Genomic DNA, 57,046 nt, shown 5'->3' with positions numbered 1-57,046 from the left:
TCTTGTCGATAATACCGGCCATCACATTGCGCATGCCATTCATGAGGCCCTCTACGGCGGCGATACCAAGCTGAGAAGCCAAGAGGCGGTCGGCGGCGGTCGGCGAACCGCCACGCTGAATGTGCCCCACGATGGTGACGCGGGTATCGAGCTGCGGAATGGCTGTCTTCACCCGGTCGGCGACCTGGGTCGCGTTGCCGGGCTCGTCGCCCTCGGCCACAATGACGATGAACGAAGTTTTGGAACGCTGCCAGCCCGATTGCAGCGTGTCAATCACCACATCGGTGCTCATTTGGGTTTCCGGAATCATCACGATTTCGGCTCCGCCCCCAATGGCGCACGGAATGGCGATGTAGCCCGAGTCGCGGCCCATCACTTCCACAAAAAAGCAGCGGTCGTGCGAGTCGGCCGTGTCCCGTATTTTGTCGATACACTCCAGGGCCGTATTCACAGCCGTGTCGTAGCCAATGGTATAATCGGTGCCGTAGAGGTCGTTGTCAATCGTGCCCGGTGCGCCCACGGTTGGAATACCAAACTCTTCCTCAAAAATCATGGCTCCGGTGAAGGTACCGTTGCCGCCAATGGCTACCAGCCCCTCAATGCCGTTGTTAACCAGCTGGTCAAATGCCTGTTGGCGACCTTCCTTGGTCATGAACTTCATGCTGCGGGCCGATTTGAGGATGGTACCACCCTTCTGCACTGTGTTCGACACCGAAGCCGAATCCAGACGCACAAACTCGCCCTTAATCATGCCGCTATAGCCGCGCATAATGCCATAAACCTCAATGCCATGGTAGGTAGCGGTCCGCACCACCGCCCGAATGGCGGCATTCATGCCCGGCGCGTCGCCCCCACTGGTAAAAACTGCTATTCTCTTCATCTGGACTTTCGTAAAGCAAGTGAGCACGCAAATGGCGCTCAAACCCCACAAAGTTGGTGAAATGAATGCAAACGCACTGCAACCTTAGCCAAATGCCGGGCCACCGGCAATTATCTTTTTTTTATGTTTTACGTAGTTAGAGCGTGGTAATTGGGAAGTTTCTCCTGTATATTACCTCAAGAATCGCCGTTGGAGGCCCAAAATCATTCCTCACTTCCTAATTCCCACGTTTTATGTTCGGTTTCTTCGAAAATGAGCAGGCTAAAAAAATTAAGAGCCACTTGCTGAATCTTGCAGCCTTGGCCAAAGCCGACGGCCACATCGACGCCCGAGAGATGAGCTTCATCACGGCCGTGGGTAAAAAAAACGGCATCAGCGCATCCGAGGTGCAGGCATTGGTTTCGGGGTCCAAGGGGGCCAGTAATGACCTTCCAACCACCGATTCTGAGCGTTTTGACCAGATTTTCGACCTTGTCGACATGATGCTGGCCGACGGCATTGTTGATGAAACCGAGATGGATTTCTGTATTATTATGGCCGAGAAGCTGGGCTTCCGAAAGGCCATTGTGGGCGTGCTGGTTCGCAAAATCTCACAAGGCGTAAAAGATGGCCTTTCCAAGGACAGAATCAAGGAAGAAAGTAATTCTTTTTTGAACTATAACGAGTTACCTCGACCAAATGTGCCGGCATAGCTGCTGGCTAACTAGTGAGATAGTGCACTGGTGGGTTTGATGTTCTGCTTGCGCAAGCTGCGCCGCCTAAACATCAAACCCACCTTTTTACTGTTTCACCATTTCGTCAATAGCACGCAGCAGCGCGGCACAAGCTTCGTCAATCTCAGCCTCACTAATGGTGAGCGGTGGGGCCAGCCGGAGGGAGTTGTCGCAGAAAAGAAACCAATCGGTCAGGATGCCTTCGTGCTCTAAGGCGTGGTCGATGATGGGCTTCAGGACGGCAAAAGAGTCGAATTCGACTGCCATCAGCAGGCCGCAGCCACGTACGGCTCGAATGGCTGGGTGCCGCAGCTGCGCCCGGAACCTTGCGGCTTTGGCCGGCACGCCAGCCGGCAGCTGTTCGTCCTGCATTACTTGCAACGTGGCCAGGGCCGCCGCGCAACTCACCGGATGGCCGCCAAAGGTGGTGCAATGCCCCAAAATTGGGTTGGTTTTGAAGCCGGACATGATTTCGGTGCTGGAAATGAAGGCCCCAATGGGCATTCCGCCCCCCATCCCCTTAGCACACACCAGAATATCAGGCTCAATGCCAAACTGCTCGAATGCCCACATGCTGCCGGTGCGCCCGTAGCCGCATTGAATCTCGTCGAGGATGAGCAAGGCACCTACTTCGGTGCAGCGCGCGCGCAGGGCAGGCAAATAGCCGGGGCTGGGCACGCGTACGCCAGCTTCGCCCTGCACCGTTTCGATGATGACGGCCGCGGTGTGCTCGTTGATGTGCGCGAGGTCGGCCAACTCGTTGTGACGGATGTGGCGCACGTCCGGCAGCAGGGGCCGGAAGCTGTTTTTGAAGCTCTCGGAACCAGTGATGGACAATGCCCCGTGCGTGGAGCCGTGGTACGCATTGATGCACGAAATAAGCCCGGTGCGGCCGGTGTGGCGCTTGGCTAGCTTCAGCGCGCCCTCAATGGCCTCGGCACCAGAGTTGGTAAAAAACACCGAATCGAGCTGCACGGGCAGGGTTTTGTGGATGGCCTCGGCCAGTTGAGCGGGCACGGCCTGCACCAACTCACCGTATACCATCAGGTGCAGGTACTTATCGAGCTGGGCCTGGATGCTGGCCAGCACACGCGGGTGGCGGTGGCCCACGTTGCTCACACCGATGCCCGAAATCAGGTCGAGGTAGCGGCGGCCGTCGGGGCCGTACATATACACGCCCTCGGCCCGCTCAATTTCCAGCAGCAGCGGGAAATCGGAGGTTTGGGCTTGGTGGCGCAGGAACAATTGGCGGGAGGTAAGGACCACAGAGTTATTGGATTAGTCGAATTTTTAGAAACGATTCGTTGGCACAGCTTCGCTGGTCATGTTGAGCAAGGCGAAACCGCTTTATTACCGCTGCGTGATACGCCAAAACGCCGACGGATTCTTACCAACAGGCGAAGCTTTCCTTCGATTATTTCACAAAAATAAAGAGGCCGCTGCGGGGCAGCGGCCTCTCGGCATAACTCAGGAAAAACGAACTCAGTCGGTACCAATGGCAGGCTGAGTGACCGCGCCGGCCACGCGCTGGATGACTTCCTTGGTAAAATCACGCTCGGCCTGAAACAGCTGGGCCACCTGACGCAGGGAAATAACTTTCTGGAATTTATCGAAATACTCCTTTTCCAGATTCAGCTCCTGCTGGCGCATGGCGAAGGCCTGCGTGAAATTGTCGCGGATTTGCTGGTCAGTCATGCCTTCGGTTACGTCGCGGCGCAGCAGACGGCCACTGCGGTTGAACTCGCGGCGGCGAGTTGAGAATTCGTTGTAGAGCGGCCAGAATTTCTGGGCCTGGTCCTGAGTTAGAGAAACCCGGTTGGTGATGAAGGCAATTTTGGCGTTTTCGAGCTGGCCGAGGCGTTGCCCTTTGCGGCCTTTGCCCGGCCCGGCCTGGGCATGCGCGGCGGGCGCCAGCATTAGCAGCAACGCAGCTAAACTCAGCAAACGAAACACGGATGAAAAAACGAACATGATAGTGGAACGGAGATTATAAATAGGTGGCATCATCGGAAGGCTGCGCGTCGAGGGCTTCATTCAGTTCGTCTTCTGACACCTGCAAAAAGCCTTTGGCAATACCAGGATGACCGGCCGTAAGAATGGCCAAATCGCTGCTTTCGACCTGGGCACCACTCGTGAGCAGGTAGCCCACCAACTCGGTACGCGGCACCGCGTCGAGGGCGGCAGTGGGCGCAGTGGCAGGCACCAGCGGCGCCGAGCCACTCATATAAAAAGAGGCCGCAAAACCGCCCAGCACTGCGACCGAGGCCAGACTGGTACGCAAGGCCGGCGACAGAAAGCGGAGCCAGTTCCAGCCTGTAGCTTGTTGGGTTTCAGCCTGGGGCAGCCGGGCCATTATTTGGGTGGGCAATTTATCAAAATAGCCAGCGGGCGGCTCGCTCAGCAGCGGACGGGGCCGCCGGGGATGCGCATCTAGCTTGAAAGCAGTTTTCATGACGGTAGGATGAAATAGCAGGGACGGCGTTTAATTACGCCGGTAAAAAATTGTGCGGAGCGGAGTTATTCGTCGGTATTGCGGGTCACGTATTCTTCCACTTTTTTCACGGCGTGGTGGTAGCTGGCCTTCAACGCGCCCACGCTGGTGCCCGTTACTTCGGCCATTTGCTCGTAAGGCATTTCGTCGTAGTAGCGCAGGTTGAAGACGAGGCGCTGCTTATCAGGCAGGCGCAGGATGGCTTTTTGAAGCTTTAGCTCAATCTCGTCGCCGGCAATGGCGGGGTCGGCTTCGATTTTGGCGGCCAGTTCGGCGCCTACGTCTGTGAGAGGCAGCAGAAACTTGCGGCGCTTACTGCTCAGGAAATTCAGGCACTCGTTGGTGGCAATGCGGTAAATCCAGGTGAAAAGCTGGGCATCCTGGCGGAAGTTTTCGAGATGCTTCCACACCTTCACAAACACGTCCTGGGTAAGGTCGTCGGCATCGTCGTGGTCCACCACCATCTTGCGCACGTGCCAGTACACCTTGCTCTGGTACTTGCGCACGAGCTGGTTGAACGCCAGGTTACGACTGGCGGGGTCCTGGAACTTGGTGAGGATTTCGTGGTCTTCCAAACGCGAAGGGAATCTTGCCTGGGCGGCGAAGGCGGGTGTTTGACGCCCAGGCAAAGGTTGCGTTTAATGCCGGTGGCGAAAAATATTGGGGCTGTAGCACCATGCGCACAGGCGTCGGGCGGCATTTGCCACCACAGCCATTGATTACCAGCATCAAATTACGCCTCTGCTTCTAGTATATTATTGTTTATATATTGTAAGCAAGAATCCATCATCCTATCTAGCCTTCAACTACCTATCGCATGCAACCAACCTTCTGCCCAGGAAATCTCAACTCGCCACTACTACCCTGAAAACAGACAGAGCCATGAGAAAACTTTTTGTAATCCAGTTGCTTGCCGGCATCCTGGGACTAACGCTGCACACAGCCGCCCAACAGCTCAACCAATCCAAAGAAGACGCCGCGCTTCGATTGGTGGTGGCAAATTATGAAAACGCCTGGAACCGTCACGATGCAAAAGCCCTGGCCGAACAATACCACACCGATGCCACTTGGGTCAATTGGTTTGGCGCTTACTCGAAAGGACGGCAAGAAATTCAGGAACACTACCAAACCGTACACAGCACGTACTTCAAAGCCTCGCACTATTATACCCGTTCCATTGAGGATGTGGCTTTTGTGAAACCGGACGTGGCCATTATGCACGTGCGCACCGGGCTCACCGGCGACGAACGTTACCCCGGCCAAACCTTCGAGTTTCGCAGAACCATTGTGCTTACCAAACGCGACGGCGCCTGGCGTATTCTGGCTGGGCAGAACGCAAAGCTGAACGAGGGAATCAAATAAAGCGCTACTCAATCGCCGCTTCGCTTACCGGCCAGCCATCCCGTGTTGCAAGCCTTTTCTTCTTACTTCAGCAAGGCCTTGCTAGTAGCTGGGATGCGCCACGAGCCAGCGGCTAATGACTACCTACCCGCCCTACTCCGGACAGCCTGAGATTATAACCGGCCCATTGGAGCAAGCAGTCTTACTTGGGTGGAATAACGCACTATTCATGGTTGGTCATATTGCTGCCACAGACACAAGCTGCACGTTGCGACAACTCAACTGTTGTGCGTCATCCACAAAAGAGCGGTTACCTCAAACTTGAACATTCTTAATAGCAGAAGCCATGTCAACCCATAAATTAACCCTCTGTCTTTTCTTAGTCTTTGTCAGCTTCTCTTCGTTTGCTCAAGGTGGCTCGCAAGCAATTGAGCGCGATAAAACAGCCATTGATAGTCAGGTGAACCGCATGGTTTCTGATTGGAACACCCACGAGTTTAAAAACATGGATGCATATGTCACAGAAGATGTTGACTGGGTCAACATTGTGGGGATGTGGTGGAAAGGAAAAGCGGAAGTAAAAAGCTCCCACCAAACCGGGTTTGATTATTTTTTTAAAGGAGTTCCTTTCACACGGAAGAGTTTAGACATCCGGTTTCTGACAAGTGATGTGGCCATTGCGCATCTGGTTTGTCATGTGGGTTCGCTTTTCCCACCCGATGGCATCGACCGGGTTACGAACAGGACGCCCGAAACCGATAATCTCCTGACGTTGGTTTACGTGAAAAAGAACGGCACTTGGCTCCTTTCCTCCGGACAGAACACCCTCATTGACCCGAGAGCCACTAAACTACCAACAACTCATTAGCGGTTGAATACTAGTACCTTTTTGTTGATTTTTTAGCATCAAAAAGCCCCCACAGCTTCAGTAGCTGCGGGGGCTTTTTGATTAACCGACGGACATTATTTTTTGCGCTTCATCACCGCCTCCACGGCCTCCACAATGGCGGCTTCGTTGAGGTGGTACTTTTCCATCAACTGGTCGGGGGTGCCGCTTTCGCCGAAGCTGTCGTGCACGGCCACCATTTCCAGGGGCAGGGGCTCTTCGCGGGCCAGCAGTTGAGCGATGCTGTCGCCGAGGCCACCGTTCATCTGGTGCTCTTCAGCCGTTACCACGCAACGGGTTTTGCGCACCGAGGCCAGGATGGCCTCGTCGTCGAGCGGCTTGATGGTGTGGATGTTGATAATTTCGGCGTTAATACCTTTCTCAGCCAGGAGCTTACCGGCGAGCACAGCTTTCCACACCAGGTGGCCGGTGGCGAAGATGCTCACGTCAGTGCCTTCGTTCAGGGTCCAGGCTTTGCCGATTTCAAACTTCTGGTCGGCGGGCGTGAAGTTGGGCACCACAGGGCGACCGAAGCGCAGGTACACCGGGCCTTCGTAGTCGGCGATGGCGATGGTGGCGGCTTTGGTCTGGTTGTAGTCGCAGGGATTGATGACGGTCATGCCGGGCAGCATTTTCATCATGCCCAGGTCTTCCAGAATCTGGTGGGTGGCGCCGTCTTCGCCCAGCGTGAGGCCAGCGTGCGAGGCGCAGATTTTCACGTTCTTGCCCGAGTAGGCAATGCTCTGGCGAATCTGGTCGTAGACGCGGCCGGTGCTGAAGTTAGCAAAGGTGCCCGTGAAGGGAATTTTACCGCCAATGGTCATGCCCGCGGCCACGCCCATCATGTTGGCCTCGGCAATGCCTACCTGGAAAAACCGGTCGGGGTTTTCCTTCTTGAAGGCGTCCATTTTGAGCGAGCCGGTGAGGTCGGCGCAGAGGGCGACTACGTTGGGGTTGGTTTTGCCCAGCTCGGCCAGGCCAGCGCCGAAGCCGCTGCGGGTGTCTTTGGATTCGGTGTAGGGGAAGTCTTTCATTGGGATGTTTGGGTTGAGGGCCGCGAGCGGCTTTGGCATTGAAATGAGTTTAACGCTGAATGCGTTTTTGATTTACATGACTCCGCACAGCTTCTGCGGCGGCTCGGTCATGCGGATGTTGAATCTGGTAAACCATCAACGTTACTAATTTGGGGTCGTCGCGATGTAACTGGCGCATTAGGGTTTCAGACGACACGCATAGCATTGAGCTACCAAGTATAGCGAGCGTAAACGCACGCATATTCATCCGCTGGCTAAAAGCCATTACTACCACGATGATGAGCAACCAGCCGGTGCCGGCTAACAACATTGTGGAATATCCAGTCCAAAACATTAGTTTGCAAAGTGTTCCGAATAACACAACTGCACCAGCTATACCAATAATTTTGGGGGAAAGAATATTCAGAAAAAAGGAAGACTCTTTCTCCCGCTCTTCTTGCATGGTGATAGGTTCAAAATACGGCTCATACCTATCAATTGAATTATAAGGGGAGAAAGCACTTAGGAAACTGACTACTGCGAGATTGTAAAAAGCTACAATCAACAAAGTAGCCCACCCTGCCAACTGATACCAACTGGCTACAAAACCCCAGAAAGTAACGAACCACAGTAGCCATTCCATTTTAGGAAGGAGTACATCATACAGAAAGCTTTTAATAGGCTCTTGCGCTTCCATTACTACTTCCCAAAAATGGCTACTGAAGTCGTCTGCCCGCTACGAATGCTGAAGTTGCGCACATCGGTGTACTTGCTACCATTGCTGGTGGCAGTGCGGAATACCAAGCGGTAAGCACCGGGCTGCATGGGCAGGTTGATTTTGCTGCTGCTGCCTTCGGGTAGGCTATAAATCCAGGTCTGGGATTCGTCGTCGTTGAGCTGGTAGATGCTGCCGAAGCCTTTCAGGTCGGAGGTGACGTTGAGGGTGCCGGGCGAGTCGTAGGTGAAGGTGTATTCCTGGCCTTGCTTGATAGTGATGCGGCGCACCGTGCGAGGCAAAGTCAGGGCTTCTACTTCGTAGTTGCCAGCCAGCAGCTTCTGGCGAGTGCCGAAGACGCCGGCTGTGACCGTGGCCCCGGCTTGGCTACGTACCACTGCCCGAATGGTGCCATATGGGTTGGGGGTGAGCGGCGGGTTTTGCAGCCAAAGCGTGCCCTGCGGTGTTTTGTAGGTGAGCACGTTGGCCTTGCCCGGGGTGATGGGGATGTTAGCCTGGCGCACGGGCGGCACCGTGTTTATCACGAGGTCGTAACTCTGGAGGGCGTCGATATCGAGCACGTCGGCTTTGCCCTGGGCATCGCGGTAGTGCACGTAGTTATACTCCGGCTGCTCGGTCACGTTGTTCACGAAAGTCATGTTGACGTTGCTTTCCACGGGCTTGCCGTTGGCATCGGTAAGGTTCACCGATACAGTGGTTTTGCTCAGGGTCTTGGCGATGACATCGTTCATTACCGTGCGGAAGGTGGCTACTTCGGCAGCATTGTAGTACTGGCCGAGGCATTCCAACTGCTTGCCAAAATCCCGCTCGGCCCCGATGCCAATGACGAAGGGCTTGAGGAAAACGTGCTTGCGCTGCAAGGCGATGGAAGCCGCGCAGGGGTCGCGGTTGCACGATTCGAGACCGTCGGTTATTAGCAGCAGCACGTTGCGCGACGACTTATCCGTTGGAAAGTCGTTGGCCGATTGCAGCAGCGAATACGTGATGGGCGTGTTGCCCTGGGCCTTCAGCTCGGTCAGCTTTTTCTTGATGGCCGCCGCGTTGCGCGGAGCAAACGGCACTTCGAGCCGCGAGTCCTCGCAGTTTTTTTCCGAGTTGGGGTATTGGTGGCCGTACACGCGCAGGGCTACCTCCAGGTTGGGGTAGGTATTGAGCGAGTCGACCATTTTGCTGAGCATGCGCTTGGCCACGTTCCAGCGGGGCTGGCCTTCCCAAGGCGCCATCATCGAACCCGACGCATCAAGCAGAAACAGGATGCGGGTGACTTTGGACTTTTCGACGGGTGCATTTTGGGCGCGGGCGCTTTGCGAACCGAACAACAGTCCCAACAGTAGCACCGCCCAGACGGCAAACCTCCCCCCCGGCCCCTCTCCAAGAGAGAGGGGAGCCTGACGATTACCGTTGAGGCATTTCCGGTGCCCCCTCTTTTTGGGAGAGGGGGTCAGGGGGTGAGGTTGACGTGAGCACATCATGCTAGTAGTCGCCTTCGGTTCCTACTTTCAGCTCATCGAGAGCGGTGGCCAGCTGGGCATCGTTCGGCGCGACGCCGTGCCACTTGTGGCCATCCATCATGAAATCAACGCCGAAGCCCATTTTCGTGTCCATGATGAACATGACGGGTTTGGCTTTGCCGGCGGCGGCCACACAGTTTTCGAGGGTTGGGATGAGGGAATCGAAGTGGTTGCCGTCGCCTTCGATGACGTGCCAGCCGAAGGCTTTGAACTTGGCAGCTACATCGCCGAGGCCACCGATTTCGTCGGTCGAGCCGTCAATCTGCTGGCCGTTGCGGTCCACGATGGCAATCAGGTTGTCGATTTTGTGGTGGCTGGCGTAGAGGGCCGCCTCCCAGTTCTGGCCTTCTTCCAGCTCGCCGTCGCCCATGAGCACGAAGACGCGCTGCTTGTCGCCGTTCATTTTTTTGGCCTGGGCAGCGCCGCAGGCCACGCTCAGGCCCTGGCCCAGCGAGCCCGAGGCCACGCGCACGCCGGGCAAGCCCTCGTGCGTAGTGGGGTGGCCCTGGAGGCGCGAATTCAGCTTGCGGAAAGTGCTCAGCTCGCTGATGGGGAAGTAGCCCGACCGCGCTAAACACGAGTACATGGTAGCCGACGTGTGGCCGTTGGACAGGAAAAACAGGTCCTGGTCCTTGCCGTTCATATCGAAGGGCTCGGGGTGATGCTTCATCACCTTGAAGTAGAGAGCAACCAGCAAATCGGTGATGCCGAGCGAACCGCCGGGGTGGCCCGAGTTCACGGCATGCACCATGCGCACGATGTCGCGGCGCACCTGGGTGGCTATTTCCTTGAGCTCCTCGTTGGATTTCTCAGGTTGTTCAACGGTTTTGGCGGTGGTGGTATCGGCCATAAGGGTTCGGGTGAATGGGTTCAGTGGGTAAAGGTAACGAACGGCGGGATGCACGAACAGGCGTTTTTTAGGGCCAGCCTATTGCAATCGGTTGCGATAGAGCCGGCTGGAATAGGTGCTGGCAGTACGCAAATGCAAGGCATTTTGCCAAATGAAAACGGTGTTGGTACGCACGTATCGCAGGCCTCGCCGCGCGGAAATGCCCCTGGTACGTGCGTACGGTGGCCGTCGCCTTTCGGCATAGCGGCTAAAGCAGTTGGGCGGCGTGCTCCTTGGTATCTACTTTCTTGATAATCTTCTCAACCAAGCCGCTTTCGTCAATCAAAAACGTGGTGCGAACGGTGCCCATGTAAGTTTTGCCGTAATTTTTCTTCTCCTGCCACACGCCGTAGGCCTGCACAATGCTTTTGTCGGTATCGACGAGCAGCGGGAAGGGCAGGTCGTATTTGAGGGCGAATTTCTTGTGCGCCGCCTCGCCATCGATGCTCACACCGATGACCTGAATGTTCTTTGCTTTCAGCTCCTCCTGGTGGTCGCGCAGGTTGCAGGCCTGGGCAGTACAGCCCGGCGTGTCGTCCTTCGGATAGAAATACAGAGCCACTTTCTGGCCACGGAAATCTCTCAGGGAAACGGTATTGCCATCCTGGTCGATGGCGGTAAAGTCGGGGGCGGGTTGGCCGGGTTCGAGGGTCATGAGTTTTAAGGTATAAGGAGGCGAAGGCAGAGTCTGAGAGTATAGAGATGCGAGCGCAAGAGTTAACGGAACGAAAAGCACGCGGAACGTTCTAAATGCCGTCCTGCTCATGTGGCGTCCGCGCCGCCGAAGCATCTCGCTTGGGGTAGTAATTCAATCGCGAGAAAAAAGTTAGTGGTGGCATGCGAGATGCTTCGGCGGCGCGGACGCCACATGAGCAGGACGTTCTATTCGCTTTCGCCTCCTACCCAGCTTACAAGCTCAGCGGAATCACCCGCTCGTTGCCGGCCTGGTCCGTCAGGCGCAGTTCGGCGGGGCCGCGCAGGCGGGCGCCCACAGTGTCGGTGGCGATGGTGAACAGAGTCGAGTTCTTGTGCTCGAAGCGCAGCAGGCGGAATTTACCGCCAATGAGCAGGCGGAAGGTAGCCAGCCCCGAGAGGTCGTCGCCGACGCGGAAGAGCAGCTGCCCGCCGGGCCGGCCGATTAGGCTGGCTTTGGGGGCCACGGTATCCGTAAGGATGCGGTAGGAGGCAAACTGGCGGATGTTGGCCGTGATGTTGCCTTGCTCGTCCCACTTGCCGCCCAGATAGGCCCGGCCCCCTTTCGGCGTAGCCGCGTAGATGGCCGTGCGCTGCGGGTCGGCAGGCGGGGTGGTTTTGAGGGTGAGCACTGCCGTGTGGTAAAGCGGCAGCAGCGGCGAACCCACCGTCCAGAAGCCGTGGCCCGGCGGCTCGGGCTTGTAGGCGGTGCTCAGGTACAGGTTGCCGAACAGCGTTTCGGGGCCGAATACCAGGTTGAGGTGCGCTGTGGCGTAGCTAAATTCCTTGCCGGCCGGAATCATCACCTGCCGGTCAAACTTCTTGGTAATGCTGCCGAAGCGGATGGAATCGGGCAGGCCGGCGCGCAGGTCGTAGAGGTATACATTTTCGCTGTTCTGCGTGTAGCTGGGCCGGATTTCGAGGCGCCGGTTGCTACGCAACAGCGTTAGGTTGGCTGCTACCGAATCGGCACTGGGGTCGGCTACCACGGCTTTGAGCAGGTTGCGCGTTATCTCGAAGCGCAGGGCCGGCTTTTTCACGGCGGCCGAGCGGGTTTTGAAGTACTCCGGCTGCTCGCCGCGCAGCACCAAGTGCAGGAGCGTCTGGTTGTTGTAGGAATCGGCCAGGGTGATGTCGACGGCGTAGGTTTTGCCGGCTTCCACGGTCAGGCGGCCTTTGGTGGCACCGGTGGCGTACATGGCCAAGTCGTTGCCTTCGTCCACCCACAGCTTTTGCAGGGTGCGGCCCTGGGTGTTCTGGTACAGGAAATCAACGAAGTTGCCCACCTGCCGCGTGCCCGTCGGAAACGGTACCGCATCGATGGTGTGCTGGTAAAACGGCTGCCCGTTCACTGTCATGGTCACGCGCTGGATGCCGTTGCGGTTCCAGGCATTGTCAAACCTGTCGAAGCCCTGCACCAGCAGTCCCACCGTCCCGAAGGCGCTGATGGTATCGGTCCAGGTGGTGGCTACGCCCGGCCCCGGCTGCACCTTGGGCACAAACAGCGCCTTGGTAAACACCTTCTTCACCCGCGCCTCAATGCCCAGCGGCTCCACCGCAAAGGCCTGCAATGTAGGCGCCACATGGTCCTGAATCTCGGCAAAGCCGCCCCATTGCAGCGGGTTGTACTGCCGGTCCTGGGCATCGCGCACTTCCCAGTGCAGGTGCGGGCCAGCCGAGCCGCCGGTGTTGCCGCTCAGCGCCACCAGCTCCCCGCGCTGCACCGGAAACTGGTCCTTGGGCAGAAACATTTCCACCTCGTAGCTCTGCTTCTCGTACTGGCGGCGCAGCAGCTCGGCCGCCACGGGGCCCCGGAAGTCGTTGAGGTGGCCGTACACGGTGGTGAGCCCATTGGGGTGCGTGATGTAGAGCACGTTGCCATACCCAAACGACGACTGCTTGAGGCGCGAGATGTAGCCATCGGCGGCGGCGTACACGGGTTGGTTCACCCCACCACCGGTCTTGATGTCGAGCCCGCCGTGGAAGTGGTTGGGCCGCAATTCGCCCATGCTGCCGGCCAGGAAATTGGGCTTGCCCGGCGCAATGGGAAACATAAAGTAGCCGGGCGCCACTACCGGCCGGCCGCCGTTCAGCATCTCGCTCAGTCTGTGCTCGTGGTCGGAGGAGTCGGCCTCCTGGCTGCCAGCGTGGCGTGGCCACGAAGCTGTACAGGCCAGAAATAGGCCAAAAATCAGTGTTGCTTTATTCTTCAACTTGATATTCTAATGTCGGGGTGGAGCTTGCCCCCGCCCGGTGTTGAACGTTGGTTATTGCGCAAATAGCCGTTCAACCATGTCCGTTCAACGCCGGGCGGGCACAAGCACTGCCCCCACGCTTAACGTACGTTCAATTCCAACAGCTTCTCCCCTTCCAAATATCCGGTCAGCTGGTCGCCGATTTTTACCGGGCCTACGCCAGCGGGCGTACCGGTGAAAATCAGGTCGCCCATTTTCAGCGAAACGTATTTTGATACGAAGCTGATGATTTTGGCAAATGGGTGCAGCATGAGGCTGGAGTTGCCGGTCTGGCGGGTTTCGCCGTTCACTTCAAGGTGGAAGTTGATGTTGGCCAGGTCCGTAAACTCGGCCACATGCTTGAAGGTGGGCGAAATCGGAGCCGAGCCGTCGAAGGCTTTGGCCAGTTCCCAGGGCAGGCCTTTCTTCTTCAGCTCGCTTTGCAAGTCGCGGGCAGTGAAGTCGATGCCCAGGCCGATGGCATCAAAATACGTGTGAGCGAAGGACTCTTCAATGTGGCGGCCGTTCTTGCTCACGCGCAGTACCAATTCCAGCTCGTGGTGGATGTCCTGCGAGAATTCGGGAATGAAGAACGGCTGGCCGCGTTGGAGCAGTGCCGTTTCGGGCTTCATAAAAATGACGGGCGCCGACGGCACTTCGTTCTGTAGCTCGGCAATGTGGTCGGCATAGTTGCGACCGATGCAAATGATTTTCATGGGGGAGAAAGGCTGGCGGGAGGGAAGTCAAAACTACGCCCTGGCGGCCGCTTGCGGCAACCAAAAGCTGGTTTTTCGCCTGTCCTACTGCCGCTGCAAAACATTTTGCCGGCCTGTCGCCGTATAGGCGCCAACTGGCAGCCGACGCCGGGCTGCGTGCAGTCGGCGGTTGCTTCCACCTTTTTCTTTTCTTGCCCCATGCTCAAACACCTCACCCTCGCCGCCGGGCTGGCCTTTGTGTCGGCCTGCTCCACGGTGCCCATCACGGGCCGCAGTCAGCTCAGCCTCGTCAGCGACAGCGAAGTCAACTCCCTGGCCACAACGCAGTACCGCGAAGTCATCGCCAAAGGCCCGCTCTCCACCAACTCCGAGCAAGTAGCCCAGACGCGCCGCGTGGGCCAGCGCATTCAGCAGGCCGTTGAAACCTATTTCCGCCAGCAAAACGCCTCTGACCAGCTGGCTGGCTACCAGTGGGAGTTCAACGTCATCAACGATAAGCAGGAAAACGCCTGGTGCATGCCCGGCGGCAAAGTAGCCGTGTACACCGGCATCCTGCCCATCACGCAGGACGATACCGGCCTGGCCGTGGTGCTGGGCCACGAAATTGCCCACGCCGTGGCCAAGCACGGCAACGAGCGCATGAGCCAGGGCCTGTTGCAGCAGTATGGCGGCCAGGCGCTATCGGTAGCGCTGGCCAACAACAGCGCGGGCACGCAGCAGCTGGCGCTCCAGGCCTTCGGGGTCGGCTCGCAGGTGGGCCTGCTGAAATACGGCCGCAACCAGGAATCGGAAGCCGACCACCTGGGTCTGATTTTTATGGCCATGGCCGGGTACAATCCCGACGGCGCCGTAGCGTTCTGGCAGCGCATGGATGCCCGCTCCGGTGCCGCCGCGCCACCCGAGTTCCTCTCTACTCACCCTTCCAACGGCACCCGCATCGCCGACATTCAGCGCGAGCTACCCGAAGCGCGCAAGTACTACCGACCCAAATAATAGTGATTAAGGGTTAGTGATTAGTGGTTGATGGACATTGGCCAGCCGCTCCCACCAAATGCTTCTCTTTCACTAGCCGCTGATTATTAATCACTACTCATTAACCATTAAACATGAATTTTCTTCCTCGTCTGCTTGGTTTGGGCTTATTGAGCTTACTGGTCATGCTGCTCGTGATGTCGTGCGAAAGCACGAAGCCGGGCGGTGGTGAGTTTGGCAGCCCCAACCGCATCAAAGGCGAAGTAATTGCCAAGCCCGAAAGCCGGCAAATCGTGCATTTCACCGACAGCAGCACCGAATATATTACTCCGCGCAACGAGCTGGCGCAGGCCTTTATCCGGCAGTTTAACGATGGCACGGTCATCGACAAAGTGCTGGTGCGCAAAGCTCCGGCTGGCCCGAATGACCCCATCAGCTACTACATCATCGGTATGGGCCTGCGCTACGGCCGGTTTCGGGCCATGGCCTTGCCCCTCACCGCTGGCGGCGACAACACGTTTTACCTGCGCCCCAATGCCGAGTGCTACACCCTGACCGGCATTGGTTGTCCCACGTGTTTCTTTAACTTTGAGAACGGCCGCATTGTGGGCACCAGCTGCGACGAAAATTCCGGCGGCAACACCTGCGACCTCAAGGTTACCAACAGCGTCTCCCTTTTCGCCGCCAAATGACCACACGCAATAAATGGCTGCTCCGGGCGGCCCTCACCGCCCTGGCCCTGCTCATCACCACCGACCGCAAGCAGGCATCCGCACCGCCAGCATCAAAAAAGCCCGCTGAATAGCGGGCTTTTTTGATGGACTCTTTGTCAGGAATGAGCGACTGCGAAACGCTGAACCCGGTTCGCTAAGTCGCTGATATCGACTCGTTCGATTGGGTGTGGGGTATTGGGCAGCACCGCATAGTGGCCGTGTGGCAGTTGCGCAGCCAGGGTTCTGCTGGCGTCTCCCCGCTCGGGGGTTAGGTCGCCATCGCCCATCAGCACTTGCACGGGCACGGATAATGCGGCGAAGTCGGTGGCCGTTAGCGGCGGGTTAGCCCCGGCAGCTGCCATCAGGCTGGCTACGCCCCGCACTACGGCGGCCCAGTCGGCCGGAGCATGGCGCTGGCGCAGTACTTCAACAAAAGCCGGTACTTTCGCCAGCATCTTATCCGGGTCGAGCAAGCGCGCTTCGGCTGCCGCCGACTCGGGCGACCAATCCAGTTTGGTCCCTAGCGTGGTGATGGATGCAAAGCGCTTCGGTTCTTGGCTGGCGGCCAGCAAGGCAGCGTAGCCGCCCATACTGTAGCCAAAAACGTGTACAGGCGCCGTTTCCTGCTCGACTAAAAAAGCCAACACTTCTGCCGCGAAGTGCGGCAGGTTAAAGGTTTCCGTGTCAACCTCGCGTCCGCCGTGGCCGGCAAAGGCAAATGATTTGACCGTAAAATCCCCGGCCAGCCGCTTGGCCAGCGGTTGCAGGGTTTCGGGGCTACCCAAGGCCCCGTGCAGCAGCAGCAGCGTTGGCTTTTCCATTAACCGGTGATTTCAGTGGCCAGTGCAGCCAGGTCTAGGCCATCAAACGTACCCGAGGACATGAGCAACAGGTTGGCATTGGCCCAGTTCTGGCTGCGTAAAAATGCCGCCAGCTCGGCGCTATCGGTAATCACTTTGATATCGGGGCGCTGAAAGGCTTCGGCCACGGTAGCAGCGGCCAGCGGCGGCAGGCGCTTGTGTTCCAGCACGTGCGGGTTGAAGTATACCACCGCTACGTCGGGCGCATCGAAGCAGTGCGCGTACTGCGGCAGAAAGGCCGGATTGAGGCTACTGAAGGTGTGCAGCTCCAGGCAGGCCACGAGGCGCCGCTGCGGAAACTGCTTTTTCAAAGCCGTGGCCGTGGCTTTAAGCTTGCTGGGCGCGTGGGCAAAATCCTTATATACCACCGACGTAGCTCCCTGCCGCACCAGCTCCAACCGCCGTGCTGCACCAGGGAACGTAGCCACAGCCCGGAAGAAATCTTTGCCTTTGATGCCCAACTGCTTGCACACCTCCTTGGCGGCCGAAATGTTGCGCAGGTTGTGCTCGCCAAATACCTGTACTGGCACCTCCTCGTCCTTCTTATTCAGCAAAAACGTGCGCCCGTCGCGGATGACGTGCTCGTGCGGACCGTAGCCGATGTAGGTCACGTCGGGATTGGTGGGCACGGCAATGAGTTGGGTTTGCTCGTCGTCGCGGTCGTAGATGAGCACGCCGGCTTTGGGCGTCATATCGGCGAAAATGCGGAATTGCTCGCGGTAGATTTCCTCGGTCGGAAACACGTTGATGTGGTCCCAGCTGATGCCTGAAATCACCCCAATGTGGTGCTGGTAGAGGTGAAACTTCGGCCGCCGGTCTACCGGCGATGACAAATACTCATCGCCCTCGATGATGATAATGGGCGCATCCTCCGTCAGCTGCACCATTAAATCGAAGCCCGCCAGCTGCGCCCCCACGGCATAGTCGAACTTGCGCCCGTGAAACCGCAGCACGTGCAGAATGCAGGCTGTAATGCTGGTCTTGCCGTGCGAGCCGCCGATGACGATGCGCTGCTTATCGCGGCTGGCTTCGTAGATATATTCGGGAAAAGAGTAGATTTTCAGGCCTAGCTCCTGCGCACGGAGCAGTTCGGGGTTGTCGGGGCGGGCATGCATACCCACAATGACAGCCGACAAATCGGGCGTGATGCGGCTGGCATCCCAGCCCTCCTGGGCCGGCAGCAAGCCGGCAGCAGCCAGACGGCCCTTAGCGGGCTCAAAAATTTCGTCGTCGGAGCCCGTGACGTGGGCACCCCGGCGGTGCAGGGCCAGCGCCAGGTTGTGCATGATGCTGCCTCCCACCGCAATCAGGTGGATGGCTTGGCTTGTGCCAACGTGTTGTGCGGGCTGGGTGGGACTAAGGGCGGATTCCAAATCAGGTAGTGAATTAGTTATTCGTTGTCAGTTGCTGGTTGTCAGTTATCAGGAATGAGATACCCAGAAATTAGTTGTAAGCACTTCATTCCTGATAACTGACAACCAGCAACTGACAACTGGAAAGCAAGGGCGCGAAAGTACAAACGCCCGGCCGCCGCAGCCATTGCCTAGCCAAAAGAATCGGGTTTGTCGCCACTCTTTTCCGCATCGCCGGGGTTAACTTTGTAAGTACTGCATGCCGTACTTACCCCTCTTGAACTGCCTGCACCGGTCTTAGGCTTTGCTTAGCAGCATTGCCTATTTCTTCTGTTACAATACCTTCCTGTCACCTTCCGCCCTTCCCATGCCCGACCAAATGGACGACCGCCTGAAACAATCCGCAGCCCGAGCCAAAGCGGCCTGGAGCAACCGGGGCGGTGTGGTTGTTCCCGCCAATGCCAGCGCGGCCGGCAAGTTGCCGCCCCAAGCTCCTGAGCTCGAAATGGCCGTGCTCGGCGCCCTGATGCTGGAAAAAGATGCCCTTACCTCGGTGATTGACCTGCTCAAGCCCGAGAGCTTTTACAAGGATGCGCACCAGCGCATTTACCGCGCCGTCATCCGGCTGTTTGACAAATCTGAGCCCATCGACCAACTTACGGTGGTGCACGAGCTACGCGAGATGGGCGAGCTCGAAGCCTGCGGCGGCCCCTTCTACGTAGCCAACCTGACGCTGAAAGTAAACTCGGCGGCCAACGTGGAATACCACGCTCGTATCATCACCGAAACGGCTATCAAGCGCGAGCTGATTCGCATTTCCAGCGAAATCCAGCGCGATGCCTTCGAGGATACCACCGACGTATTCAAGCTGCTTGACGACACCGAATCGGCCTTGTTTGAGGTTTCGGAATCCAACATTCGGAAGAACTTTGATGACATGCGGAGCTTGATGGGCAAAGCAATCAAAGAACTGGAAGAAAAGAAAAACCAGTCGGATGGCCTGACCGGCGTGCCCACAGGCTTCACCGCCCTGGACCGCGTCACCAGTGGCTGGCAACCCTCTGACCTCGTGATTATTGCTGCCCGGCCAGGGATGGGCAAAACCGCCTTCGTGGTTTCGGCCATGCGCAACGCGGCAGTCGATTTTAAGAAGGCAGTGGCCATTTTCTCGCTGGAAATGTCTTCGCTGCAGTTGGTTAACCGTCTAATTTCAGCAGAAGCGGAGCTGGATTCGGAGAAAATCAAGAAGGGCAGCCTAGCCGACCACGAGTGGCAGCAGCTCAACCACAAAATCACGGCCCTCTCGGCGGCCCCCATTTACATCGACGACACGCCGGGCCTGAGCATCCGGGAGCTGCGCACCAAGTGCCGCCGGCTGCGCTCGCAGAAGGATGTGCAGATGATTATTGTCGACTACCTGCAGCTGATGAGCGGCAATACCGACGGCCGCGGCGGCAACCGTGAACAGGAAATTGCCAGTATCTCGCGGGCCCTCAAGGGCATTGCCAAGGAGCTAAACGTGCCCGTGCTGGCGCTGTCGCAGCTTTCGCGCTCGGTGGAAACGCGTGGTGGCGACAAGAAACCGCAGCTGAGCGACCTTCGCGAATCGGGCTCCATCGAGCAGGATGCCGACATGGTAATCTTCCTCTATCGCCCCGAATACTACGGCCTTGACCAGGATGCCGAAGGCAATTCGACCCAAGGTGTGGGCGAAGTCATCATTGCTAAGCACCGGAACGGCTCACTCGAAACGGTGCAGCTTAAGTTCATCGGCAAGTTCACCAAGTTTGCCGACCTCGATGGCATGGGCGGCGGTTTCGATAGCAGCGGCTACCAGCCCATGGGCCTACCGGCCAGCAATTTCGACAGCGAACCCAGCCCGTTTGCACCGAATACCATCAGATTGGGCTCGAAGATTAACGAGTCTCCGCAGGCCTTCCCGAAAGGCAACTTCAACACGCACGAAGAGCCACCTTTTTAAACTGTGCAGCCCGAGCCTTTATCTCTTAAGCCGCCGCTCTATTCAGCGCGGGCCATCCGCGGGTTTTGCATCCTGTTCAGCGCCATTGCGGGAGGGGCAATGATGTCGCAAAATCTGCGCGATGTGGGCCAGCCCGAAGCAGCCCGCAAAGCCCTGTGGGGCAGTATTGCTTACACGGTAGTCCTGTTGTGGCTGACTTCCTACTTACCAGATAAGTTGAGTGGGAGTTGGTTGCCGCTGGTGGTAGGCTACGCAGGGGCCGTAGGTCTGGAAAGCTATTTCAAAAAATACGTGGAAAATCCGGCCGAATTTCCGGCTAAAAGCATCCGCAAGCCCTTGCTCATTTGCCTGGCAATCACGTTGCCACTTGTTGCCCTGATGGTTTACCTACTGACCATTGCGGGGACGGCCGACAATAGCCCTTTTCCTTATTAATGAAGCTGCTGACAACAATATCGAGACGCGAAGGGACGCGTCTCGATATTGTTGTCAGCAGTTGCTTGTTGAGCAGTTTTACTGGCTTAAGCAGGCAGTAAAAACACCTACCAGGAGTTACTCCAGCGCGGACGTGAGGCTGCAGGTGCTTTCGAAGCGTAGCAGCTCCGGGCTCATTTTGAAGCCCCGGCCCCCGAAGCTTTTGCTGTAAAGCTCGATGTCAGCGGCCGGACGCTGCCAGCCGCTGTGACTGCTTTCGGGACTGGACGAATCACTGGCTTCGAGCACGGCCCCGCGCCGAACGTGTAAGGCGGCACACATTTTATCAGCGGTTTTTCCGGCATCTACCAGGGCCAGTACGTCGGCTTCGCGGCGCAGGCTGTCGGCGCGGCTGTGGCCGTAGCTCAGGTCCTTGATGCGGCTGATGCGGGTGGCCAGCAACTCTTCGAGGTAGGGCGACAGCCGACGCAGGTCGTTGATGCGGACCGTGACCGACTGCGAAGAGTTGAATCCCGTGAAGACTTCTTTGCCCTTCACATACCCAAACTCCTTATTGGAGGAAGTGCTGCTCACGCGCACGTCATTCGTGCCCGGCGCGTAACGCTTGGAGAGCACCAGCACCTGGTCGACCACCGCCTGAACCTCGGTTACGGCGTCCTTAAGCCGGGGGCGGGTGAAGTCGGCATCCACCGTCAGCTCGGCGTAGTCGGGGTAGACGGTGACGCTGCCGTAGCCGACGCTCCGCACTTGGCGGGGTGGGTTGGCGCTAGGGTTGGTCTGACAGGCACTCAGCGCGAGCAAGGCGAGAAAGGCACTGGAATTCTGGATTGTCATCATAGCAGTTGTTTTGATTGCAACGCGGCACATACTTCAATATTGCTCAGTCAACCGGGTGTCGGGAGGGTACCCGTTACCTTCGCAGTATGACTGTTGTGCTGCTGTTACTCTGTTTTTTCGCCTTTTTGGCTGGGCTTATTGACGGTATGGTGGGAGGCGGCGGCCTTATTCAGCTGCCGGCGCTGCTGTTGTTGCTGCCCGATGTACCGGTACCCACAGTGCTGGGCACCGGCAAAGTGGCCAGCCTGGCGGGCACGTCGGCGTCGGCGTTTCGGTATTTGCGCGGACTGACGGGCGTGCCCATTCGCTGGCGCACGGTGGCGGTGGCAGCGGTGGTAGCCGGCTGCTTCGCGCTGCTGGGCGCCCGGGCCGTGAGCGGCCTCAACAAGGAGTTGGTGAAACCGCTAGTGCTGGCGCTGCTGGTGCTCATGGCTGCCTATACCTTCTGGCGTAAGGATTTTGGCAGCTTGCACGCACCGCGCCTGCAGGGCAGCCGCGAGTTGTGGACAGGCATCGCGTTGGGGGCCAGCATTGGGTTTTACGACGGTTTTTTTGGGCCAGGCACGGGCAGTTTGTTGTTGTTTGCCTTCGTCGGCTTGTTCGGCTACGATTTTCTGGCCGCATCGGCCTCGGCTAAGGTAGTGAACGTGGCCACCAATATTGCGGGGCTGGCTTATTTCATCTCAACCGGGCAAGTGCTCTACCGGGTGGCGCTGCCGATGGCCGTGTGCAACGTACTCGGCTCGTTGGTGGGGGCGCGGCTGGCCTTGCGGCAGGGCACAGGCTTTGTGCGGGTGCTGTTTTTGGTGGTAGTCAGCGCGTTTATTATCAAGCTGGGCTGGGAGACCTTTGCGTGAAAAGCAAGTACCCCGACTTTCCACTTCGGCTTGCGTCCGGATTACTTGCGCAATGCGAGCCGAAGTGGAAAGTCGGGGTACTGGTTCTTGATGCTTCCCGATTACACAGCTTGTAGCTGGGGCTGCTTTTTGCGCTGCTTGCGCGTCCGGTTCCACCACATGATGGTGCCCGTGATGGGGAAGGTAGCGCCCAGCAGGCCAATTATGAAGGCCAGAATCTTGGTGGGCAGGCCCCAGATGGCACCAGTGTGCACTGGCTTGAACAGCCCACGAATGCGCTGGCCAGCCGGCCGCTGCGCATAGGTCTGGGTGCTGATGACTTTGCCTGAGTATTGGTCGAGGTACACGTCATCGGTCGCGTTTTCGGTCACGGCACCGGGGCGCAACACGCCCACCCGAATGCTGCCCGTCGGCTCCTTTGGCATTTGCAGGATGTACGACTCCGCATCGGGGGCTTGCTGGCGGGCCAGGGCCAGCACAGCATCGGCGGCAAAGGGTGCGGCGCCGGGCACGGCAGGCGCGGCCGATACGGGCGGCTCGGGGCGTTTCATGGGTGAATGGGTGAGCTTGTTGATGCCCGCGCCTACCCAATCGAACGACATGCCCACGCCCGTCAGGGCCATGATAAACAGGAACACGGACGCATAGAAACCAAGCGAGATGTGGAAGTCGTGGTTGAGGCGCTTCCAGCTACTACCCCACTTCACCGTCAGGCGCGGCTTGAGGGCTTTGCGCGCGGTAGGCCACCACAGCACCAGGCCAGTGGCCAGAATAAAGAGGAACATCGACGCGCTGATGCCCATCACGAGCTTGCCCACTTTGCCCGCTACTAAGCCGCGATGCAGTTTCTCCACGGTTTTGAAGAAGTTGTCACGTGGGTCCAATTCGCCCGTTACAGCCGCTGTGTAGGGATTCACGAAGATGCGTGGGCCGCCACCCTCGCCTTTGCCGCCCTTGCCGCCTTTGCCGGGGCCTTCACCGGGCTGGCCAGCTCCGGCCATACGCCCACCACGCCCTTCTGAAGCGTTGCTTTGGCTGCCTTCGCTATCCCGTTGGTGCCCTTCTCCCCGGCCAGCCCCGCCACGCTCGCCGCCTTTGCCACCAGGACCGCCGGCGAGGCTCACTTCCACGGTGCGAGCAGGGTCGGCGTAGAGCTTGAAGCCGCTGATTTGGGCTTTGGGCTTGTAGGCTTTCACGGCTTCGGCCAGCTGAGCCAGCGATAGGCGCGGCGTAGTAGCAGGCGTCACGAAGTACCGCTTCGAATGCCAGGACTGCTCAATTTCCTTCTCAAAAGCCAGGATACTGCCGGTCAGGCACACAAAAACGATAATCAGCCCTGAAGCCAGACCTAACCAGAGGTGAACGGTGCGGAAAGCAGATTTAACCGGAGTCATGAGATTGTGTAGGTGATTCGTTTTTAAAGCAGTTTATTCAGCAACTGCCACTTGCGCAAATACACGGCTGGATTCACAGCTGCGTATTTGCGCAAGTGGCAGTTGCTGAATAAAGCGCGGACTAGAGCTTGTAGGTAACCGTAGCCGAGAAGTTACGCGGTGCGATGGGATTGATGCTGTTGTCGTCGTGCACATTGTAGCTCAGCTCGTTGAGCAGATTAGCCAGCTTGACGCGCACCGAAACCCGCTCGTATGAATAGCCGAGTGAGGCGTCGAAGAGGAAGTAGTTGGGCAAGGCAATCAGTTTGAAAGCGTCGTTAATCGGATTGTTGTTGGTATCTACCCAAGGCTTGCCAGTGGCGGGGTTCAGGGTGCGGTTGTTGCGGCCGGCGAGGCGGTCGCCTACGTAGTAGGCCGTAACGCCGGCATTCAGGCCGCGCAGCACGCCATTGGCGAACACATTGCCGAAGCTATAGTACAAGCTGGCGTTGGCGGTATGGGCAGGGTTGTAGCGCAGGCGGCTGCCATCTTCATAGATGTTGCTCTTCTCATAAGCCGTGAAGTTGTAGCTGTAGCCTGCGATGAGCGAGATGCCGTTGACAGGACGGCTCTGCACGTCCACTTCTACCCCTTTGCTAATAACCTGACCGGCCAGTTCCATGGGGCTGGTAGTGAAGTTGGTGGTGTAGCGCGGGTCGGTGGGCAGTACGCTCTGGGACTGGTTGCTGTTCACGATGCGGTAAGCTGTTACGTTAGCTGAGAGAGCACCTTTGAATAGCTCGTTTTTGATGCCCACTTCATACTGGTCGATGAGCGACGGGGCCAGCGAATTGCCCTGCAGGTCAAGCCCGGTATTGGGGGCAAAGGAATTGGCGTAGGAAGCAAACAGCGAGGTCGTCTTAATAGGCTGGTACACCAAACCCAGACGTGGCGAAAAAGCGTTGTCGTACCGACGGTTCTCCACGTAGGTATTGGCTGTTTTAGCCGCCACACTGGCAATCGTATTGTAGGTATACACGTCGCTGGGCGTTTCCTGGTAGCTCCAGCGCAGGCCGGCTAGCACCTTCACTTTATCCGACAGGCTGAGCAAATCCTGGGCGTAGAAGCCGGCACGGCGGGTGTTGCCCTTGGTCAGCGAGTTGCGCACCAAGCTATTGAAATCGGTGAGACGCTCGGCGGGCTGGGCAATCACCTTATCGGGGTCCAGGATGTTGATAACATCGTAGGTCGAAACGGCGGTAGTGGGCTTCGACGGCGAGGCCGGGTTGGTGTAGGCCAGCGTGTTGGTGTCGTACTGGTCGGCATCAGCCCCTACCAGCAGGGTGTGGCCTACGAAGCCGGTACGGAAATTTCCGGTCAGGTCCAACTGGGCCAGGAAGTAGTTTTCGGCGGTTTCGGTGCGCTGCAGGCTGCGCGTCCAGTTGCCGTAGGTAGCACCGGGCGTGGCCACAATGCTGGTGGGACGGGCGGCGCTTTTCAGAGCGTTGTCGTAGCGTTGGAATGAGCCTACAGCCCGCACCTGCCAAGCCTCGTTGAGGTGCGAGGTAAGCGTAGCGGTAGCGCTGGTCTGGTTGGTAGCGTTGTTGGCGCCGGCTACGTTCAGGAAGCGGCTGCGCGAATCCTGAATCTGGTAATCAATGGCCCCGATGCCATAGTCTGGCGTGCGGTTATCGCGCAGATAGTCGCCCTCAATAATCAATTCGGTTTTGGGCGTGAGGCGGAAAAGCAGCGAGGGGTTCACATACACACGGTCGCTGCTCACGCCGTCGCGGTAGCTGTCGCCGCGCTCGTAGGTGCCGTTTAGGCGGAAGGCGACCTTGTTGCTCTGGCCCACAGCACCGTACACATCAAACTGGGGCTTCACAAAGCCGAAGCTGCCCACACGCAGCCCCACCGAGCCACCGCGCTGAAACTGTGGTTTCTTGGTCACGAGGTTCAACACACCGCCGGCCGATACGTTGCCGTAGAGGATGGCCGCGCTGCCCTTCAGCACTTCCATGCGCTCCAGCGAGCTTACTTCGGGCATGATGCCGTTGTTGAAGCGCACTCCATTTTTGAAGGTATTGGAGCTGCTGTAGGCAAAGCCGCGGCTGGCAATCTCCTCCTGCGTGCCGCCGGTAGAGCCCATCACGTACACGCCGGCTACGTTGGCCAGCACATCGCTCAGGCGCAGGGCCTGCTGCTGCTCCAGCACCGGTCGCTCGATGGTGAGCGTGGCCTGGGGATTGTCGAGCGGTGCAATGGGCATCTTGCCCACGCTGGGGGTGCGCTCGTTCAGCCCCTTGTTGCCGGTCACGGTCACTTCGGTTAGCTGCTGCTCGCCAGCGGCCAGGCGCACGGCGGCCGCTTCTACGCGCTGGCCGGCTTTCACTTCCACGGTCACTTCCTGCGGCGTGCAGCCCAGGCAGCTGACCGTGAGCACCTGCCAGCCCGCCGGAATATTGAGCTCGAAGCTGCCATCGGCGGCGGTAGTGGTACCAAGTTGGGTACCCTTCACCCGCACCGAAACCTGCTCGGCTGCTTTGCCGTCGGCCTGCACCACGCGGCCCGTTACAATACCCGTCTGGTCATGATGCTTCGAATGCTGATGCGCCGGGCGCTGGGCTAAAACAGTAACCGGAACCGACGAGGCAAGCAGAAAAGCGAAAAGGTGACGCATGGTATTATTTAGAAACATTCAAAATATGGTGCAAAGGTGCAGCCTATTTAGAATCGTTACAAATAGTACACGGATAAAAAATCAGAATCCCGCCAGAAACTTATGCATTACACGCATCAAACAACTGATTATCAGCAACAAAATCCTGGCAGCAGCCAGGCTTTTGTTTGCCGCCTTTCTCGGAGGCATTAACCCTTTCTCGTTCACACAAGAGCTTAGGCAAAAGCCGCCGCCTCTCCCACCGGCGCAGCTTTCAGCTCGAAAGCCTCGGCTAGCAGCTCGTAGGAACGCAGGCGGTCCTGGAAATCGGCGGTGATGGTAACGGCGGTTATTTCGTCGACTTCGTACTCGGCGGCTAGCTTGGTGTACTGGGCGTGCACCTGCTCGGGCGTGCCGCTCACCACGCGGTTGCGGTTGTGGGCAAGGTGGGCCTGGTCCTCGGCCGTGAACTGGTAGCTGCGCACTTCCTCAGTGGAGGGAAACGTGCGAAATTCGCCTCGATTAAAGCGAATCAGTTGCATGTCCATGGCTTTACGCAGCTCATTCGCCTTTTCTTCGGTATCAGCACAAAGCGTGAATACCGCCACGTTGACCAGGGGCGCGGCCATTTCCAGCGAGGGCCGGAACCGCTCGCGGTACTGGCGCACGGCCGCTGGCCCGCCGTTGCCATTGATGAACTGCGCAAACGAAAAGGCCATGCCCAAGTGCGCCGCAAACAAGCCGCTCTGGCCGCTGGAGCTGAGTATCCAGAGTTCCGGGGCTTCGGGCGACTGCGGAATGGCCATCACGCGCTCGTGAATGGTGTCGGGCACTTTCTCGTCGCGCAGGTAGGCTTGCAGGTCCATGAGCTGCTCCACAAAATCCTTCTCATTGAACTGGTTGCTGGGATTCAGCGCGTAGGCCGTGAGGCGGTCGGCACCGGGGGCACGGCCCATGCCCAGGTCGATGCGGCCGGGAAACAGGCTTTCGAGCATGCGGAAGTTCTCGGCAACTTTCAGGGCGGAGTAGTGCGGCAGCATAATACCGCCAGAGCCCAGGCGGATGTGCCGGGTATGGTTGCCGAGGTGGGCAATGAGCACCTCCGGTGTGGAGCCGGCCAGGGTGCTGGTGTTGTGGTGCTCGCTCACCCAAAAGCGGGTGTAGCCCAGGCGGTCGGCCAGTTGGGCCAGTTCAACGGTTTCGAGCAGGGCCTGACGGGGCGTACTACCGGGTCGGATGGGCGACTGGTCGAGTACGTTAAGACGGATTTTGGAAGCAGACATAACAGGGAGGGATTACAGAGGGAAAGAATATTGCCTTACAGAACCACTGGCAATACCATCCGGTTTACGGATGCAAGGGGGCACGCAGCCAAAGAAGCACCGCCCGCTGAACAAATGCTGCTTCGGCTGTTAAGCACCCGGACTTTCGATTCAACAACTTTCATGAGCGACCAAAATTTCGTCACCCTCTCCGTAGCCGATGGCACCGAGATGCGCGCCTACACCGCCTTTCCCGCCGCTACCGGCCCGGTGCCTGGCATCATTCTCCTACAGGAAGCCTTCGGTGTAAACCACCACATCCGTAGCGTGGCCGACCGGCTGGCGGCGGCCGGCTACGCCGTTATTGCCCCCGAACTGTTCCACCGCACGGCCGCGCCGGGCCTGGAAATTGCGTATTCGGACTTCGGCACCGTGGCCGCGCCGCACTACAGCGCCATCAACAACGAGGACCTGACCTCCGACCTGCAGGCATCCTATGACTGGCTGAAATCACAGGCTTTGGTGAAAGCTGATAAAATCGGCAGCATCGGCTTCTGCCTGGGTGGGCGCGTATCGTTTTTGGCCAATGCCGTGCTGCCGTTGGCGGCGGGCGTCTCCTACTATGGCGGCGGCACCCACACCATTAAGGACCGCGCGCGTGACCTGCACGCTACGCACCTTTTCTTCTGGGGCGGGCTCGATGCCCACATCAGCAAAGCGCACATTGCCGAAGTAACCGAGGCCTTAGACGCTGCCAGCAAGCCCTATATCAACACCGTCATTTCCTACGCCGACCACGGCTTCAACTGCGACGAGCGGCCCAGCTATCACCCCGAAGCCGCCGCCGAAGCCTGGGGCCTGACACTGGCGTTCTTTAAGGAGAAGCTGGGGGCGTAATTTTTTAGTATTCGATGTATTTTACAGAAGGTCATGCTTCGCTACGCGCTGCATGACCTTCTTTTTTTATTAAGAAGTTGCTCAGGCAGCAACAGAAACTTCGGCCGCCGTTTGCCGACCAAGATACTGCGCCATACTGCTGGCCAGGATGATTTGCAGGGCGTGATAGAGCATAAGCGGCAGCAGAATAAGCCCAGTAGCGGCGCTGGCGGGAAAGAGCAGGCTGGCCATCACGCTACCGTGCACCAGCGACTTTTTCGAGCCGCAAAACACGGCCACAATCTGGTCGGCGCGGGGGAAGCCCAGACGGCGCGTGAGGCCCCAGATGGCCCCGAATACCACCAGGTACAGGGCCACCATGCCCGCGCCGAGCTTCGCGATGTCGGCTGGTTGGTAGCGGGTGAAGATGCCTTCGGCAAAGGACTCGCAGAAAGCAGTGAAGACGATGAGCAGGATGGTAATCTGGTCGAAGATGCGCAGGCCGGCCTTGTGATGGTCGACCAAAGCGCTGAAGCGGGAGTTGAGCAGGATGCCCGCCCCTACCGGCAGCACCACCTGCCACAGCAGCTGCACCGCGAGGCCCCACAGCTGGCTGCCGCCTGTGCCGGTGTGCAGCACCAGGCTGGTGAGCAGCGGCGTAAGCACGATGCCAATGAGGCTCGAAACGCTGGCATTGAAAATGGCCGCTGGCAGGTTGCCGCCCGCAATGCTCACCATCACCACCGAGGTAGAAACCGTGCTGGGCAGCGCACACAGAAAGAAAATGCTCTGCCACAGCAATTCACCACCCTCACTGCCGAAAAACGGTCGCACGGCCAACGCCAGCAGCGGAAACAGCCCAAACGTGGCAACCTGCACCACTGTGTGCAGCCGCCAGTTGCGCATGCCTTCCCGCAGCTTGGCAAAGCTCAGCTTTAGGCCATAAAAGAAGAAAACCAGCGCCACGCCCACCGTCGTGATGCCGTGCCAAGGCACAGGACTGGCCTTGCTGCCCAGGCCAGGCTGGAAGTAAGCCAGCACCACCACGCCAAGCAGTGCCAGCAAAAACCAGTCGAGGCCGGCGCGGGACAGGAGGGCGATGAAGCGGTTGGGAGCGGGGGGCGTAGCAGCTGGTATCATGGCATGGAATACGGGCTGCCGTGCCTTTTGTGCACACTGGCCCTCTCCCACCCAGCTAACATTGCGCAACTCAAGCCGCTTGCGTTGCGCCTAGCACTGCTTTATCAGCCGGCGGGCAGCAGGCTCGGGCGGCGGCCGTGTACTCAGCTAGCCGGTGCAGGTACGCATCGAAAGCGGCGGCTTGCTCAAAATAGGACAAGGCCTCAGCATAACGACCTTGGGCGTGGGCGTGCAGGCCGAGATTGCAGAAGACGAAAGGCTCCTGTGGGTTTAGCTCCAGCGCACGGCCTAGGTCAGCTAACCCAGACGCATCCCCCTGCTCCAAACGGAGGCGGCCTAGCTGGGCATAGGTGTACGCATTGTCCGGCTCTTGCTCAAGCACGGCATTGAAATCACGGAGGGCGGCTTCGTAATTGCCTTCCAGCAGGTAGCTGTAGCCTCGATTATTATGCAACATGGTGCGGGTTTCAACAGGCGCTTCAGCGAGTAACTGCGTGTACAGGTCCTTCGCTTCAGCTAGGCGCTCGACACGACACAGCAGGTAGGCGCGGGTGGGACCGTGGCTATCAAATGAAGTCGCAAATTCTGGATACTTTTCTTCCAGTTCCAGGGCTTCGGCAAACCGCCGGGTGTTGTAGTAGGCGCTGAAGGCGAGCTGGTAGAGGTGTTGGTTGGGAAGCCGGTCGAGCAGGTCGTGCAGCAGTGGCAAACTGGCTTCGTAATTGCCCGCATTATATAATTCAATGGCCTTATCCATCACTACTTCATCCGGCGACTTGATATTGAACCACGCTCTGGAAAGTAGCAAGTACAAACGGTAGCCATCGGAATAGACCACTCCACCCGGTGACTGCTTTGCGCTACGTATAGATGGCATCAGGTTCCCCATCAAATCCAGCAGGGCGATAACGGTGAACGCTACCAAGATAAACTTCAGCGCCCCATGAATATTGTAATGGAATGCGGGCCACATCAGCGACCATGCCACAATTGACGACGAAACCGGTCCTGCTACTAATATAGCTACCCAGCGGGCCGTGCCCACAGAGAAGCCTTCGGGCCATTTGGCTAAGCAAAGGCCGCCTTGCACAGGCCAAATACGCCACTTAAACCATAGTGTGATGCGGCCGGGCAACAGGACGCGCCAAGCATCGTCCTGCTCTCCATAGGACCCCACATACATGTCGACTGAACTCGCGCCGACTGCACGAGACATTAGGCTATGGCCCAACTCGTGCAGAAATACCACTACTGGCCTGCTCACCACATGCAGGACAAAGAGCACCCCTAAAAAGAGAGGCACGACGAGGTCTGAAGGAACTTGCACGTCGCTAAAGTAGGGGTGCGCTATTATTCGCCGTTGCCTCCCCCACCGCTGCCCAAGCCGGGCGCGGCATTGCCTTGCACGCCCTGCACGTTGGGCACGCCCATTTTCTCTTCGCGCTTGCGCTGGTATTTGGCAAACTGAGCAGGATTGAGCACGTCTTTCAGGGCTTCGAGGCGCGAGCGGCCGGCGCTCTCGATGATGCCAGCCAGCTTGCGCGGGTCGGACTTGTAGCGCAGGCGGCCATTTTCAACCTGTTCGACGCCGCGGCGGTTGATGACGCGCACTTTTTCCGTTTGCTGCGGGGTGAGGCCTAGGTTCTGCTGCATGTTGGTGGTGAGGGCATTGGCCTTGGCATCAACGGCGGCAGCAGGAGCAAATTCCGTTTGGGGAGCTTCTTCCGGTGCTGGGGTGGCTTTGGCGGTCGGGCCTTTCGTTTTGACGCTGGACTGGCCGGGAGTTTTCGTCTTGGTTTTGACAGTGGCCGGGGCTTGGGCCGAAGCCAATGGGGCCAAGGCCGCTACCAATAACGTCGCAAGCAAAACAGATTTCAGGGGGCGGAGATGGGATAACACAATCATCACAGAAAAAAACGGGGGCAAGGGAGGAGTAAATATCGGCTGAAATCCCCGCTCCTTGCCGCCCCAACGCGCCGTCAGCTACCTTTCGTGCCACAAAATCCTCAAAAAAAGAGTGGTAGCCCCATGGTGTGCAACCTTTCGGCGCCATTTGGCATACAGCTACTCATGAAAAACGCCAAACGCTCTAAAACCAACTGGCTGCTGGCCGCCGGCCTCGGTACCGTAGCCCTGGCCGCCACTCTCTGGGGCAACCGCCGCGGCTCCTACAACCTGAATGGCCGTGTGGTACTCATCACCGGCGGCTCGCGTGGACTGGGCCTCGTGCTGGCCCGGCAAGCCGTGGCCGAAGGCGCCCGGGTAGCCATTTGCGCCCGCGACGAGGCCGAACTCGCCCGCGCCCGCCAGGACCTGTTGATGGCTGGTGCGGCCGAAGCCGACGTGCTCACCCTCTCCCGCGACATCACCAACGAAACGGAAGTGCGCACGATGGTGGCCGAAGTCGAAAGCCGCTTCGGAGTTGTCGACGTGCTCATCAACAATGCCGGTATTATCGTCGGCGGCCCGCTCGATAACATGGATTCGCGGGACTACGAGGATGCCATGGCCATTCACTTCTGGGCACCGCTGCACGCCATGCAGGCCGTGCTGCCCAGCATGCGCCGCCGGGGCGCCGGCCGCATCGTCAACATTTCATCATTGGGCGGCAAAGTTGCCCTGCCCCATATGGCGCCCTACAGCGCCAGCAAGTTTGCCCTGGTGGGCCTCTCCGAAGGGTTTCGGGCCGAATTAGCCCAATACGGCATCAGCGTAACTACGGTGTGTCCGGGCCTAATGCGCACTGGCAGCCCCGACCATGCCCTAGTAAAAGGTCAGCACAAAAAGGAATTTGCCTGGTTCAGCATCGCCGATTCGCTGCCCGGCCTCACCATGAATGCTGAGCAGGCCGGCCGCCAAATCTGGAACGCCTGCCGCCGCGGCGACGGCGAGGTAATCCTCTCGTTGCCCGCCAAATTTCTGGCGGCCTTCCACGGCCTGCTGCCCGGCACCACCACCGACATTCTGAGTTGGATGAACCGTGCCCTGCCCGCCACCGGCGAAAGCGCCGCTGCCAACGCCCGCCGCACCGGGTTTGAGAGCGAATCGGAAATCACCCGTTCCCCCCTTACTACGCTAACCCGCAAGGCTGCAGCAAAGAATAACGAGTAATAGAACTTGTACCCCTAATTTCCAATTCGGCCCGTGTGAGCGACTAGTGTTCTGACGGGCTCAATTGGAAATTCGGGGCGCAAGTTTTTATATCACCGCGTTGGCGAAGGCGTGGCAGCCACGGGTTTTCAGCGCATCAAGCGACTTACTGAGGCAGCCACCCAGCGCACTGCCGCTCTTCTTCTGGCAGAAGGGGCAGGCGTGCAGGTCGCCGTCGGTGTCGACGTACAAGAACCGGTCGGCGGCACCGGTGCAGCCCATGCGGCGCTGATGGTAGCCGTAGTAATGCACCAAGGGCCAGTCGAGGTAATCGGGGCCGAAATTGAGCCTTAGGTAAAACGCTTCCAGCAACTCCAGTTGGGCAGGGTTGAGGTCGACAGCGCGGCCGGCGTAGTGCCCCACGGCGCGTGGCTCCAGAATTTGGATGAACGTGACGCCGAGCTGTCGGGCCAGACGGGCGTAGGCCATCAGGTTGGCTTCAGTGGTGAATTCCTGCGTGACGCAAAGCGACAGGTTTACTACCAGGCCGGCCGCGTGGGCGTGGGCCGCGGCTTGCACGGCATTCTGGTAGGCCTGCGGCGAGCCGCGAAAGGCATTGTGCCGGTCCGGCTCGTGGTGGTCGAGGCTGATGGTGACGCCGGTGAAACCCGCCCGCTTGAGCCGGCCAGCGTTTTCGCGAGTGAAGTTGAAGCCGGAGGTTATCACCCAGAAATCGGTGCCGGGCCGGGCGGCAGACACCACGGATATCAGGTCGTTCACGCGCAACATGGGCTCGCCCCCACTGAAGAAAATCTGGCTGACATGCCGGGCCTGGAAGGCAGCAACTAGCTCGCGGATATTATCCCGCGTCAGGGTTTCGCGCTGGTTCAGGGCATCCCACTCGAAACAGTGCTCGCAGGCCAGCGGGCACTTTTTAGTAATGGCCAGAAACACCAGGTTCAGGGTTTCGGTATCGCCTCGAAATGGCACCAGCCGGTTGATAGTGGTGGCAATGTAGTTGTCGTAAGCCACGCTGGGCCATCCGGGCGTGTAATATTCGCGGTAGTAGCGGCCGGCCACATGGGCGATTTTGCGGATTTTCAGGTCGCCGTAATATTTCCTTTTCAGGTCATCGACGCGCTTGATGGCCCGCCCCACGCGGGCCGGCGTGCGCAGAAAGCGCCAGAGCAAACGCGCTTCGGCCAGCTTAAAAACGCCCGCAACAAGCCTACGCTTCAGGGCAGAGGCAAGCACCACGGGCGGCAGGCTGGGCGTGGCAACCGGCGCGGCTGCCGCCTCCACATAAGTAATATCGGTGATGAGCGTGGCTTCCATATGGCTTAGCGTTGGGCGAGTACGGGGGTGAGCTGTTGGGTGGTGGCGCGGTATTTCTCCTTCGAGAATTCGATGAAGCGGCCGGGCTTTTTGAAGGCATATAATTCCGGCAGGTTGGGCATGCCCTTGAAGTCACGGATGTGCTCGTAGTAGCCTTTGGTGCGCAAAAAAGCGGTGCGGCGGGTGCCGGCGTCCGGCTTGGGCAGGTGGCTTTCGTAGCAAAGGCTCACCACCGAGCCGGGCCGGGGCTGGCTCAGATACTGGGCGTCATCGGCGGCCAACTGGGCGCGGACGTCGGCGCCGCGCTCGGTGCGGGCACTGGTGAGACGGCAGTTGTCGAGCTGTACGGAAGCGTTGGGGCTGCAGTCGAGCGCAGCATAATCTACTTCCCAGAACATGAAGCCGCATTCCAGCTTCACCCGCACCTGAGTAGTGGCATTGACGGCAAAATCGAGCGGCACCACCAAATCGCGCGAGGCCAGTGGGCCGATGGTCGGGATGGTTTCGGCCAGCTGCCAGCCGTGGCCGGCCTCCACGTACACCTTCAGCGGAATGCTCTGGTCGAGACTCCACTGGCGGTTTATTGCGGCGGGCTGGGTCTTTTGCTGGGCAGCCCAGCCGTTGTAGGCGGTACCGAATTTTTCAATAAACGCGCCGTAGAGGTAGTCGAGCCACAGCGAGTTCTGGGCGTGCAGCACCAGCTTGCCGTGCTGCGCGGCGGCGGGCTTGGGAAAGGTCAGGGTCAATTCATTAGGAGTGCTGCCGGGCTGGTCTTCGTTGAAGAGAAAGGCACTGTGGTCGGTGGCTTGCAGCTGGGCGGTGCAGTCGTGGCCGGCCTGCGAGCGGGCCTGCATGGGCGGCAGCGGCCGGGCCAGCGTCTGGACGTGGCCGCGCTGGTCGAGCAGCACCTGTGTGCCGGCGGGGTGCTGCACCAGCCACAGCTCGGCCAAGTTGGTGTATTGGCGCTCCTTGAGCTCGTTGCTGATTTTGAGGCGGTACTCGCCATTTTCGGGCTCAATGGCGGGAAGCGGCAGGTAGTCGTTGCGCTCGGCCGGGGCGAAAATGGCCCCGCCGTAGGCCTCCCCCACGAAGCGGTAGTCGTGCCCATCGTAGGCGTACACAAACGGGCAGGAGCTTTTGGTAAGGATGGCGATAACCCCAATGACCACGAAGGCGCCAATGGCAATACCCAGCCCACCAAATACGTAGCTGGCTGTGGTTTTACGGGTATTTTTCTCCACCAAATCAATCTGCTTGATGGCTGCAAAGGGAATGCTCACCCGGTCTTCGGCACCGCTCTGCACGTTGCTCACGTAGAGGTGCACGATGTTCAGCACGACGGCTTTATCCTTCAGCTTGTACCGAGGCGAGAACCCATCGTCGGGCAACGTGCCATGCGGTTTCACTACTTCACTCAATGGGTGTTGGGTACCTTCCAGCACCTCGCCGTTGAGACGCGGCTGGTGCAGTTCCCACACCGCCGCGCCCTGGTGCACCACAAAAAGCTTCGAGTCGGCGAGCATGTTCACGTTCTCTCGGCTCACCTCTTTTTCGCGGCCCCGGTAGTAATTACACCCCGTGACGAGTGGCGTAAAAGTGGCCAGTGTGCCCCAGGCCACTGCGGTAGCCACCACCCGCCGGCGAAACAGCCCCAGCAACCCAGGGACCGTGTATAAGGAAGCGAAAAGCTGCTGCATAATGAGCGGATTAGATGGGTGTAAAACCATGAGCCCAAGGTAGTCGGCTGGGTATTTCTGTCAAGGGCAATAATTAGTAAGAGCAGACCTGCAATAAGGATGAATATTTATTTTAAAACGTTGCCTAACATTGTATTATATCACCAATAAAAGACATTACAAATACTACCCAACACGGGTAATTACGGCGCAACTCATATAGCTCATCAGGGAGCTTCTGTGCCTTTCCTACTGGGTGAGCAGCGTGCTGGGGCCACAGCTTTGGATTTTGCCTTTGCTACTGGCTGTTCTGCCGGGCCGAATTGAAAATTCGGGGTACTCGTTTTTACGGCGCATCTTGCGCTATGCATTTCCCCGTCGAGTTATCCCTTGGTCCGGCCCGTCTGCCTGTGCATCTGGTGTGCGAGGTACTGGCCTACAGCCTCGGTTTCCGCCTGTATACCCACCTGCGCGCTGGCCACGCCGACCGCATCAGCAGCGAGCATCGGCAATGGATTTTTGTGGGGGCCGCCGCTGGGGCACTGCTGGGTTCGCGCCTGCTGGGCCTGCTGGAACACCCCGAGCTATTGGTGCACCCACCCGGCGGCTGGCTCTATTATTTCACCAACAAAACCATTGTGGGCGGCTTCCTGGGCGGCCTCATTGGCGTGGAAGTCACCAAGGAATACCTGGGCGTGAAAGCCAGCAGCGGCGATTTGATGGTATTACCCATCCTGCTGGGCCTGAGCATCGGGCGTCTCGGCTGCTTTTTCAGTGGCCTGGAAGACGGCACCTACGGCACCGCCACCACCCTGCCCTGGGGCATCAACTTCGGCGACGGCATCGCCCGCCACCCCACCAACCTCTACGAAATTCTATTTCTGGCGGTGCTGGGGCTACTGCTCTGGCTGCTGGAACGGCGCAGCCCCTTGGCCGATGGTCGGCGGTTTCAGCTGTTTCTGAGTGGCTACCTGCTGTTCCGGCTGCTGGTGGAGTTTATCAAGCCCACAACGGCGCTGCCGGGGCTGGGGCTTACGGCAATACAGTGGGCGTGCGCAGCAGGGCTGGGGTATTATGGGTGGCTCTGGGTCAAGGAGTTTATGAGCAGGAATCAAGGCTCAACTATTGCCAAGGCATAATTCGGGGCATTAGCTGATTAAACTGAATGGCTATTTCGCTATCCATTCAGCAAAAAATCTCCTGCCAAATGTTCCGACTCTATACCCTCCTGCTGCTGGTGCTGCTATGTGCCCCGGCCCACGCCCAATACGCCGACCCCAACTATCCCAAGCCTATCTCCGGCTACGGTTCCGATGGCCCGCATCCGGTGGCCACGGTCTCATTTCCCAACCTCAACTTCCTGGGGCGCAACATTGAGGTGTACTACCCCGCCGATGCCACTGGGCGCGTGCCTACTATTTTCTACAGCCACGCATTTGGCGGGAACGTGTCGTCCAACATCAGCGGGGTGCTGGAGTTTGCGGCCCGCAAAGGCTACGCCATCGTGTTCGTGCCCTACCAAACCACGGGCGTGACGGTGGCCGACCGCTACACCAACCTGCTGCAGGGCTTCCGGCGGGCCGCCCGCCGCTATCCCACCATCATCGATACCACGCGGGTGGGCTTTCTGGGCCATTCTTTCGGAGGTGGGGCGTCGTTTGGCAACGGCCTGCGTTGCTTCTTGGATAATGGCTGGGGCCAGAACGGCCGCTTCATCTACTCGCTGGCGCCGTGGTATGTGTACAACCTCACGCCCACCGAGTTGGCCAGCTTCCCAGGCAACACGCGCCTGCTGGTCGAAATCTTCAACGACGATGATACCAACGACCACCGCATGGCCATCGACGCCTTCCGAAATGTCAACATTCCGGCCGCTGAGAAGGACTTCCTAATGCTGCGCTCCGATACGCTGGCCAACCACACCTACCTCGCCGACCACGTGGTGCCCAATACCGCAGCCGCCTTCGATGCACTGGACTACTACGCCTACTACCGCCTGCTCGATGCTCTTTGTGATTACACATTCAACGGCAGCCTCGCCGGTAAAAACGTAGCCCTCGGGCACGGCAGCACCGCCCAGGTTACCATGCCCGCTGGCCTCAAGCCCTTGATATCAAGCTCTAATCCGCTGGTGCGCTGGTCCCAAAGCAAGTACCTGTTTCCCTGCAACGATGCCCAGAACCCGCGCATTCAGTTCTGTTCCAGCATCGTTTCGGCCACGCTGCCGGGGCATGGCGCACCGGCCCTAGAAATCTATCCCAACCCGGCGGCTACGGCCCTCACCATTAGCGGGGCCCCGGCCAACCAGCCGGTACGCGTGTTCAACGTGTTGGGCAGCCTCGTGCTCACCGCCCCTGATGCCCGCCGCCAGCTGGCCGTGGCGGCCCTGCCAGCTGGCCTCTACTACCTAGAGGTAGGCAGCCAGCGCATGCCGTTTCAGCGAGAGTAGCAATAACAGCGCGGCAAATCCCGATTTTCTTTTCACCTTGCTACCCCGACAGCCAAATAGCCGCTGAAGCTACCTGCAGCGGCTATTTGGCTGTCGGGCCGTTGCACAGCACAGTTAAAAGCCGACCCATGAAATGGTTACTTCCCCTGCTCTGCCTGTTGCCCTGCCGGCTGCCCGCACAACAGCTGGACAGTTGTGGGCTCAACAACAGTCCAACGTTGAACACGCAGGAGGCAGCCTATTTTAACAGCCGGTTTCAGGAAGTCCGGGGTGAATTCAACTTCCTGAACAAGCGCTTGATTTTTATAACGGGAGAATCGGGGAGCGTGCTTGGGAGCAAACGTAACTACTTCGATTATGTGAAGAAGTGGCAGGCGGAGCATGGTCGTAGTTACATTGGTGGCTCAAACCTCATACCCTTCACCGAAGTCCAGCGCTTGCAATCAAATGGGCACGACGCAATTGTTACTTACTGGAGTAAGCTTCTTCCTTCGCCCAACCGGGTAATCAGACGCGTCAATCGGAAAGTGAGCAAGCAGAAATATCCGTCGCCTTTCTGATTACCATCTCACCCCATGCCACACTGTACTGCAATGAAGCTACTTAGCTCATGGTGAAACTACCAAAGCAACTCCCCATTGTGTTGCTTTTCATTCTATTCTACCTACCGGCCCGAAGCCAGAACTTCAGCTACGAGGGCGGCGAATACATGGATACCACCACGACCCACAACCCGGCGTGTGCGAAGTCGCCTTTCGTGCCCTATTTCAGTGTAGGCGGCAAATACCCGCGCAGCTCCGAAACCCTGGCGGCCGAAGCAACGGCCTTCCTGCAGCGCAGAAACCAGCGCTACTCGGGCAGCGGCTACGTCACGTTCCGGTTTGTAGTGGACTGCGCGGGCTACCGACTGCCCAAGACGCAGGTGCTCCAGACCAACGCTAATTACCAGGCCACCCATTTCCGCAAAGAGCTGGTGAATGAGCTGTATGCCTATTTGCAAACGCTGAAAGACTGGCGAACCGTGACTACGTCGAACGGCATGCTCGCCAATTACTTCACGTATTTAACTTTCAAAATCAGCAATGGGAAAGTCGTGGCCGTTATTCCTTAGCCTGCTGGCCTTGGCGCGACTGGGGCACTGCCAGCAGCCTACCCAAGCAGCACCCGGCGACTGCAGCAGCAAAGCGTATCAGGACACGCTCGTGGCCCGCTACCTCGACCGGGGTGCGCACCGCATCAGCTACCTGAGCCCGCGCTGGGGCCTGTACTGCGACAGCCTCATTGCCGCCTGCCCCAACATTGCCTATGCCTACCAGCAGAAGGCCATGCCGCTCATCAAATGCGGCGACTATGCCAAAGCCTTTCCGCTGATAGATAAAGCCGTGGCTCTGGATGCCAACAAGTGGCTGGCCTACCGGGGTTTTCTCAAGTGCATTTTCACGAAGGATTACGCCGGGGCCCTTGCCGATTTCCGGCGCGTGGCAAAGCTCAAGCCCAATGGCCGGGAAATGGACCACACCTATGCATTCTTTGCGGGGCTGTGCAACCTGGAAACGGGCAACTACAAGCAGGCCGAAGCCGATTTCAGCGAGGACATGCGGTTGCAAAGTGGAACCAGTGGCCAAGGAGAAATTCACTTCAACACGCTATTCTATGCGGGGCGGCTGGCATTGCAGCGGCAGCAGTATCCGCAGGCCCAGGCCTACCTGGAGCGCTGCCTGAAAGCCTACGCGCAGCACCCGGAAGGCAATTATTACCTCGCGCTGGCCTACCGGGCACAGGGCCAGGAGGAACCCGCCCGGCAACATCTGGACGCCGCCCAGCGGGCCCTGATTAGCGGCTATCGGCTGAACGAAGACAACATTTTCTACGCAAATTATCCGGGTCAGATTACGGAGTTTGAAGTGACGCAGGCACTGCGCAAGATGGGGAAGTGAAAGCGTCATCTGCCATCCTGGGCACCGCGCAGAACCTTCTCCCGCCTGGGCAATTAGTCGGTTCATTTATGGCCAACCGAGCTTCGGTGAGAAGGTTCTGCGCGGTGCCCGGGATGACAGATGTTACCAATTTCTTATTTCCCATCAAGCCGCAGCGATAAGAGGTTCTTCGCTGCGCTCAGGATGAATGGCGGAATTCCGGTTTTGCCTCTATCTTCCGCCACCTATTCCCCGTCCCTTCTTTCCAAACGCCATCATGCCCGAACGGCCCTACACCTATTACGACTTCACCCTCAGCCTGTGCCCGGAGTGCCTGCGCCGAATCGAAGCCAAAATCGTCTTCGAGGACGGGAACGTGTTTATGCTCAAGCGCTGCCCCGAGCACGGGCGGCAAAAGGTGCGCATTGCCACCGACATTGAGTATTACAAGAGCATCCGCAACTATGTGAAGCCCAGCGAAACCCCGCGCCGCTTCAACATGGCCACGCACTTTGGCTGCCCGTATGATTGCGGCCTCTGCACCGACCACGAGCAGCACAGCTGCCTCACCGTCATTGAGATAACCGACCGCTGCAACCTCACCTGCCCCACCTGCTACGCCGAAAGCAGCCCCACTCACGGCCGACACCGCACACTGGAAGAAGTGGAGGCCATGGTGGACCTGGTGGTGGCCAATGAAGGTGAGCCCGATGTGGTGCAGATATCCGGCGGCGAGCCTACGCTGCACCCGCAGTTCTGGGAAATTCTGGACATGTGCAAGCGCAAGCCCATCAAGCACCTGATGGTGAACACCAACGGCGTGCGCCTGGCCAAGGACGAAGCCTTCGTGGCGCGGCTGGCTACCTACTCGGGCGCGTTCGAGGTGTACCTGCAGTTCGACTCCTTCCGCGAACATGTGCTGCTGACCATGCGCGGCCGCGACCTGCGCGCCGTGCGCCAGCAAGCCATTGAGAACCTGAATAAGTATAACCTCAGCACCACGCTGGTGGTGACGCTGCAAAAGGGCCTGAACGATGATGAGATGGGCGACATCATCGACTACGCCCTGAAGCAGAAGTGCATCCGCGGCGTCACATTTCAGCCCACCCAGGCAGCCGGGCGGCTCGACAATTTCAACCCCGAAACCGACTCGTTTTCGCTCACTGAAGTGCGCCAGGGCATCATCGACCAAAGCCCGGTTTTCACGGCCGCCGACCTGCTGCCCGTGCCCTGCAACCCCGACGCGCTGGCCATGGCCTACGCCCTGAAGCTGGACGGCGAAGTATTCCCCCTCACCCGCTACGTCGACCCCGCCGAGCTGCTCCAGAGCGGTGGCAACACCATCGTGTACGAGCGCGACCCGCGCCTGCGCCAGCACATGCTCAAGCTCTTCAGCACCGCCAATACGGTAGATACGGTGGTGCCCGAAATCAACCAGCTGCTGTGCTGCCTGCCCCAGGTTTCGGCCCCCAACCTGGGCTACGACAACCTGTTCCGCATCATCATCCTGCAATTCATGGACGCGCATAATTTCGACGTGCGGGCCGTGAAAAAATCCTGCGTACACATCGTGAGCAAGGATTTGAAAATCATTCCCTTCGAAACCATGAACATCTTCTACCGCGACCAGGAGAAGCTGGCGCGGCTGGAAGAACTGCGGGGCGAACGAGTGGGCATAGTGTGATGGAGTCTTTAAAACCAACTGGGACACCTCCGGACAAACAGCCAAAAGTTAACGGCTGCCTCATCATTGTGCTCATCGGGCTGGTGCTCTTGCTGATTGGCTGGAGCATGTGCGGCAGCTCCTATTGACAGCCGGCAACCACACCGCTGCGGCGTAACATCAGCTATTTAATGGAGCCTTCCACCCCACCGCCAGCGCCCGACAACAAGAAGCCAATTAACTGGCCCATTGCCATTAACCTGGGCCTGCTGCTGCTTAATTTTCTACTCACTCGTTCGCTCAGCAACGTAGCGATATCCATAGTGGTGCTGGCCGTTATCAACGGCATTGCCGCAGTTATGCTGTCGCTGTTTGGTAAAATGCGTTGGGTAACAGCGTTTATTTTGTCGGCGCTACTGGTCCTGCTCATTGGCTTGGGCCTCTGTGCGCTGGCGCTCTCAAATCTGCACATCAACCATTAGCAAGCAGTAAGTGGCACTGTTATAATTCACTGTATTCACGCAACCGCTTCGCTATGGGAAAGCCTACTTTCGGTAGTATCATTCGCAACAACATGCTGGTTTTGTTAGGCGCAGCCGTCGTGCTGGGCATTGCTACCAAATTCATTGATGCAGCAGCTATTTTTCCGTTTGCGGCGTTTTATCTGGGTCAGGCATTGCTCAACCTTATCCTGGGGTTTACCCACCTGGGCCGGGGGCCGGAAGATGCGGGAGCCTCCCCGTACTTCCTGAGTATGCTTTTGGTGCTCATTATTGGGTTTGGCGCATGCTCCGGCATGTTTTTACTCGGCGGTGGGCTCGGTAACATGCACTGAGACGCGGCCGGTTTGGCCATAATCAATAGATAAGCCCAAAAGCCATAGCCTGATGGCATCAGTATACACTCGGGTCCTGTGCCTCAATCTTATCATTTTAATGCTGGCTGTGGTAAGCATCCGGCTGCTTAACCGCTATGATGAACTCAGGTATGCACTCATTACGGCAGTGGCTATAGCCGTTCAACTGTTTATCAACCTGCTGTTCGCTGTTTTCAATCATAATGCTGATGCCCGGCTAGCCCACTTGCTTAGCTTGTTTCTACTGCTCCTGATTGGTTTTGGGGCGTGCATGGGCGGCGCTGCCATCCGCCTGTGAATCAGGCGCGGGCTGGCACTTCGGGCACACGTAGGTGGCCCGGCCACCCACATAATATTTGTCGATTTTCACCTTCGGGTGGCGTGGGCAGAAGGTGTGCGCGTCGTCGCTGGCGGGTGTGGCCGAAGTGTCCCATTCGCGGGCATGAATGAGGAAGCTGGCCGGGAAATGCCGGTAATTTGCTTCCTGATTAATGGCCGTATTCAGCACCAGTTGCACGGCGTCGTGCAGGGCTTTCCCCTCCTTTTCGGTGAGGGTTGAGCCTAGTCGCTCGGGATGAATCTTGGCCTGAAACAGCACCTCGTCTACAATCCAGTTGCCGAGGCCGGCGGTAATGCCCTGGTCGAGCAGCAGTGGCTTGAGCAGCGTTTTGCGCCGGGCCAGTTTTTGGTAAAGCTCGGCGGCGGTTATTTCCAGCGCATCGGGGCCAATTTTCTTTGCTTTCTGATGCGCAGCGGCGCTGTCGGCGAGCCGAATGCGACCGAACTTGCGTGGGTCGATGAAAGCCAAGCGCAAACCAGAATCTTCCAAGTGCAGGGCAACGCGGGTGAAACGCGGGGCGTCGGGCTCGTCGCGGTAAGCACCCACGTCGCCGGTCATGCCGAAGTGCAGCACCAGCACTTTCCCATTATCCAGCTCCAGGAAGCAGTTTTTGCCCAGGCGGCTAGTGCCCGTGATAGTGCGCCCCATAAGGCCGGCGCGGAGCTGGTCTTCGGGCGTGGCCAGCACGTGGGCGTCGTTCACTTGCACAGCGGCAATGGTTTGGCCCACGGCCAGTTCATCAATGAATCGGCGGTAGGTTTCGACTTCGGGTAGTTCGGGCACTTGGGAGATGCAGTTGAGTGATTGTTATCATAAACAGCCATGATGCCGGGCACAGCCGAGGCAAGACGTTCTGGTTGCTTACTAACAGCGCCAAACTCATCCCAGTTGCAACCTCAACCTACAAATCACTACGCAGGCTGCCTTCCAATACCACTACCCCGGTACCACCAATTTGCACCGCCTCAATAGCCTCGGGCGGGCCACTTACGCGCACCTGCACGGTGCCGGCGCGGCCCATGTCGTGCCCTTGCTCAGCCAGGAATTCAGCCGATTTCAGGTAGCCGTAGTGCCACAGGTAAGCCGCCATGCCGCCCGTAGCCGACCCCGTAACGGGGTCTTCCGCTACATCGGGCGGGGTACCGAAGTGGCGGGCAAACGTGTGCCCTGCCGGCGTCGCTCCGCCCAGGCAAAACAGGTGGGGGCTAAAAAAGTCGCTTTCGGCGCGGTAGCGGCCCAGGGCGACGGGGTCGGCTACGTGGGCCCGGCGCAGGGCGGCATGGTCGCGCAGCAGCACCATGAGTTGCGGCGTACCGGTACTCACGGTCTGGATGGGCGCACCGGGCAGCAGGTCATCCGGTGTTAAGCCAAAGAGCGGCAACACCGCTTCGGGTGCGTGCAAAGCCCCGAATACCGGCCGGCGCTGCGTCATCCAAATCAGCGGGGGCGCCTGGTCAGTAGCCGGCAGCACATCTACCCGAATGGGACCGTGCAGTAGGTGCAGCGTAAGCGTTAAGGATGTGCCGCTGGTGGGCAGGGCTACCCGGCCGGCATGCAGCAGAGCGGCTACGGTGGCAATGGTGGGATGCCCGGCAAGCGGAATCTCTTCGGCGGGGGTGAAAAAGCGCACGGTGAATTCGAGGCTATCGGGAGCGGCCTGGTTCACAAACGCCGTTTCGGATTGGTTGAATTCGCGGGCCAGCCGCTGGCGGGTGACGGGCGGCAGGTTGTCGGCATCGAGTACCACGGCGCAGGGGTTGCCGCTGAGCGGTTGCGTGGTAAATGCATCGACAAGAAGAAAAGGCAACTGGGACATGGGCACACGGAAAGCAGGTGAAACAGAACCACGAAGGAACGCTGCCCCCCCGACAAGTCGAGCAAACCGGCTGCCCGCTAAGCCAAGCACGGTACATCGACCGCTCTATTTCAATTTATTAAATAAAAAATACCTTCGTGCAGAAGCCTTTGCAGCCAGGCGTGCGTCTTGTGTAATCGAGGATGCCCCAAGCCAGGGCGCTGCTTCCGTTCATGCCAGCCACTTCCGACCTCGACGACCTGCTTGCCCGTTGCCTCCGCCGTGAACCGGCGGCCCAGCGCGCCCTGTACCTGCGCTACGCGGGGCGGATGCTGGGCATTGCGCGGCGCTACGCCTACACCGTGCCCGAGGCGGAGGATATTTTGCAGGATGCTTTTGTGAAGGTATTTGCCCACTTGCAGGAGTTCCGGTCCGGCGGCACGCTCGAAGGCTGGATTCGGCGCATTGTCGTCACCACGGCCATTAGCCACTGGCGCAGCGGCCGCCTGCGGCACGAAAGCGAAGCCCAGCCCGTGGACGATATCACCCCGCCTTCAATGGCCGTCGATGCCACGGCGTTTGAAGGGCTGAAGGTAGACGAGGTACTGAAGCTCATTGAGTTGCTGCCGCATGGCTGCCGCGTAGTGCTGTTGCTTTATGCCGTCGACGGCTACTCGCACAGTGAAATCGCGGAGCTGCTCCGCATTCAGGAAAGCACCTCCAAAGCCCAGCTCAGCAAGGCCCGCAAGCAGCTTGCCGAGCTCTACAAACGTCAAAATGATTACATCCGATTATGAGCAACCCCTCCGAAGATAACCTGCTAGACCAGTCTTTGCGCGACGTTTTTCGCGACTACGACTTGCCGCCCGATGCGCACCCGCGCGTGTGGGAGGGCGTGGCCGAGCGCATTGCCACCCTGCCTGCGCCTAGCGCCGGCTTCCCCTACCGGTTGCTGCTGCCCTTCACGGCGGCGGTAGGCATTGGGCTGGGCTGGCTGCTGCCCCACCCGGAGGCCCAGCCTGCCTCGCAAGCAGCGGCGCCGGTGGTGCAGGTTGCGCCATACGCGCCAGCCGCTGTGCCCGCACCGGCGGCGCAGCTTCCCGCAATGGATGTGTCGGCGGTTGAGGCACAGCCAACCGCTGAGCCAGTAGCACAGCCGCAGCAAGCCCCACGCAAGCGGCGGGCCGATGTCCGGCCCATAAGTGCGGCGCAATCTGCTGCTCCGGTGGGGCTTGACTCGGCAGGGTTGGCGGCCGTGCAAACGGCCCTCACGCCGGAAGTCGTGGTACCCACTGAAACTGCGTCGGCAACGACGTCTCTTCCAGTACACATTGCGGCTGCACCGCAGGTTAGCGCGCCGGCTCAGCAGCTGGCTCCGAGCGCTTCGGCCAAAACGCAAAAGCCGGCTGGCAACAACGAGAAAATTGGCTATCGCAAGCTCACGCAACGCCAGCCCGAAAACCGGCGGGGCATTGGGCGGTGGTTCACGCGCTTTTTCCAAGGCGTGCGCCACCTGCTAAGCTAGTGCAACCACGCTTTTTTATGAGCGCCGCTTTGCGCCATTCTGCTTAATTAATTATATCTATCAATCTTCTGTTACTACCCATGGATGTACCCAACAACGCCCTAGTCCGCCGTTACCTTTCGGCAGAAACCAGCGCGAAAAGCGACTGGCTCCAACTGCTTGTGATGCTAGTGCTGCTGGTAGTGGCCCGCATGGCACAGCCACTGCCAGCAGTCACGCCGACCGTACCCAAACCGAGCCTTTCGCGCTATTTGCTACCAGCCGCCGATTCCAGTCGGTTCGCCATTTACGACACTAATTACAATGCTCACTTCCTACTGGGTCGGTAAGCCAGCATTAATATTACCCGGGTGCCTGCTATAAAAAAGCCCCGCTTCCTAGTCTGGAAGCGGGGCTTTTTTATGGTTATTCGGCACTAAGAAGGGTCATGCAGCTTGGCCACGCGCTGACCAGCCTTATCATAAACATCGCCGCGAGCGGTGATGAACAGACGGTGCTGTTGGCTGTCGGTCAGCACATATGGAAACGTGGTGCTGGTGGTACGGGTGATGCGGCCTACTTCTTCGGCGTTGTCGTCTTCATCCACCCGCACCACTTTCAGGCCGTTGGTGAGGTAGTAGCGCTGGCTGGGATTGTTGCGGAACGTGAGCTGTCCGACGAGACGCACCGCATTGCCGGTGCTCTGGCTCACGGCAATCATCTCGCCGGCATTGGCTTCTTCAGAAGTGGTAGGGTAAGAACGAACGGCGGGCGTGGGGACGCTGGCGGCTATTACGGCCGGTGCAGCCGAGGGCACGGTGGCCCGGATGCTGGCAGCAATCTGGGTGTTGGCCCGTTGCCAGCCTTCGCCAATGGCCGCGAGGCGCGGCGAACGGCCGGGGTGGGTACTGGAGCCCTGGTCGTCGGACACGGTAGCCATAGCGGCCTGGGCCTGTGCCAGACTGGCCCCCAGCTTACGCAGCACGAAGCCGGAGAACTCATCAGCCTCCAACTCATCGGCCGGCTGCGAGCCGCCATCGCGCAGGGTGTGGCCGTTGAGGTGGTGGCCCATTTCGTGCGCCAGAATGCTGATGCCAGCCCAGTCGGTGTGGCCGGCATGGTTCACAGAATTCAGGAAGTCCGGATTATAGAGCAGGAAGCGCTTGCCATTGTACACCACGGCGGCGGCGTTGTCTACCTCGCGGGTGGCACGCAGTTCAAAGCGCGCCTTGAGGCCCACAGCATCGGTTATCTCGCGGATAACGTCGGTGGGAGCCGGAACGGTTTGGGCCTGAGCGGGCGCGACTATTGCCAGCGGCAAAGCGAGCAGCAGCGGCGCGGCCAGGCGGCGAAAAACAGTGGGGAGGAAAGTCATAGTGGAACGTCGGGATGAAGAACTACTAACCAGAGCTAAGGCAAGCGCAATGCCAGAAGCCTGAGCTTACAAGCGTTTTTACCACCGGCCTTATGAGGGCAACGGCTATCATACTTTTTAATTGTGAATTCCGGCGGTGGCAGCTGCCCCTTAGGCCGGATATCGGGCTGTCGAAATAACGTTTGCAGGACGGTAGCAGTTCATTTCATAAGAGGCAACGCGGCTGCGAAATGGTTGCGTGGAATTACCTGCTGCCTACTAGACCCGAAGTAGCTTTGTGCCCCGTTGCCAAGCGGTCATCCTCCTTGCGAATCATTTATGAATCAGGCTCATATTCATCTCATTGTTAATCATGTGCCTATTATCGGCAGCTTATTCGCCGCCGTGCTGCTGGGTGTGGGCCTGCTGCGGCAAAATAGCAGTCTGACAAAGGCCGGCCACGTGGCTGTGCTGGCGGCGGGCTTGCTGTGCCTGCCCGCCCAGCTTACGGGGGCCGGCGCGGCGGCCATCGTGCAAAACCTGCCCCGCGTCAGCCGGGCCCTCATTCACAACCACGCCGAAGCTGCCGAGCTGGGTTTTTGGGTATTGGAAGGAGCCGCTTCCCTGGCGTTACTCAGCCTGCTAATGCTGAAAAATAATTCACCCAAAGCCCGCCTACTTTCGTTACTCACGCTGGTGGCGGCCACCATTAGCTTCAGCCTGCTGGCGCGGGCCGGCAACCTTGGTGGCCAGATTCGACATACCGAAATCCGGGAGGGCTTCGGCACGGCAGATGAGCTGTGATTGTTGCTGAAAGCAACTTATTACTAACCATTTTGCTGGCATAGGGCCTCTCCTACCCCTCTTCCACGAAGAGAAGAGCCAGACGAAGCAGATAAGGCACCTGATGCATAAAGCAACTCATTACTCACTGACCATTAATCACCAAAAACATGCCTTTCCCCTTCTTCGGCGATGATAAATCTACTGTGGCCCGGCTGCTGGCTACGCTGCCCCAAACCGGCCGCCTGGAGTGGATTGGCCAGCGGCCGGTGCGCCGCGAGCCGCTGGTGTCGGTGCCCGAGGCGGAGCTGAAAACGGATTCGCACATATTTGGCGACCACGCGCGGCCCAAAACGGGCGGCAAGCGACAGGTCACGCTTATCCAGCACGAGCACCTGGCGGCGGTAGCGGGCTACCTCGGGCTAGATATGCCGGTGGAGCCCGGTCGCCTGCGTCGCAACCTGGTGGTAAGCGGCCTGAACCTGCTGGCCCTGAAGAATCGCCAGATTCGCATTGGTGATGAGGTAATTCTGGACATCACCGGCGAGTGCCACCCTTGCTCACGCATGGAGGAAGAGCTGGGTCCCGGCGGCTACAACGCCATGCGCGGGCACGGTGGCCTCACGGCGCACATTGCGCAGGGTGGCGTCATCCGGGTGGGCGATGCGGTGCGGGTGGTGGAACAAAGCACGGGCGAAGCTGCCAAGTAACTTTCGGCCCGGTGGGACCGTTTGGGAAAGCACATTTATGAAATCCCTTTCTCCCATGAATTTACGCCTACTTCCGTCGTTTTCTTCCCGCTGCTGGCTGCTGGGTTCCCTGCTGGGAGCATTGCCGATTGTACCGGCCGCACAAGCCCAAACCGTGTATGGCCTGGGCACGGTTACTGCCAACTATCTTACCTATACTGCAGGCTCGCAGGGGCTCGTTACCATCAACCTGACCAATGGAGTGGCAGTGGGCGCCCCCATTCAGCTTAGCGGCTTGCCGGCCAGTCAGAAAATGGTTGGCATCGATTTCCGGCCCAGCAATAGCCTGCTCTACGGCTTGGGCTACGACACCGTGGCGGTGGCCCCCACTCCCAATGCCCAGCTCTACACCTTGAATACCAGTACTGGCGCGGCCACCGCAGTAGGCACGGCCGTGCGGCTGGAACTGGGCCGCCGCACCGCGCGCATTGGTTTCGATTTCAACCCGGTTGCCGACCTGATTCGGGTGGTGAGCACTACGCGCGCCAATTACCGCCTAGCCCCTGCCACCGGGGCCATCGCGGGCACCGATACAAACCTGGGCTACGCCAGCGGCACACCGGCCGTGCCGGGCATTGGCGCGGTGGCGTATACCAACTCCTACCCCGGCGCGACCAGCACTACGCTGTATGCCTTTGATGAGCTGAATAACGGCCTGTTTTCGGTGGTGAACCCACCAAACGGTGGGGTGCTAACGAGTCCGGTCACGGCCATGTTTCAGGTGGCATCGGGCACGTACGGCATCGGCTCGCCGCAGGCCGTCGACTTCGATATCTACGCCAACGCCAGCACCAATCGCAACGAAGGGTTCCTGACAGAAGTGACGGCCGGCGGCAGCAGCAACTTCTACCGCCTGAACCTCACCACGGGCTTGGCCACACTGGTCGGTAACACCGTGCCTTCGGTGGTGCCGTTTCAAATTCGTGACTTGGCCCTGACCATTGGCACACCATTGAGCACGGCTCCGGCGGCCCTGGCCCAGTTGGCCGGGCTTTATCCCAACCCGGCGCATGGCACGGCCACACTTCGGCTGCCAGCAGCCCTGCGCGGCCCGGCGGCGGTGCCCGTAACAGTGACGGATAACCTGGGTCGGGTTGTGCTCGCTCGCACGCTGGCGGTGGGTGCGGGCGAAGAGCTTGCGTTGCCCCTGACCGGGCTTGCGCCGGGCGTGTACTCGGTGCTGGCCCATACGGCAGCGGGGCTGGTGGCCCGGCGCCTTACCGTCGAGTAGCAACCCAAAAGTTTATGCAGTAAAAAGCCTCCAATTTTGGATAATTGGGGGCTTTTTACTGTACTAGTTTTTAATAATCGAAAAAGGGCTTGATTTAATTATTAAAAACTCATTAAAACTCCATCCAACTGTTCACCGCTGCACGTAGCTTAGTCACGCCGCCTGTTTGCGGATGGAGCGGCGTGTGCTTTTCACTCTCCACCAACCTTTTTCGTCGTACTATGTACACACGCTTACCTTCGCTGCTGGCTTCGGGCCGGCACTTCCGTCGCTTAATGGGCGTCGCGCTGGGTGCGGGCCTGCTGCTGGGGGCCACATCAGCCGCTCAGGCTCAAACGGTTTACGGGTTGGGTACATCCACAGCCGGCCCTACCATCGGCGGGCAAGGGCTGATTACCATTAACCTGACCACCGGCCTGACCAACACCTTTGCGCCCACTCCCATAACATATGTTACCAGTGGGGGCGTGCCCACTACGGGCCTGCCGCTAGTGGGCATGGATTTTCGGCCGGCTACGGGTGTGCTATATGGCTTGGGCTATAATGGCGCGGGGCAGGCGCAGCTTTACACAATAGACCCGGCTACCGGATTTACAACCGCCGTAGCTCCCCAATTTGCATTGGCCCTGGGCGGACCGACTGACCGCATCGGGTTTGACTTTAATCCGCAGGCCGACCGCATTCGGGTGGTGAGCACAACCGGCGCGAACTTCCGCCTGGTGCCTACCACCAGCGCCATTGCTGCCACCGACGGCCCTCTGGCCTACGCTGCCACCGATACGAATGCCGGCACTACGCCGCGGGTCGGTACGGGCGCTTACACCAACTCGGTGACCGGGGCCGCGCCACTCAACACCCTGCTCTACGACCTCGACGAGCTGAACAACGACCTCCAGAACAACGGTTTTCTGACCACGCAGAACCCACCCAATAGCGGCACGCTGAACACTGTGGGTCCTTTGCGCCTCAACAACCCGGCCATCGGTGTGGGCTCGGCGCGGGGCTTCGACCTGGATATCTACTTCAACCCGACCACCGGCCAGAACGTGGCCTACCTCGAAGAAGTGAATAATGTGGGCGGCAGTAACCTATATACGCTAAACTTGGAAACGGGCCTGGCCACGCTGGTGGGCAATACCATACCGCAGCAGGCTAACTTTGAAATCCGCGACATTGCCGCTGTGCCTTCGGCTACGCTCACCACCAGCGGCCAATTGCTATACGCCGTAAGCGGTGGCCAGTTGGTCTCCTTCCTATCTGACTCGCCGAGCCTGCTGCGCTCCACCGTGGCCCTGGGCAGCCTGAACGCTGGCGAAACGCTGGCGGGCCTGGACTTCCGGCCCGCTACCGGCGAGCTGTACGCGCTGGGCTACGACCCGGCCACTACCAACACCCGCCTTTATACCGTGAATGTGACCACGGGGGCCCTCACTCCCATTGGCACCGGACCCGTGCAGCTGCCACTGGGCGGGGCCAGCGACCGAATTGGGTTTGATTTCAACCCGACCGTGGACCGCATCCGGGTGGTGAGCACCAACCGGGCCGACTACCGCTTGGTGCCCACTACTGGCGCCGTTGCCGCTACCGATGGCACGCTCACGGCCGGCCCGGTTATCAGCGCCGCCGCTTATACCAACAATCAGAGTAGCTCGAACAGCACCACGCTCTACGACTACGACGCCACCAACGCCAACCTTTATATCCAGAATCCGCCCAACAATGGCACTCTGGTACTGGTGGGCCCCTCGGGCCTGACGGTGCCCACGACGCCGCGTGGGGCTGATTTCGACATTTACAACATACCCAGCACGACCACCAACACGGCCTACCTGTCGGTAAACTCGGGGGCTTCGCTGAATGACCAACTGTTTACCGTGGATTTGGCATCGGGCGCAGCTACGCCGAAAGGCACCATCGGCAACGGTGGCGACGTGAGCGGCCTGGCCGCCTTTATCTCGGCCGGCACCCTGCTCACCTGGAATGGTAGTGTAAGCACCGACTGGCTTACGGCCGCCAACTGGACGCCCGCCCAGGTACCCACCGCTAATAACGATGTGGTAATTCCGAGCGGCACGCCCAACCAGCCCACGATATCGGCCAGCAATGGCACCGGCAAGCAGGCCCGCAACATAACTCTGAACAGCGGCGCGGTGCTGACCCTGGCCGACAATGGCGTACTGTTGATAGGTGGCAACTTCACCAACAACTCGGGCTCCGTGGCAGCATTGGGCGCGCAGGGCAATGGCCGGGTGGTGCTGACGGGCGCTAGCCCCCACACGCTGGCGGGCACGCTCACCACCTTTCCTATTCTGAATGTTAGCGCTGCCACCACGCTGGCAGGCCCGGTTTCTATCAGCAAGGGCTTGCAACTGGCCAGTAACCTGACCAGCACTGGCCAGACGCTGACGCTGCTTTCCAGTGCCGCGGGCACGGCCTACGTGGCCAACAGCGGCGGGACCATCGTGGGCAATGTCACGGTGCAGCGCTACATCGACCCTTCGGCCAATGCTGGCGTGGGCTACCGCCACTACAGCTCGCCGGTAAGCGGCAATACAGTGGCTGATTTCGCCACCGCCGGCTACTCGCCTGAAGTGAGCCAAGCTGCAGCCTACAACAGCGCCGCCGACCCTACGCAGGTTTCGATTACGCCCTTCCCAACTATCTTCAAGTACAACGAAGGCCGTGTAATCACCGACGTGCCTGCCAACGGCTCGCGCGACTTTGACCGGGGCTACGAAGTGCCTGCCAGCACCGCCGAAGCGCTCGAAACAGCACGCGGCTACACGGTGAACATCAGCGCTGCGGCTCTGGTCGACTTCACCGGCACGGCTAACAACGGGGCCACGCCCATCAGCGTGAGCGGCCTCACGCGGGGCAGCCTGCCCCAGAGCGGCTGGCACCTGCGCGGCAACCCCTTCCCCTCGCCCCTCGACTGGCAGCGCATGGTTACTAACGGCCGCCTGAGTGGTGTCGACAACGCGCTGTACGTGTTCAAAAGCAGCGGCCAGTACACCGGCTCCTACGCCAGCTACATCAATGGCGTGGCGACCAATGGCGGCAGCAACTCGCTGCCCGTGGGCCAGGGCTTCTTTGTGCGGACCAGTGCTCCCGGCACCAGTGGCAGCCTTACCTTCACCAACGCCGAGCGCGACACGGCTACCACGGCCCAGTTCCAGCGCGGCACCGCCGACACCCGCCCGCAGTTGGCCCTGAGCTTGAGCAATGCTACCGCCCGCACCCAGATGCTGGCCTACTTTGAGCAGGGCGCAACCGCGGCCTTTGACCGCGCGTTCGATGCCACGGCCTTGCCCAATGCCAATGGCCTGCAACTGGCTACCGAGGCTGGTGCGGAGCTGCTGGCCATCAACGGGCAGGGGGCCCTGACCGGGGCCGACGTGCTGCTGCCGCTGCAGCTGGCCGTGCCCGCCGCCGGCACCTACTCGCTCGCCGTCGACCACCTGGCCCACCTGCCCGCCGCCTACCACGCCTACCTGCGCGACGCCCTGACCGGCACCTTCACCGACTTGGCCGCCACCCCCGCCCTGGCCCTGAACCTGGCGCCCGGCACCGCCCCCGCCGGCCGCTTTGCCCTGCTCTTCACCCCCCAGGCCCGCGTGCTGGCCAACGCCCCCGCCGCCCTGGCCCAGCTCGCCAGCCTCTACCCCAACCCGGCCCACGGCGCGGCCACCCTGCGCCTGCCCCTGGCCCTGCGCGGCTCCCAGGCCACGGCCGTCTCCCTGGTCGACAACCTGGGCCGCACCGTGCAGCGCCACACCCTGCCCGCCGGCGCCGGCGAGGCCCTGGAGCTGCCCCTGGCCGGCCTGGCCCCCGGCGTCTACTCCGTGCTGGCCCGCACCCCCGCCGGAATCGTCGCCAAACGACTCGTCGTCCAATAACTAGTGAGCGCTACGGCGCCCGCTGGCCATTCAAAAACAACCCGCCGTCTGACAATGGGTCAGGCGGCGGGTTGTTTTTTGGGCAAGGCTTACGCTGAAATAATGAAATTCAAGTGCTTATAAAACGACGCAGCTTCTGTATCAAGCCGCGACCAGCTATAGTCAATTGTCGCTTGATTAATCTTTTCCTTTCTGGCACCGTACACGGACGCGAACAAGCCAAAGGCATTTTTTCACTACCTTGAAACCCGTTGATTTTCAGCCAGAAGCCTTGCAATTTTCATCTTGCCAAAATTATAAATAATATGCATCACACCATATACCCAATAAAGACAGTCAGCGTAGTGGCCCGTTGCGGAGCTTTTGCCCTTATGCTCCTGGCATTGCTGACAAATTCGTCGTTGAGCCGGGCGCAAACGATTCTGGGCCTCGGCACCATCACTGGGTCCAACTTCCGGGGCGAGCCGGTGGGGGCGCAAGGGCTGGTGCTGATTGACGCTACTACCGGTGCGGCGCTGAACCTGGCGCCCCTGCGCATCACGGGGGTGGCAGTTGGTCAAACGCTGGTCGGCATGGACTACCGGCCGGCCGATAACCTACTCTACGCCCTGGGCTACGACGCCAGCACGGCCGGCACCAATACTCAGCTCTATCTGCTGAATGCCGGCACCAATGTGGCCTCGCCCATCGGCAGCGCCATTCGGCTGGAGTTGGGCGGCCCCAATGAGCGTATTGGCTTCGACTTCAACCCGACCGTGGACCGCATCCGGGTGGTGAGCACCAACAATGCCAACTACCGTCTGGTGCCCACTACCGGGACCATTGCCGGCATCGATGGCAACCTGGCCTACGCTGGTGGTAGCCCCACCGACCCTGGCGTGGGCGCGGTGGCTTACACTAACTCCTTCGTAGGCACGGCGGCAACGACCACGCTCTACGATTTTGACTACCTGAACAATGGGTTGCTATCTATCCAGAATCCGCCCAATAGCGGCACGCTGAACACGCAAAGTACCGTGCAGTTTGTGATTACGGGTGGGGCGTCGCCGGGCACTTACCCCATTGGCAATCCGACTGATATCGGCCTGGATATTTTCTATAACCCTTCGACCAACACCAACGTGGGCTACGTGACGGAGGTGACGGAACCGCGCGCAAACGGCTCGCGGGCCAGCAACACCTACCGCCTCGACCTGGCAACCGGCGTGGCTACGCAGCTCGGCAACACGGTGCCGGCCAGCACGCTGCTCAACTTCGAAATCCGCGACCTGGCGGTATCGCTGCTGCCACCGCCCACCATCACCTGGAACGGTGGCGTGAGCACCGACTGGCTTACAGCCGCCAACTGGACGCCTGCCTTTGTGCCCAACGCGGCCACCGACGTGGTGATTCCGGGCGGCACGCCCAACCAGCCCACCCTCAACTCCAATCAGCAAACCCACGCTCTCACGCTTACGAGCGGGGCCGTACTGACGACCTTAACCGGTAGCAACCTGGTAGTGGGCGGCAACTGGACCAACAACGGCGGCACATTGGCCGGCAACGGCAGCAGCACCGTAATTCTCGACCTGAATACGGCCCAGACCATTGGCGGCACCTCGCCCACCATTTTCCAGAATCTGACCATTGGGCTGGGCACGGCCAGTCTGGCTCCGGCAGCGTCGCTGGCCGCGCCGGCCTCGGTGCGCCGCCTGCTCACGCTCTACGGCGACCTGACGGTGACGGGCCAGACGTTCACGCTGCTTTCGGATGCAGATAACACGGCACAGGTGGTGAACATCAGCGGCAGCGTGGTGGGCGCAGCCACAGTGCAGCGCTACATCGACCCCAGCCGCAACGCTGGCCTGGGCTATCGCCACTACAGCCCACCCGTGAGCGGCAGCACCGTGGCCGACCTGGCTACGACCGGCTATTCGCCCGTGGTGAACCCAGCTTACAACACGGTGGGCAACACGGTGACACCCTTCCCCACGGTATTTGGCTACAACGAGCAGCGCGTGACGACCAGCGGCAACCCCGCGCCGCAGGATTTCGACAAAGGATTTTTCTCGCCCAATAGCTTGGGCGATGCCCTTAACCCCACGCAGGGCTACACGGTGAACATCACAGCGTCGGCTAATGTCGATTTCGTGGGTACGCTTAACAACGGCCCGCTGACAGCCAGCGGGCTCACGCGCGGCGGCCAGACGGAAAGTGGCTGGCACCTGCGCGGCAACCCCTACCCCGCCCCGCTCGACTGGAACCTGGTCATCAGCAACGGCCGCCTGACCAACATAGACAACGCGCTGTACGTGTTCAAAAGCAGCGGCCAATACACCGGCTCCTACGCCAGCTACGTTGGTGGTGTGGGCGTGAATGGTGGTACCAACGTGCTGCCTTCGTCGCAGGGTTTTTTCGTACGGACCAGCGCCCCGGGCCAGACCGGCAGTATCGCCTTCACCAACGCCGAGCGCCTCACTACCTACAACAACACGCCCTTTCAGCGTGGCACTTCCGATACCCGGCCGCAATTGCTGCTGAGCCTGGGCAATGCTACTACTGCCACACAAACGGCTGTTTATTTTGACCAAGGCGCCACTGCCGGCTTAGATGCTGCGTTCGACGCATATGCCCTCCCTGGCTCTAACGGCCTGCAACTGGCTACCGAGGCTGGTGCGGAGCTGCTGGCCATCAACGGGCAGGGGGCCCTGACCGGGGCCGACGTGCTGCTGCCGCTGCGCCTGGCCGTGCCCGCCGCCGGCACCTACTCGCTCGCCGTCGACCACCTGGCCCACCTGCCCGCCGCCTACCACGCCTACCTGCGCGACGCCCTGACCGGCACCTTCACCGACCTGGCCGCCACCCCCGCCCTGGCCCTGGCCCTGACCCTGGCGCCCGGCACCGCCCCCGCCGGCCGCTTCGCCCTGCTCTTTACCCCCCAGGCCCGCGTGCTGGCCAACGCCCCCGCCGCCCTGGCCCAGCTCGCCAGCCTCTACCCCAACCCGGCCCA

52 protein-coding genes (1 of these 52 cut by a window edge) are annotated in these 57,046 nt (G+C 59.4%); 26 read left to right on the top strand and 26 right to left on the bottom strand.

What is annotated here, in order from left to right; all coding sequences use genetic code 11:
- On the bottom strand, window positions 1-880 hold the 5' portion of the coding sequence (gene pfkA / locus J4E00_RS26640) for a 6-phosphofructokinase (protein WP_208178396.1). The gene continues 92 nt to the left of window position 1, outside the view; 880 of the gene's 972 nt are visible here — the first part of the coding sequence; it begins with the start codon at window positions 878-880; its stop codon lies off the left edge, out of view.
- A 233-nt stretch (window positions 881-1,113) separates the two neighbouring features.
- Here pfkA and J4E00_RS26635 point away from each other — a divergent pair, with 233 nt between their 5' ends.
- Entirely contained in the window at window positions 1,114-1,572 is a 459-nt protein-coding gene (locus tag J4E00_RS26635) for a TerB family tellurite resistance protein (protein ID WP_208178395.1), read from the top strand.
- 87 nt (window positions 1,573-1,659) lie between these two features.
- Here J4E00_RS26635 and J4E00_RS26630 read toward each other — a convergent pair whose 3' ends face one another.
- The 4 genes from J4E00_RS26630 to J4E00_RS26615 all read right to left on the bottom strand — a co-directional run bounded on the left by J4E00_RS26630 (window position 1,660) and on the right by J4E00_RS26615 (window position 4,659).
- The gene (locus tag J4E00_RS26630) at window positions 1,660-2,859 is read right to left on the bottom strand and encodes an aspartate aminotransferase family protein (RefSeq protein WP_208178394.1); all 1,200 of its coding nucleotides are present in this window, start codon (window positions 2,857-2,859) and stop codon (window positions 1,660-1,662) included.
- A 216-nt stretch (window positions 2,860-3,075) separates the two neighbouring features.
- The gene (locus tag J4E00_RS26625) at window positions 3,076-3,564 is read right to left on the bottom strand and encodes a hypothetical protein (protein WP_208178393.1); all 489 of its coding nucleotides are present in this window, start codon (window positions 3,562-3,564) and stop codon (window positions 3,076-3,078) included.
- 16 nt (window positions 3,565-3,580) lie between these two features.
- Window positions 3,581-4,045: a hypothetical protein gene (locus J4E00_RS26620; protein WP_208178392.1), complete on the bottom strand. Its 465-nt coding sequence runs from the start codon at window positions 4,043-4,045 to the stop codon at window positions 3,581-3,583.
- Between the two features lie 65 nt (window positions 4,046-4,110).
- The gene (locus J4E00_RS26615; protein WP_208178391.1) at window positions 4,111-4,659 is read right to left on the bottom strand and encodes an RNA polymerase sigma factor; all 549 of its coding nucleotides are present in this window, start codon (window positions 4,657-4,659) and stop codon (window positions 4,111-4,113) included.
- A 307-nt stretch (window positions 4,660-4,966) separates the two neighbouring features.
- On the opposite strand from J4E00_RS26615, the gene J4E00_RS26610 reads away from it, so the two are divergent.
- Both J4E00_RS26610 and J4E00_RS26605 read left to right on the top strand, forming a co-directional pair.
- Window positions 4,967-5,446 (top strand): SgcJ/EcaC family oxidoreductase, encoded by a 480-nt coding sequence (locus J4E00_RS26610; RefSeq protein WP_208178390.1) that lies wholly within the window; start codon window positions 4,967-4,969, stop codon window positions 5,444-5,446.
- Between the two features lie 325 nt (window positions 5,447-5,771).
- Window positions 5,772-6,293 (top strand): SgcJ/EcaC family oxidoreductase, encoded by a 522-nt coding sequence (locus J4E00_RS26605; protein ID WP_208178389.1) that lies wholly within the window; start codon window positions 5,772-5,774, stop codon window positions 6,291-6,293.
- 95 nt (window positions 6,294-6,388) lie between these two features.
- Here J4E00_RS26605 and J4E00_RS26600 read toward each other — a convergent pair whose 3' ends face one another.
- The 7 genes from J4E00_RS26600 to J4E00_RS26570 form a co-directional block, all read right to left on the bottom strand.
- Complete coding sequence (locus tag J4E00_RS26600) at window positions 6,389-7,345, bottom strand: transketolase family protein (protein WP_208178388.1); 957 nt, start codon at window positions 7,343-7,345, stop codon at window positions 6,389-6,391.
- 49 nt (window positions 7,346-7,394) lie between these two features.
- Window positions 7,395-8,021 carry a GldL-related protein gene (locus tag J4E00_RS26595; RefSeq protein ID WP_208178387.1) on the bottom strand — a complete coding sequence of 209 codons (627 nt, stop codon included), beginning with the start codon at window positions 8,019-8,021 and terminating at the stop codon, window positions 7,395-7,397.
- Window positions 8,022-8,023: 2 nt separating this feature from the next.
- Window positions 8,024-9,397, bottom strand: coding sequence for a vWA domain-containing protein (locus J4E00_RS26590; protein ID WP_317196677.1), 1,374 nt, complete (start codon window positions 9,395-9,397; stop codon window positions 8,024-8,026).
- Between the two features lie 136 nt (window positions 9,398-9,533).
- Window positions 9,534-10,421: a transketolase gene (locus J4E00_RS26585; RefSeq protein WP_208178386.1), complete on the bottom strand. Its 888-nt coding sequence runs from the start codon at window positions 10,419-10,421 to the stop codon at window positions 9,534-9,536.
- 247 nt (window positions 10,422-10,668) lie between these two features.
- Window positions 10,669-11,115 carry a thioredoxin-dependent thiol peroxidase gene (bcp, locus tag J4E00_RS26580; protein WP_208178385.1) on the bottom strand — a complete coding sequence of 149 codons (447 nt, stop codon included), beginning with the start codon at window positions 11,113-11,115 and terminating at the stop codon, window positions 10,669-10,671.
- A gap of 253 nt (window positions 11,116-11,368) precedes the next feature.
- Complete coding sequence (locus J4E00_RS26575; protein WP_208178384.1) at window positions 11,369-13,366, bottom strand: M23 family metallopeptidase; 1,998 nt, start codon at window positions 13,364-13,366, stop codon at window positions 11,369-11,371.
- Window positions 13,367-13,488: 122 nt separating this feature from the next.
- Window positions 13,489-14,103, bottom strand: a complete 615-nt coding sequence (locus tag J4E00_RS26570) for a fumarylacetoacetate hydrolase family protein (protein WP_208178383.1) — start codon at window positions 14,101-14,103, stop codon at window positions 13,489-13,491.
- A gap of 198 nt (window positions 14,104-14,301) precedes the next feature.
- On the opposite strand from J4E00_RS26570, the gene J4E00_RS26565 reads away from it, so the two are divergent.
- Together J4E00_RS26565 and J4E00_RS26560 are read left to right on the top strand one after the other, a co-directional pair.
- Window positions 14,302-15,096, top strand: coding sequence for a M48 family metallopeptidase (locus tag J4E00_RS26565; protein WP_208178382.1), 795 nt, complete (start codon window positions 14,302-14,304; stop codon window positions 15,094-15,096).
- A 113-nt stretch (window positions 15,097-15,209) separates the two neighbouring features.
- Window positions 15,210-15,767, top strand: a complete 558-nt coding sequence (locus J4E00_RS26560) for a hypothetical protein (RefSeq protein ID WP_208178381.1) — start codon at window positions 15,210-15,212, stop codon at window positions 15,765-15,767.
- Between the two features lie 137 nt (window positions 15,768-15,904).
- Here J4E00_RS26560 and J4E00_RS26555 read toward each other — a convergent pair whose 3' ends face one another.
- Both J4E00_RS26555 and J4E00_RS26550 read right to left on the bottom strand, forming a co-directional pair.
- Window positions 15,905-16,609, bottom strand: a complete 705-nt coding sequence (locus J4E00_RS26555; RefSeq protein WP_208178380.1) for an alpha/beta fold hydrolase — start codon at window positions 16,607-16,609, stop codon at window positions 15,905-15,907.
- Entirely contained in the window at window positions 16,609-18,021 is a 1,413-nt protein-coding gene (locus J4E00_RS26550) for a UDP-N-acetylmuramate--L-alanine ligase (protein ID WP_262898466.1), read from the bottom strand. The genes J4E00_RS26555 and J4E00_RS26550 overlap by 1 nt, the downstream gene beginning before the upstream one ends.
- A gap of 346 nt (window positions 18,022-18,367) precedes the next feature.
- Here J4E00_RS26550 and dnaB point away from each other — a divergent pair, with 346 nt between their 5' ends.
- Window positions 18,368-19,981, top strand: coding sequence for a replicative DNA helicase (gene dnaB, locus J4E00_RS26545; protein ID WP_208178379.1), 1,614 nt, complete (start codon window positions 18,368-18,370; stop codon window positions 19,979-19,981).
- A gap of 99 nt (window positions 19,982-20,080) precedes the next feature.
- Complete coding sequence (locus tag J4E00_RS26540) at window positions 20,081-20,416, top strand: hypothetical protein (RefSeq protein WP_208178378.1); 336 nt, start codon at window positions 20,081-20,083, stop codon at window positions 20,414-20,416.
- A gap of 117 nt (window positions 20,417-20,533) precedes the next feature.
- On the opposite strand, the gene J4E00_RS26535 is transcribed toward J4E00_RS26540, so the two are convergent.
- Window positions 20,534-21,253: an SIMPL domain-containing protein gene (locus J4E00_RS26535; protein WP_208178377.1), complete on the bottom strand. Its 720-nt coding sequence runs from the start codon at window positions 21,251-21,253 to the stop codon at window positions 20,534-20,536.
- Window positions 21,254-21,339: 86 nt separating this feature from the next.
- Between J4E00_RS26535 and J4E00_RS26530 the strand changes: the two genes are divergently transcribed.
- Complete coding sequence (locus J4E00_RS26530; protein WP_208178376.1) at window positions 21,340-22,110, top strand: sulfite exporter TauE/SafE family protein; 771 nt, start codon at window positions 21,340-21,342, stop codon at window positions 22,108-22,110.
- A 101-nt stretch (window positions 22,111-22,211) separates the two neighbouring features.
- Here J4E00_RS26530 and J4E00_RS26525 read toward each other — a convergent pair whose 3' ends face one another.
- The 3 genes from J4E00_RS26525 to J4E00_RS26515 all read right to left on the bottom strand — a co-directional run bounded on the left by J4E00_RS26525 (window position 22,212) and on the right by J4E00_RS26515 (window position 27,425).
- Window positions 22,212-23,504: a PepSY-associated TM helix domain-containing protein gene (locus J4E00_RS26525; protein ID WP_208178375.1), complete on the bottom strand. Its 1,293-nt coding sequence runs from the start codon at window positions 23,502-23,504 to the stop codon at window positions 22,212-22,214.
- 121 nt (window positions 23,505-23,625) lie between these two features.
- Window positions 23,626-26,163 carry a TonB-dependent receptor gene (locus tag J4E00_RS26520; RefSeq protein ID WP_208178374.1) on the bottom strand — a complete coding sequence of 846 codons (2,538 nt, stop codon included), beginning with the start codon at window positions 26,161-26,163 and terminating at the stop codon, window positions 23,626-23,628.
- 215 nt (window positions 26,164-26,378) lie between these two features.
- Window positions 26,379-27,425, bottom strand: coding sequence for an LLM class flavin-dependent oxidoreductase (locus tag J4E00_RS26515; RefSeq protein ID WP_208178373.1), 1,047 nt, complete (start codon window positions 27,423-27,425; stop codon window positions 26,379-26,381).
- A gap of 162 nt (window positions 27,426-27,587) precedes the next feature.
- Here J4E00_RS26515 and J4E00_RS26510 point away from each other — a divergent pair, with 162 nt between their 5' ends.
- Entirely contained in the window at window positions 27,588-28,301 is a 714-nt protein-coding gene (locus J4E00_RS26510) for a dienelactone hydrolase family protein (protein WP_208178372.1), read from the top strand.
- A gap of 81 nt (window positions 28,302-28,382) precedes the next feature.
- Here J4E00_RS26510 and J4E00_RS26505 read toward each other — a convergent pair whose 3' ends face one another.
- The 3 genes from J4E00_RS26505 to J4E00_RS26495 all read right to left on the bottom strand — a co-directional run bounded on the left by J4E00_RS26505 (window position 28,383) and on the right by J4E00_RS26495 (window position 31,325).
- Window positions 28,383-29,420, bottom strand: coding sequence for a bile acid:sodium symporter family protein (locus tag J4E00_RS26505; RefSeq protein ID WP_208178371.1), 1,038 nt, complete (start codon window positions 29,418-29,420; stop codon window positions 28,383-28,385).
- Window positions 29,421-29,490: 70 nt separating this feature from the next.
- Window positions 29,491-30,723: a tetratricopeptide repeat protein gene (locus tag J4E00_RS26500; protein ID WP_208178370.1), complete on the bottom strand. Its 1,233-nt coding sequence runs from the start codon at window positions 30,721-30,723 to the stop codon at window positions 29,491-29,493.
- Between the two features lie 47 nt (window positions 30,724-30,770).
- Window positions 30,771-31,325 carry a hypothetical protein gene (locus tag J4E00_RS26495; protein WP_208178369.1) on the bottom strand — a complete coding sequence of 185 codons (555 nt, stop codon included), beginning with the start codon at window positions 31,323-31,325 and terminating at the stop codon, window positions 30,771-30,773.
- Window positions 31,326-31,490: 165 nt separating this feature from the next.
- Here J4E00_RS26495 and J4E00_RS26490 point away from each other — a divergent pair, with 165 nt between their 5' ends.
- Window positions 31,491-32,531, top strand: a complete 1,041-nt coding sequence (locus tag J4E00_RS26490; protein WP_208178368.1) for an SDR family NAD(P)-dependent oxidoreductase — start codon at window positions 31,491-31,493, stop codon at window positions 32,529-32,531.
- An 87-nt stretch (window positions 32,532-32,618) separates the two neighbouring features.
- Here J4E00_RS26490 and J4E00_RS26485 read toward each other — a convergent pair whose 3' ends face one another.
- Both J4E00_RS26485 and J4E00_RS26480 read right to left on the bottom strand, forming a co-directional pair.
- On the bottom strand, window positions 32,619-33,845 hold the full coding sequence (locus tag J4E00_RS26485) for a radical SAM protein (RefSeq protein ID WP_208178367.1): 1,227 nt from the start codon (window positions 33,843-33,845) through the stop codon (window positions 32,619-32,621).
- Window positions 33,846-33,850: 5 nt separating this feature from the next.
- The gene (locus J4E00_RS26480; RefSeq protein ID WP_208178366.1) at window positions 33,851-35,542 is read right to left on the bottom strand and encodes a hypothetical protein; all 1,692 of its coding nucleotides are present in this window, start codon (window positions 35,540-35,542) and stop codon (window positions 33,851-33,853) included.
- A 344-nt stretch (window positions 35,543-35,886) separates the two neighbouring features.
- On the opposite strand from J4E00_RS26480, the gene J4E00_RS26475 reads away from it, so the two are divergent.
- From J4E00_RS26475 to J4E00_RS26440, 8 genes are all read left to right on the top strand, one after another.
- A complete protein-coding gene (locus tag J4E00_RS26475; RefSeq protein WP_208178365.1) occupies window positions 35,887-36,660 on the top strand; it encodes a prolipoprotein diacylglyceryl transferase in 774 nt (257 codons plus the stop codon).
- A gap of 68 nt (window positions 36,661-36,728) precedes the next feature.
- Window positions 36,729-37,970: a T9SS type A sorting domain-containing protein gene (locus tag J4E00_RS26470; RefSeq protein WP_208178364.1), complete on the top strand. Its 1,242-nt coding sequence runs from the start codon at window positions 36,729-36,731 to the stop codon at window positions 37,968-37,970.
- Window positions 37,971-38,098: 128 nt separating this feature from the next.
- On the top strand, window positions 38,099-38,530 hold the full coding sequence (locus J4E00_RS26465; protein ID WP_208178363.1) for a hypothetical protein: 432 nt from the start codon (window positions 38,099-38,101) through the stop codon (window positions 38,528-38,530).
- 80 nt (window positions 38,531-38,610) lie between these two features.
- On the top strand, window positions 38,611-39,081 hold the full coding sequence (locus J4E00_RS26460; protein WP_208178362.1) for a hypothetical protein: 471 nt from the start codon (window positions 38,611-38,613) through the stop codon (window positions 39,079-39,081).
- Entirely contained in the window at window positions 39,053-39,907 is an 855-nt protein-coding gene (locus tag J4E00_RS26455; RefSeq protein ID WP_208178361.1) for a tetratricopeptide repeat protein, read from the top strand. Before J4E00_RS26460 ends, J4E00_RS26455 begins: the two co-directional genes overlap by 29 nt.
- A gap of 256 nt (window positions 39,908-40,163) precedes the next feature.
- The gene (locus tag J4E00_RS26450; protein WP_208178360.1) at window positions 40,164-41,570 is read left to right on the top strand and encodes a radical SAM protein; all 1,407 of its coding nucleotides are present in this window, start codon (window positions 40,164-40,166) and stop codon (window positions 41,568-41,570) included.
- Between the two features lie 170 nt (window positions 41,571-41,740).
- Window positions 41,741-42,031 (top strand): hypothetical protein, encoded by a 291-nt coding sequence (locus tag J4E00_RS26445; RefSeq protein WP_208178359.1) that lies wholly within the window; start codon window positions 41,741-41,743, stop codon window positions 42,029-42,031.
- A 53-nt stretch (window positions 42,032-42,084) separates the two neighbouring features.
- Window positions 42,085-42,384, top strand: coding sequence for a hypothetical protein (locus tag J4E00_RS26440; RefSeq protein ID WP_208178358.1), 300 nt, complete (start codon window positions 42,085-42,087; stop codon window positions 42,382-42,384).
- A 262-nt stretch (window positions 42,385-42,646) separates the two neighbouring features.
- Here the strand turns inward: J4E00_RS26440 and mutM are convergent, their stop codons facing one another.
- A complete protein-coding gene (gene mutM, locus J4E00_RS26435; protein WP_208178357.1) occupies window positions 42,647-43,528 on the bottom strand; it encodes a DNA-formamidopyrimidine glycosylase in 882 nt (293 codons plus the stop codon).
- 118 nt (window positions 43,529-43,646) lie between these two features.
- Window positions 43,647-44,561 carry a PhzF family phenazine biosynthesis protein gene (locus tag J4E00_RS26430; RefSeq protein ID WP_208178356.1) on the bottom strand — a complete coding sequence of 305 codons (915 nt, stop codon included), beginning with the start codon at window positions 44,559-44,561 and terminating at the stop codon, window positions 43,647-43,649.
- A 212-nt stretch (window positions 44,562-44,773) separates the two neighbouring features.
- Here J4E00_RS26430 and J4E00_RS26425 point away from each other — a divergent pair, with 212 nt between their 5' ends.
- From J4E00_RS26425 to J4E00_RS26415, 3 genes are all read left to right on the top strand, one after another.
- Window positions 44,774-45,337 carry an RNA polymerase sigma factor gene (locus J4E00_RS26425; RefSeq protein ID WP_208178355.1) on the top strand — a complete coding sequence of 188 codons (564 nt, stop codon included), beginning with the start codon at window positions 44,774-44,776 and terminating at the stop codon, window positions 45,335-45,337.
- Window positions 45,334-46,065, top strand: a complete 732-nt coding sequence (locus J4E00_RS26420) for a hypothetical protein (protein WP_208178354.1) — start codon at window positions 45,334-45,336, stop codon at window positions 46,063-46,065. Before J4E00_RS26425 ends, J4E00_RS26420 begins: the two co-directional genes overlap by 4 nt.
- A gap of 80 nt (window positions 46,066-46,145) precedes the next feature.
- On the top strand, window positions 46,146-46,394 hold the full coding sequence (locus J4E00_RS26415; RefSeq protein WP_208178353.1) for a hypothetical protein: 249 nt from the start codon (window positions 46,146-46,148) through the stop codon (window positions 46,392-46,394).
- Window positions 46,395-46,480: 86 nt separating this feature from the next.
- Here the strand turns inward: J4E00_RS26415 and J4E00_RS26410 are convergent, their stop codons facing one another.
- Window positions 46,481-47,419 carry a membrane-binding protein gene (locus J4E00_RS26410; RefSeq protein WP_208178352.1) on the bottom strand — a complete coding sequence of 313 codons (939 nt, stop codon included), beginning with the start codon at window positions 47,417-47,419 and terminating at the stop codon, window positions 46,481-46,483.
- Window positions 47,420-47,737: 318 nt separating this feature from the next.
- On the opposite strand from J4E00_RS26410, the gene J4E00_RS26405 reads away from it, so the two are divergent.
- From J4E00_RS26405 to J4E00_RS26385, 5 genes are all read left to right on the top strand, one after another.
- Window positions 47,738-48,202: a hypothetical protein gene (locus J4E00_RS26405; RefSeq protein WP_208178351.1), complete on the top strand. Its 465-nt coding sequence runs from the start codon at window positions 47,738-47,740 to the stop codon at window positions 48,200-48,202.
- A 149-nt stretch (window positions 48,203-48,351) separates the two neighbouring features.
- Entirely contained in the window at window positions 48,352-48,891 is a 540-nt protein-coding gene (locus J4E00_RS26400) for an MOSC domain-containing protein (protein WP_208178350.1), read from the top strand.
- A 55-nt stretch (window positions 48,892-48,946) separates the two neighbouring features.
- Window positions 48,947-50,161 (top strand): DUF4394 domain-containing protein, encoded by a 1,215-nt coding sequence (locus J4E00_RS26395; RefSeq protein WP_208178349.1) that lies wholly within the window; start codon window positions 48,947-48,949, stop codon window positions 50,159-50,161.
- 221 nt (window positions 50,162-50,382) lie between these two features.
- On the top strand, window positions 50,383-54,057 hold the full coding sequence (locus J4E00_RS26390) for a DUF4394 domain-containing protein (RefSeq protein ID WP_208178348.1): 3,675 nt from the start codon (window positions 50,383-50,385) through the stop codon (window positions 54,055-54,057).
- Between the two features lie 371 nt (window positions 54,058-54,428).
- Window positions 54,429-57,046: DUF4394 domain-containing protein (locus J4E00_RS26385; protein ID WP_208178347.1), on the top strand; the 2,618-nt coding region annotated here is incomplete at its 3' end.

The sequence above is a fragment of the Hymenobacter negativus genome, from assembly GCF_017571495.1.
Taxonomy (GTDB): Bacteria; Bacteroidota; Bacteroidia; order Cytophagales; family Hymenobacteraceae; genus Hymenobacter; species Hymenobacter negativus.
This window is presented reverse-complemented; position numbering and strand designations above follow the sequence as displayed.

Bases quoted from the DNA above. Each gene is read 5' to 3' on its own strand.
- J4E00_RS26635 (WP_208178395.1), top strand. From the start codon at position 1,114: ATGTTCGGTTTCTTCGAAAATGAGCAGGCTAAAAAAATTAAGAGCCAC.
- J4E00_RS26625 (WP_208178393.1), bottom strand. From the start codon at position 3,564: ATGTTCGTTTTTTCATCCGTGTTTCGTTTGCTGAGTTTAGCTGCGTTG.
- J4E00_RS26620 (WP_208178392.1), bottom strand. From the start codon at position 4,045: ATGAAAACTGCTTTCAAGCTAGATGCGCATCCCCGGCGGCCCCGTCCG.
- J4E00_RS26610 (WP_208178390.1), top strand. From the start codon at position 4,967: ATGAGAAAACTTTTTGTAATCCAGTTGCTTGCCGGCATCCTGGGACTA.
- J4E00_RS26605 (WP_208178389.1), top strand. From the start codon at position 5,772: ATGTCAACCCATAAATTAACCCTCTGTCTTTTCTTAGTCTTTGTCAGC.
- J4E00_RS26600 (WP_208178388.1), bottom strand. From the start codon at position 7,345: ATGAAAGACTTCCCCTACACCGAATCCAAAGACACCCGCAGCGGCTTC.
- J4E00_RS26595 (WP_208178387.1), bottom strand. From the start codon at position 8,021: ATGGAAGCGCAAGAGCCTATTAAAAGCTTTCTGTATGATGTACTCCTT.
- J4E00_RS26585 (WP_208178386.1), bottom strand. From the start codon at position 10,421: ATGGCCGATACCACCACCGCCAAAACCGTTGAACAACCTGAGAAATCC.
- bcp (WP_208178385.1), bottom strand. From the start codon at position 11,115: ATGACCCTCGAACCCGGCCAACCCGCCCCCGACTTTACCGCCATCGAC.
- J4E00_RS26570 (WP_208178383.1), bottom strand. From the start codon at position 14,103: ATGAAAATCATTTGCATCGGTCGCAACTATGCCGACCACATTGCCGAG.
- J4E00_RS26565 (WP_208178382.1), top strand. From the start codon at position 14,302: ATGCTCAAACACCTCACCCTCGCCGCCGGGCTGGCCTTTGTGTCGGCC.
- J4E00_RS26560 (WP_208178381.1), top strand. From the start codon at position 15,210: ATGAATTTTCTTCCTCGTCTGCTTGGTTTGGGCTTATTGAGCTTACTG.
- J4E00_RS26555 (WP_208178380.1), bottom strand. From the start codon at position 16,609: ATGGAAAAGCCAACGCTGCTGCTGCTGCACGGGGCCTTGGGTAGCCCC.
- dnaB (WP_208178379.1), top strand. From the start codon at position 18,368: ATGCCCGACCAAATGGACGACCGCCTGAAACAATCCGCAGCCCGAGCC.
- J4E00_RS26540 (WP_208178378.1), top strand. From the start codon at position 20,081: ATGATGTCGCAAAATCTGCGCGATGTGGGCCAGCCCGAAGCAGCCCGC.
- J4E00_RS26535 (WP_208178377.1), bottom strand. From the start codon at position 21,253: ATGATGACAATCCAGAATTCCAGTGCCTTTCTCGCCTTGCTCGCGCTG.
- J4E00_RS26530 (WP_208178376.1), top strand. From the start codon at position 21,340: ATGACTGTTGTGCTGCTGTTACTCTGTTTTTTCGCCTTTTTGGCTGGG.
- J4E00_RS26525 (WP_208178375.1), bottom strand. From the start codon at position 23,504: ATGACTCCGGTTAAATCTGCTTTCCGCACCGTTCACCTCTGGTTAGGT.
- J4E00_RS26520 (WP_208178374.1), bottom strand. From the start codon at position 26,163: ATGCGTCACCTTTTCGCTTTTCTGCTTGCCTCGTCGGTTCCGGTTACT.
- J4E00_RS26515 (WP_208178373.1), bottom strand. From the start codon at position 27,425: ATGTCTGCTTCCAAAATCCGTCTTAACGTACTCGACCAGTCGCCCATC.
- J4E00_RS26510 (WP_208178372.1), top strand. From the start codon at position 27,588: ATGAGCGACCAAAATTTCGTCACCCTCTCCGTAGCCGATGGCACCGAG.
- J4E00_RS26505 (WP_208178371.1), bottom strand. From the start codon at position 29,420: ATGATACCAGCTGCTACGCCCCCCGCTCCCAACCGCTTCATCGCCCTC.
- J4E00_RS26495 (WP_208178369.1), bottom strand. From the start codon at position 31,325: ATGATTGTGTTATCCCATCTCCGCCCCCTGAAATCTGTTTTGCTTGCG.
- J4E00_RS26490 (WP_208178368.1), top strand. From the start codon at position 31,491: ATGAAAAACGCCAAACGCTCTAAAACCAACTGGCTGCTGGCCGCCGGC.
- J4E00_RS26485 (WP_208178367.1), bottom strand. From the start codon at position 33,845: ATGGAAGCCACGCTCATCACCGATATTACTTATGTGGAGGCGGCAGCC.
- J4E00_RS26480 (WP_208178366.1), bottom strand. From the start codon at position 35,542: ATGCAGCAGCTTTTCGCTTCCTTATACACGGTCCCTGGGTTGCTGGGG.
- J4E00_RS26475 (WP_208178365.1), top strand. From the start codon at position 35,887: ATGCATTTCCCCGTCGAGTTATCCCTTGGTCCGGCCCGTCTGCCTGTG.
- J4E00_RS26470 (WP_208178364.1), top strand. From the start codon at position 36,729: ATGTTCCGACTCTATACCCTCCTGCTGCTGGTGCTGCTATGTGCCCCG.
- J4E00_RS26465 (WP_208178363.1), top strand. From the start codon at position 38,099: ATGAAATGGTTACTTCCCCTGCTCTGCCTGTTGCCCTGCCGGCTGCCC.
- J4E00_RS26455 (WP_208178361.1), top strand. From the start codon at position 39,053: ATGGGAAAGTCGTGGCCGTTATTCCTTAGCCTGCTGGCCTTGGCGCGA.
- J4E00_RS26450 (WP_208178360.1), top strand. From the start codon at position 40,164: ATGCCCGAACGGCCCTACACCTATTACGACTTCACCCTCAGCCTGTGC.
- J4E00_RS26445 (WP_208178359.1), top strand. From the start codon at position 41,741: ATGGAGCCTTCCACCCCACCGCCAGCGCCCGACAACAAGAAGCCAATT.
- J4E00_RS26440 (WP_208178358.1), top strand. From the start codon at position 42,085: ATGGGAAAGCCTACTTTCGGTAGTATCATTCGCAACAACATGCTGGTT.
- J4E00_RS26430 (WP_208178356.1), bottom strand. From the start codon at position 44,561: ATGTCCCAGTTGCCTTTTCTTCTTGTCGATGCATTTACCACGCAACCG.
- J4E00_RS26425 (WP_208178355.1), top strand. From the start codon at position 44,774: ATGCCAGCCACTTCCGACCTCGACGACCTGCTTGCCCGTTGCCTCCGC.
- J4E00_RS26420 (WP_208178354.1), top strand. From the start codon at position 45,334: ATGAGCAACCCCTCCGAAGATAACCTGCTAGACCAGTCTTTGCGCGAC.
- J4E00_RS26415 (WP_208178353.1), top strand. From the start codon at position 46,146: ATGGATGTACCCAACAACGCCCTAGTCCGCCGTTACCTTTCGGCAGAA.
- J4E00_RS26410 (WP_208178352.1), bottom strand. From the start codon at position 47,419: ATGACTTTCCTCCCCACTGTTTTTCGCCGCCTGGCCGCGCCGCTGCTG.
- J4E00_RS26405 (WP_208178351.1), top strand. From the start codon at position 47,738: ATGAATCAGGCTCATATTCATCTCATTGTTAATCATGTGCCTATTATC.
- J4E00_RS26400 (WP_208178350.1), top strand. From the start codon at position 48,352: ATGCCTTTCCCCTTCTTCGGCGATGATAAATCTACTGTGGCCCGGCTG.
- J4E00_RS26395 (WP_208178349.1), top strand. From the start codon at position 48,947: ATGAATTTACGCCTACTTCCGTCGTTTTCTTCCCGCTGCTGGCTGCTG.
- J4E00_RS26390 (WP_208178348.1), top strand. From the start codon at position 50,383: ATGTACACACGCTTACCTTCGCTGCTGGCTTCGGGCCGGCACTTCCGT.